Below are 55,818 nucleotides of genomic sequence, written 5' to 3'. Positions count from 1 at the left end.
CGCCGTGACATTCGCAAGGCCACGAACCTTGCGAACCTGCTCATGGATGACCTGCTCACCACGATCAAGCGCCGCGAGGAGATCGAGGACGCCATCGCTGACGAGACGGCCGACGATGAGAGCGGATTTCGCCGTAGCTCGATGCTCGCAGCGGTCGCCCTGCCGAGCAACGCCAAGACCCTTTTCCAGTTGTCCTCGGCGATGAAGAACCTGCAGGTGCTCGAGCGCACTGCATTCGGCCTGGACGACAAGGAGCAGTCGAAAGACGCAGACGAGCTGTCTCAGCTGATGGATGAACTATCGAAGGATGCCTGACCATGAAGCCCGAGCACATGAAACTGCTCCGGGATCGGTTTTGGCGGCTGAACAACCTCTACTTCATCACTGACAAGCAGGGCAAGAAGGTCCGCTTCCGCATGACGCAGGAGCAGGTGGACTACTTCCAGGGGATGCACACCCGGAACATCATCCTGAAGGCCAGGCAGCTTGGGTTCACGACCCTGGTCTGTATCGTCCAGCTGGATGCTGCACTGTTCGAGGCGGCCAAGTGCGCCCTGATCGCCCATACCCTGAACGACGCCAAGCGCCTGTTCCGGGAGAAAGTGAAGTACGCCTACGACAACCTGCCGAAAGAGATCAAGGCGGCCAACCCAGCGCGCAACGATGCCGCGGGCGAATTGGTGTTCAGCAAAGGCGGATCGCTTTACGTTTCGACCTCGTTCCGGGGCGGCACACTGCGTTACCTGCACGTATCCGAGTTCGGGAAGATCTGCGCCAAGTTTCCTCACAAGGCCAGAGAGATCGTCACCGGCGCCTTTGAGGCTGTCGCCGCAGAGTGTTTCGTCACGATCGAATCGACGGCGGAGGGGCGGGCGGGCTACTTCTTCGATTACTCGCAGAGCGCAGAGAAGCAGCAGCTTGCCGGCGTGCCCCTGGGCCTGCTGGACTGGAAGTTCTTCTTCTTCAGCTGGTGGCGGAACCCGCTGTACTGGCTGGACCCGACCGATGTCGTCATCCCCGACCGGCTGACAAAGTATTTCGACGAGCTGAGCGCCAAGCACGGCATCGTCACCAACCCAGGCCAGCGCGCCTGGTACAGCGCTAAGGAAAAGACCCTCGGCGACGACATGAAGCGGGAGTACCCGTCGATCCCTGCAGAGGCATTCCAGCAGACGATCGAAGGCGCCTACTACGCCAAGCAGTTCACGAAGCTCTACGCCGCCCAGCGCATCGGCAAGCTGCCTGACAACGGCCACCTGCCGGTCCACACGTTCTGGGATATCGGCGTGGGCGACTCGACCGCTATCTGGTTCGTCCGGATCGTCGGAGAGGAATACCACGTAGTCGACTTCTACCAGAACAGCGGTGAAGGCCTGCGGCACTACATGAAGGTGCTGAAGGACCGTGGTTACACCTACGGCGAGCACTGGGGCCCGCACGACATCGACAACCGTGAGTTCGGTAGCGACGGCAAGACCCGCCGAGAACTGGCCCGCGAGGGTTATGAGATCGATGGAGAAAAGTACCGGATGACATTCCTGGTCGTGCCCAAGCTCGGAATCGATGAAGGCATCGAGCAGGCGCGAGAAGTGTTGCCGAACTGCGCCTTCGACGAAGCCAAATGCGGCGAGGGCATTACCGCTCTTGAGAGCTACCGCAAAGAGTGGGACGACAAGCGTGGGTGCTGGAAGGATAAGCCGCTTCATGACTGGTCATCCCACCCGGCCGACGGTTTCCGCTATTTTGCCGTTGCCATGGCGCGACGTAAACGCACAGGCGGTGTCCGCCGCATCGGAGGTTTGGCGTAATGCCTGTTCAATCTACCAACCCAGACTACGACGCTCACATCGAAGAGTGGCGGATGATGGACGACGCCCTTGAGGGCGAGGGCGCTATCAAGCGCAGCCCGCGCAATCTGCCCAAGCCGAGCGGCATGGTTGAGGCGGAGAAACTCGACGGCACGGGCAATGCTTACCTCTACCGCAACTACACCGATCGCGCCCAGTACGAGCACTGGGTCCGCGATTCGCTTCGCTCGATGATGGGGTTGGTCTCCCGGCTCATCCCCGAGGTGAAACTACCCACCGGACTGAAGCAGTTGGAGGAGAACGCCACGGCCGACGGGTTTGGCCTGACCCAGCTGTTCCTGCGTATCGTGCGCCAGGCCATATCCCATGGCCGAGTACCGTTGGTGGTCAACGTCGACGACGCAGGGCACCCGTATTTCTCCACCTACGCGGTGCGCAACGCCATCAACTGGGATACGGCTGATCAGGGTGGCCGCCAGGATCTGGTCCTGTCGGTGTTCCGTGAGTTCCGAAAGAAGGATGCAGAGGACCGCTACAGCCATGAGTGCGTGACGGTTTTCCGCGAGTTCTACATGGAGGGCGAGGTTTGCTACACCGCCGTGCGCAACGAGGCTGGCGAGCTGATCGAGGATTCGCACCCTCTGGGTACTGTTGGCACCGATAATCAACTGGTGCGCGGCCTGGATTACATCCCAGTCATCTATTGCGGATCGACCGACAACTCTCCGGATGTGGACGAGATCCCGCTCCTGACCATGGCACGGGCCGCGAAGAAGTCCTATCAGCTCAGCGCCGACTACTTCACCGCGCTACACCAGACCAGCCACCCGCAGCCGTGGGTGTCGGGGCTCGATGAAAGTGTCGAGCTAAGCGTCACCGGCCCCTCTGCGGCTTGGGACCTCGGTCCGAATGGCCAATGCGGCTACTTGGAGTTTCAGGGCGCCGGCATCCAGGCAGTTCGGACTGCTATGGAAGATCAGAAGAATGCCGCTCTGGAAGCTGGCGCCAAGGTTATGGACGTGTCCGGTACTGAGTCCGGCGAAGCGCGCAAGACGCGCCAGAACGACCAACACGCAACGCTGCACAGTATCGTCATCACTGCTGCAGCCGGCATCGAACAAGCCCTGCGCTATGCCGCAGAATGGACCGGCTACCACCCGGACGAAGTCGTCTTCAAAGTTAAGCCGGAGTTCGTCATTCCTGAGGTCGACGCCCAGGTGCTGGCCGAACTGCAGAAAAGCGTCATGGCCGGGACCATCAGCGCCGAAACCTACTGGCAATATCTCACCACCGGCAAGTTGCCGGAGCGCCCCTACGACGAAGAGGCCGAGCTGATCAGCGACGAGCGCGAGTCGACCGGCATCAACCTGGACAAAGACGATGGCGACGAAACCGGAGCAGACGGCGGACGAGAAGCTGCTGGAGCAGGTAAGCCGCCACTCGGTTCTGCTTGAGCGGCTCAAGGCGGGCGAGGTCAAGAAGTTTGAAACCTATCTGCGCCGGATCGACACCCATGTTCGCGATCAGCTCACTCGCAAGGAGCTGGCGACCTACAGTCGCAGCCGGTTGGAGGAATTCCTGGCCCGGGTCGGCGGCAAACTGCTAGAGATCTACAAGGCGTTCAGCGATCGGATGCAGTCTGATCTCGTGGACATTGCACTGTACGAGGCTGCCTTCGAGGGTCGCAGCCTGGCGAAGGCGTTATTGATAGACGCGGCAATGCCAGCGGACTCCCTGATCAGGGCGGCCATCAACACGCAGCCGCTGCAGGTGTCGGGGATCGACGGCGGCACAATGCTCAAATCGTTCCTCAGCGGCTGGACGCGCACCGAGTCGAACAGGGTAACGAACGCCATCAGGCTTGGCGTGGTGCAGGGGCAGACTAACGCCGAGATCACCCAGGCCATACGCGGTACCGCGGCGCAGAATTTTACCGACGGCGTGCTGGCTGTAAGCAGCCGCAACGCCCGCTCCATCGTCCAGACCGCTGTCCAGCATGTGGCCACCACAGCCCGCATGGAGACGCTTAAGGCGAACGCCGATGTCATTCCTGGCTATCGCTGGGTGTCGACGCTCGACCGCAAGACCAGCACCCTCTGCAAGAGCCTGGACGGTCGGGTGTTCGAGGTAGGAAAGGGCCCGTTGCCGCCGGCGCACGTCAACTGCCGCTCGACTACTGTGCCGGTAACCAGGCTGTCGGCGCTGTTTGCCGAAGGCGCAACGCGGGCATCCGTGGGGGCTGGCGGCGGCGCGCAGGTATCGGCAGGGCTCGGCTACTACCAGTGGCTGAGAACGCAGCCAGCGGCGTTTCAGGATTCAGCGTTGGGACCGGTCCGTGCAAAGCTGTTCCGCGATGGCGGCCTGACGCCCGAACGCTTCGCCGCGCTGCAACTGGACAAGAACTTCAAGCCGCTGACGCTCGAGCAGCTCAAGGAGCTGGAGCCGTTGGCGTTTGATCGGGCTGGAATCAACTGAGCCGCGCCACAAAATCACATGCCGCGCTTTCGTGGCGCGCCATTCCTTGGAGAGCCCCATGAGCGACAAAGACATCGAGCAGGAGATTCTGGCGAAAGGTAAGACCGCTGCCCGGATCACCCCTGCTGACGTGCAGGCGAACATCGTCGGTGAGTACTACTTCACAGCTTCTGAAGGGGTGCAGGCCACCCTGCATAAACAGGATGAACTCACTCGTCTCACCGGTGCGCATGGAGAACTGACTCTGCTTACCTTCTGCGTACTTGTTCTCAAAAACGGCTTTACCGTCACCGGCGAGTCTGCATGTGCGAGCCCTGAAAATTTCGACGAAGGGATCGGCCGCAAGATCGCCAGGCAAAACGCCGAACAGAAGATCTGGCCGCTGATGGGCTATGAGCTGAAACAGCGCCTGCGCGACGCCAACTGACAGCAACACGATTTCCAAGCCCTGGCTGAGCCGGGGTTTTTTATGCCCGCCAGGCGGGCCAACCAATCCCAAGGGGATAGCCACATGCCTTTCGACTTCGACCCGGCCGCCCACGGCCTCACCCTCGACGAGAACCAAACCGCAGCCCTCAAGGCAGCGCTGGGCGGCGAGGTGCAGAAATTTCTGGACGGCGAGGTCTCGGGCCTCAAGTCCAAGAACCAAGAGCTGATCGGCTCCAACAAGACCATCAAGACTGAGCTGGACAAGCTGAAAGGCCAGTTCGACGGCTTGGATATCGAAGCGGTCAAGGGCCTGCTGGCCAAAGTTGGCCAGGACGAAGAGACCAAGCTGATCGCCGAGGGCAAGCTGGACGAGGTTATTAACCGTCGTACCGAGCGCCTACGCGGCGACTTGGACAAGCAGGTCAAGGCCGCCAACGAGCGCGCTGATAAGGCTGAAGCCTTCGCTGCCAAGTACAGCGACAAGGTGCTGGCCGACTCCATCCGCGCTGCCGCCATCAAGGCCGGCGCGCTGCCCGAGGCTGCCGAGGACATCATCCTCCGCGCCCGAGGCACCTTCAAGCTGAGCGAAGACGGCGAGCCGATCGCCACTGACCGTGCCGGCGAAATTGTGTACGGGAAGGACGGCAAGACCCCGCTGTCTCCACTCGAATGGGCGGAATCGCTGCGCGAAACCGCTACCCACCTGTGGCCAAGGGCTCAGGGTGCCGGGCAGACCGGCGACAACGGTGGCAAGGCCACGAAGAAATGGGGCGAGTACACCGAGGCAGAGCGCGCTGCGATCGCCCGGGACAACCCTGAAGCTTACAAAAAACTCCAAGCCACCCGAGGAACTTAAACCATGGCATCTACCCAACTGTCGGATATCTTCGTTTCCGACTACTACGGCACCCTGGAGCCGGTGAACTCCCCCGAGAAGACTGCCGTCTTCGAGTCGGGCATCGTGACCCGCTCGGCGACTCTCGACGACATCGCCAAGAACGGCCAGGGCACCTCCGAGATCAGCTACTGGCAGGACCTGGACGCCGACGAGGCGCCGAACATTTCCAACGACAACCCCGACGACCTGGGCGAAGTTGGCAAGGCAAAACAGGGCAGCATGCGGGCCCGGACCTTGTACCTTAACAAAGGCTACGGCGTTTCCGATCTCACCGCTGAGCTCGCCAACGCCGAACCGCAGCAACACATCCGCAACCGCTTTGGCACCTACTGGACCCGCCAGTGGCAGCGTTACCTGCTGGGCTCGGCGCGTGGCGTGGTCGCCTCCAACATCGCCAACAATGGCGGTGACATGGTCAAGGACTCCGGCGCATCGATCAGCGCCAATGCCTTCCAGGACGCCGCCTTTACCGCCGGCGACGCTGCCGATATGTTCGCTGCAATCGGCGTGCACTCGGTGGTGATGAACCAGATGGTCAAGCAGGACATGATCGAGTACCTGCGCGACTCCCAGGGCAAGATCATCCTGGCCACCTATCTGGGCAAGCCAGTGTTCATGGATGACAGCCTGACCTACGCGCCAGGTCAGTTTCTGTCCGTCTTCTTCGGCCAGGGGGCATTCGGCTACGGTGAGGGCTCGCCGACTGTGCCGGTCGAGTTGGAGCGCAAGCCCGGCGGTGGTAACGGTGGTGGTGCCGAGGTCCTGTGGGAGCGCAAGACTTTTATCCTGCAGCCAGCCGGTTTCAGCTGGAAGGGCAGCGAGAACTTGAACCTCAGCCCGAGTGCCGCCCAGTACGCAAATGCGGCCAACTGGCAGCGCGTGTTCGACCGCAAGCAGGTCCCGTTCGCCGCGGTCATCAGCGGCACCGCCACCCCTTGACCCAATGATGCGGGGCGCCGACCTGGTGCCCTGCGCAGGAGCTCACCATGAAAGTCATCTACACCAACTCCCCGGGCAGCGAGCGCGGCACCTGCTATCGCCGCCTGGATCAGTTCTTTGGCGTCATTGATGGCGCCACCTCGGTTTCTGTGCAGGGCGATGCCCCTCATATCGGCGAGGCGTACCAGCGCCAGGGCATCAGCGTCAGCGAGATCGAGGAAGGCCTGCGCCTGGACGGCCCGACCATCGCCCAGTGGGTAACGGAGGGCTACAAGGCTTCTGCTTACCCGCCGGCTGGCTATGCCTCTGTGAGCAGCCAGGCCGAAATCGACAAAGCGATCGAGGCGGAGGGCGGTGACGACGAGACCGACCCGTACAAGATGAAAGTTCCGCAGTTGAAGGAATGGCTAACTGCCAAGGGCATCGCTTTTGACGCCTCGGCGAACAAGCCGGACCTGCAGGCCGTGATCCCGAAGGAATAAGCCATGACCGACTTCATCACCGTCGCTGACGTCGACCAGAAGCTCGGGCAGGGCTGGGCTGGTTCCGGTGATGTAGAGCTTTCTGTGGCTATGGCCAATGCCTGGCTAACGGCTAGGATCAAGCGAACGGTGCCCGTCCCTGTGCCGGACGCGATCGTGACCGCCGGTGCGCAGGTGGCCAAGCTGGCTGCCGAGAACAAGCTCTATAAGGACACCGGCAAAGAGGTGCTCAGCAAGACCGTGTCAGCTCAGGCTGGCACCTCGACCAGCAAGACTTACGCCGAGGGTTCAGTCGAGCTGTCCGCGGCTGAGAACTTCGCATTGGACCTGATCGCTCCCTGGGTCAGACGATCCGGTACCGTTCTGCTCAAGCGGGTTTGAGCGCGATCAGTTTCGCCATCCCTGCTTCAGCTCTTGATCGAACCACTGTTCAGCGACGTCGCTGGCCGGCATCACGCTCCTGAATTCCAAGTAGTGGCCATAGCCTTGGTCGCGAAGCCAGCTTTTGAATGAGCCGAAGCTCGGGTGCCAGCCTGAAGGCTGCTCTTGGGCTTTTGCCCATTCGTGGACAAGGTGGCGGATGGCAGCCTCGCATTCAGCTTTTTTATTCATGATCGATCTCTTCTTGGGGATTGGCTGGAGTGTATTTCAAATGGGCATGCGCGAAGAGGTCCAGGCCGACCTGGCGGAAGCATTCGATGATCCTGACGGTCTAGCCGACACGGTGAAGCCGGTTGCTGGATCCCGCACCTTAAAGGGTGGGTACGATCCCGCGATCGGCGGTACGGTGCCGGCTTCCACTACCTACTACGTCGGACGGGGCGTGTTCGGCAGCTACCTGGCAAAGGAGATCGATGGCTCTCGTATCCAGACCGAGGATGTGAAGCTGCTGGTGCTCCAGAACGAGCTGTTTGAGGGGCAGGCCGGTGCTGTCACCGATGTCCCGGCGACGCCCAAGATCGGCGACCAAGTTAGCGGATACCGGGCGCTCAACGTGTCTGAAGACCCCGCTCAAGCCACCTGGACCATTCAGTTGAGGAAGTGACCATGCCACGCGGTTCACACATGACCCAGCGTTACGGCGGGCTTGAGGGCGGGTTCGCCGAAAGCATCCGGGCGTTCGCGGAGCAGGCTCAGGTTGCGCTTGACGCCACCTTCCGCGAGATCGTGATCGAGATTGGCAGCAGTGTCATCCGCATGTCGCCGGTTGGCGATCCCGAAATCTGGAAGACGAACGTAGCGCACCGCTCCGCCAACAAGCGCGCAGCTGACGACTACGACTTCAAGGTGGCTGTGCGCAACACGCTCATCAACCTAAACCAAGACAACTTCACCAAGGCCGGCAAGCTGCGCAAGGGCGTCAGGTACGCCAAGCCACTGACCAAGGCAGAGCGCGATCAGAACTTCGCTGTGAATGGTCTTGTGGCGGGCCAGGGGTATGTCGGCGGGCGCTTCCGTGGCAACTGGCAATTCTCTATCGATGCTCCGGCAACTGGCGAGCTCGATCGGATCGACCGATCGGGTAACGAGACCATCGCCGAGCTGAAGGCGCAAGTCGCGGCGCTGACGATCGGCCAGACCGCCTACATCGTGAACAATCTGCCGTATGCGATCCCGCTCGAGTATGGCCATTCGACTCAAGCTCCCGGCGGAATGGTTCGCGTGACGCTGGCGCGCTTCAAGGCCATCGTCGACGAAGCCATCAGGAGCAACCAGGTATGAGCCACGCACGCGCCCGCCAGGCCATTGAGATCAAGCTGGCGGCCTGGGCAGTAGCACGCCCGATCCGGGTTGCGCACATGGAGGAGGACTTCGAGGCCTCTCCGGGCGAAACCTACCTACGGGCCTTCTTACTGCCGGCCAGCACCACCACCCGCTACTTGGCTGCAGAGGCCTATGAGTACCGGGGTATCTACCAGATCAGCATCGTCTGCCCAGCGGGCCAGGCCCTGGCTACTGCTGAGGCCCTGGTCGACGAACTGAGCACGCTGTTCCGCGTCGACACCGAACTCAGCCGCAGCGGCTTCGAAGGCTTGATCGTCGAGCCGCTGGAGCGGGGGCCCACCATCACCGAGCCGGCGACCTACACGGTCCCGGCCAGCTTCACCTACCAGGGTGTCGCAGACCAACTGCCCGCTGGGGCATAACCAACCGCCGCCCGGCGGGCATCAATGAGGAAACACACCATGGCCGCACGCTTCCCGCTGCCAAACGGCGCTACGCTCGAGATCGCCAGAGTTATTGGCGCCGCCGTGGCCTTCACGGCACTTACCAACGCAAAGCCACCGGTTGCGACAGCTGCCGGTCACACCATCCAGAATGGTGACGTACTGCTTGTCAATTCCGGTTGGGCGCTCATCAGCGACCGCGCCGTCAAAGCGTCCAACGTCGCCGATGACGCTTTCTCCCTGGCCGGCCTCGATACCAGCGACGCAGAAAAATTCACCGCAGGCGCTGGCGCGGGGTCCGTGTACCCGCTTTCCGACTGGGTTCAGATCTCGAAGGTTACGTCGTTCAACTCGGCCGGTGGCGAGCAGCAGTACGCGACCGTTGGTTATCTGGAAGATGACGACGACAAGCAGTTCCCCACCAACCGCAGTCCGACTACCTTGTCGATCGTGGTCGAAGACCAGCCTGCCGCCCCATACGTGCAGGCTGTCGAGGGCTACGACGCTTCCAAAGAGCTCGCGGTGATCCGCATGAAGCTCCGCAACGGCGATCAGATCCTGTACCCGGGCTACGTCAGCATCACCCCAGACCCGACCATGGAGCGGAACAACGTGATGACCCGAACCATCAGCGTCGGCCTGTCGGCTCGATCGCTTCGTTACCTGGCCGGCGCTTAAGGAGCTCTCATGGCGAAGATCAAGATCGCGCAGAACCCCACCTTCACCGAGGTGGTGCAGGTTCCGCGCATTGGCGCCGAGCCTGCGCCAGTGGAGTTCCAGTTCCGCTACATGGACCGCGTGGCCCTCTCCGCAATGTTCGACCGCTGGAACAAGGCGCGCGACGCCTGGGCGGAGAAGGCCCAGAAGGACGGGGCTACCTGGGAGGAGGTCACCACCGGTGAAATCGCACTGCAGGCCGAGCAACTGGGCGAGATCGTCACAGGCTGGGATCTGGAGGACGAGTTTGGCGCCGAAGCCATCGCCGACCTGGTGCGCACCTGCACCGGCGCGCCGAAGGCGGTAATTGACGCCTACCAGGCCGCCTACAGCCCGGCCCGCCTGGGAAACTGAGAGCGGCGGCCAGGGCCTGCTACGAGCGGGGACCCACCGCCGAGCAACTTGCGGCGCTGGGGCTGACCCCGGATGACATCGAGGAGGAGGTTGTGGAGGTCTGGCCAGATGCATGGCCGGCCTTCCGCCTGTTCGATGCGATGGGCACGCAGTGGCGGGTGGGTCCGGGCGGGTACACAGGTCTGGACTACACCGCCATTCCTGCAACGGCCTCAATGCTCGGCATCAAGCGCCGCGACCTCACCGACATTTTCCCCGATCTCCGCGTCATGGAGGTTGAGGCCTTGGCCGTCATGGCCGAATCCATGGAGTAGACCATGACCACCATCGCTTCTCTCGGTCTTCAGATCGACTCCGGGGATGCCGTTGAGGCCAAGGACAACCTCGACCAGCTAACCGACGCTGGCAAGCGCAGCGAGGAATCGGCTGGGAAAACTGGTCGCGCTTGGGAGACTGCCCTTGGCAGCCTGCAGGGTGACACCCGGCAGATCGTGCAGGAGCTGCAGGCGCTCAACGCCAAGCAGGCCGAGCTGGCGCAGCAGATGGCCACTGTGGGGCGCGCCGTTACCAGCGCCTCCACGGCATTCAGCAGCGCCGCGGCGAACATGGGGGCGTTCCGTACTGAGGCCGCACAGGCGGGCAAGGTGCAGGAGGCGCTCACCAGCGCCGCGGATGCGGGTGCCCAGGCTGGCCGGCGCGCTGCCGAGTCTTCCGATGAGCAGCAGGCCAGGATTCTGGCCGTAGCCAAGGCGTCGCTGGAGGCCAGCCAGTACGTTCAATCGCTCAACCGGGCGACCGAGCAGAGCGCCGAGGTCACCTCCCAGGCGAACGCCGTTCTGTCCGACAGTGCCAGCCGTCAGGCGGCCATCAACAGTCGAGCCCAGGCCCTCATCGCCACGGAGGAGCGTCAGGTTGAGGCGGCGAAGAAGGCCGCCGGTGCGCATCGGGAAGAAGGCCAGGCGCTCGAGGAATTGCTGGGCAAGATCGACCCGACCGTCGCAGCAATGAACCGCCTGGACCAGATGGAGCAGAAGCTGAAGGGCTTCCGCACCAGTGGCGCACTCGATGCGGAGACCTTCGGCGAGTACCAGACGAAGATCGACCAGGCGCGCACCGCATTGGGCGGCGCCGATGTTGCGCTGAACAAGACTGGTATGTCGGCCAAAGCCACCGCTGCAGCACTGCGCGGCGTACCGGCGCAGTTCACCGATATCGTGGTGTCCTTGCAGGGTGGCCAGGCTCCGCTCCAGGTACTGCTGCAGCAGGGCGGGCAGCTCAAGGACATGTTTGGCGGCATCGGACCGGCTGTGCAAGCCCTTGGCGGCTATGTGTTGGGCCTGGTGAACCCGTTCACCGTCGCGGCGGCAGCGGTTGCTGTACTCGGATACGCCTACTACTCCGGCAGTGAAGAGGCCGTCGAATTCCAGAAAGCACTGATCACGACCGGCAATGCCGCAGGCACTACGTCCGACCGCCTTGCGGGGATGGCGCGCGAGGTCGCGGCTACTGTCGGCACCACCGGCGCCGCAGCAGAGGTGCTCACCCAGCTGGCCAGCAGCGGCAAGGTAGCGTCTAACAGCTTCGTCGAGATCACCGAGGCCGCCCTAGAGTGGCGATCGGCAACCGGCAAAGCAGTAGAGGACACCGTCGCCGAGTTCGTGAAGATCGGCAAGGATCCGGTGGCAGCTGCCAAGGAGCTCAACGAGCAGTATAACTTCCTCACCGCGGCGACCTACTCGCAGATCCTGGCGCTGAAGGAACAGGGCGACACCATCGGGGCAACCAAGCTGCTGACCGATACCTACGTCGATACCATCAAGAACCGCAGCAAAGAGGTGACAGAAAACCTGTCCATATGGGAGCGCGGCTGGAAGGCACTGCGTGGTGAGGTCGCTGCAACCGTAGACTCGGTCAAGAACATTGGCCGTGACCAGGATATCGCTAGCCGTATCGTCGAGACGCAGCAGCGCCTGGCAGCGGCGCAGAGTGCGCTGAACGGTGATCCTGACGACACCGCAGCGCAGAAGAAGCTGGCCGACGCTAACCTTGAACTCAAAGCTCTCATCCAGCAGCGAGACACGCAGCAAGCTATCGCGAAGGCCCAGGAGCTGGATGCCCAGCGGCAGCAGGCGGCCATTGTGGCGATCGGTAAGATCGATGCTCTGGAAAAGTCCGCGAGGACCAACGCTGAAAAGCGGGCGGATGCGCTGAAGGAGTACACCAAATCTCTCGAAGCGATCCGCAAGGTCAACCCGGATGATGAGCGGCTGAAACCCGAGAACATCGCCCGGGTGCAGGCCGATATCGCCAAGCAGTTCAAGGACTCCGCTGGGCGTACCACGTCCGTCGACCTCTCCGGGTTCAACGACCAGAAGAACGGTCTGGCCGCCATCCTGGCCGAGTATAAAAACCACCAGAAGGAGCTGGACGCAGCCCAGAAGGCCGGCATCATCTCCCAGGAGTCGTACGCGGCGCAGCGCGAAGCCATTATCGAGCAGCAGAAGGGCGAGGTGACCAACGCCTACCAGGCGGAGATTGCGGCGCTCGAAGCTGCCAAGGGCAAGGCCGACACCTCCGCCGCCCAGCGGGTCCAGCTGGACCAGAAGATCGCCGATGCCCGGGCCAACATGGTCAAAGCGCAGAAGGACGCTGATTCGGAGCTGGCCGTGCTGGCGACGAACGAGGAGGGCCGACTGCGCAAGCAAGCCCAGGCGGTGCAGACCTACACCAGCGCGCTGGACCAGCAGGTGAAGGCTCTGCGCTTGCAGGGCCAGCGATCTGCTGAAGGTCTCGGCCTGGGCGACCGGCAACGCGGGCTGCAGGACCAGCAGAACGGCATCACCGACCGGATCAACCAGCAGAAGCTGGACTTGGCCAACCAGTACGGTGATGGCTCTCGCGGCATGAGCCTTGACGAGTACAACCAGAAGCTGTCGGCGCTCGATATGACCCAGCGCGATCTGCAGGAAACTGCGATCGCCAACTACAACGACATGACTGCTGCCCAGGGCAGCTGGAGCGCCGGTGCTTCGTCGGCATTTCAGAACTACCTGGAGTCGGCCCGGGATGTCGCCGGCCAGACGAAGAGCCTGTTCACCAACGCCTTCAGCTCGATGGAAGACTCCGTCGCGAACTTCGCCATATCCGGCAAGTTTTCGTTCGCCGACTTCACCAAGTCGATCCTGGCGGATATGGCGCGGATTGCTTCACGGCAGGCTGCCTCGGGGCTACTGTCGAGCATTGCTGGTAGCGCAATGAGTGCCTGGTTCAGTGGTGGTGCAGCTACTTCAGCGGGCTCCACTCAGGCCGGCTACAGCCCAGAGATCATGGACAGCTTCGTCTCTGGTCAACGTGCCGCCGGCGGCCCGGTAGCGGCGAACTCGCTCTACCAGGTCAACGAACTGGGCCCGGAGTTGCTGAATCAGGGGGGAAAGACCTACCTGATGATGGGAGCTGAGGGCGGCACGATCACTCCGTTGGGGGCTGGGCCAGTGTCGGCTATGGCAGCAGGGGCGGGTGGCGGGTCGACGATCCAGATCAGCGCACCTGTGAGCGTCGTTGTGCCAGACCGCAGTGGTGAAGGCATGGAGCTGGATCAGGAACTGCTGCAGCAGAACATGCAAAAGCAGATGAAGACCGCAGCTGAGCGCGCTGTGGCCGAGTCCTGGCGTCCTGGTGGCATCAGCTACCGAAATGCAAATGGGAGGCGCTGATGGCTATTGAGACGTTCAACTGGGTGACTGAGCGCGGAGATAAGCCCGAGATCAAATATCGGGTCAGGGAGTCTCGCTTCGGCGGCGGGTACAAGCAAACCGTCGGCGACGGACCAAACAACAAGGAAGACTCCTACCCAGTGACGATCACTGTACCCAAGCAGAAGGCCCTAAAAGTAATGGAGTTTTTTGACCGACACGGCGGTGCGAAGGCATTCCTTTGGACCACGCCAATGGGGCAGTTGGGCCTATTCACCTGCAACGACCCTGCCCCCGTTCCCGTCGGCGGTGGGGTCTTCAAAATTACTGCCACGTTCGAGCGGTCTTTTCACCCTTAGGAAATCTTCATGTCTCTCATCAGCGATATCCAGACACTTACGCCTGGTAGTGAAGTGCTGCTGTTCGAGTTGGACGGATCGGACTTTGGTGCTGACGTTCTCCGTTTTCATGGGCATGCAATTCCGCACTCTTCTGAAGTGTTGATGGCCGCCGGTGGCGACGCTGACCAACTACCGGCAAAGTCAATCTGGTGGCAGGGCAATGAGTTCGGGGCCTGGCCGATGCAGATCGAGGGTATCGAAGCGAACTCGGACGGTACTGCGGTGCGGCCTGTTCTGTCGGTTGGTAACGTCAACGGTCGAATTACTGCGCTTTGCCTGGCCTTCGATAACCTCGTCGAGTTCAAGCTCACCATCCGGCAAACACTGGGCCGGTACCTGGACGCCGAGAATTTCCCCGGCGGCAACCCCGAGGCTGATCCGACCGAGGAGGCGATTGAGGTCTGGTACATCGACCAGAAGATCAGCGAGAACGGCACCATGGTGGCGTGGGAGCTGGCCAGCCCGGGGGATGTCGGCGGCGAGACGATCGGGCGCCAGATGACAACGCTGTGCCATGAGGCAATGACTGGCGGTTATCGCGGTCCTGTCTGTGGCTACACCGGTCCCTACTTCGATGAAGAGGGCAACCCTACCGATGATCCGACCAAGGACGTGTGTAGTGGTTGCCTTGGAACAGGCTGCGAAGCGCGCTGGGGCGTCGAGAACGAGCTTCCGTTCGTGGGGTTCCCTGGTGTTTCTCTTATTGCACGGAGCTGACCATGCGAAAACACATCCTGGCCGCCGTGCAAGCGCACGCCGCGGCGGAATACCCGCGCGAGTGTTGCGGTCTGATCCTGGCCGTAGGGCGAAAGCAGACCTATGTGCCCTGTACCAACACCGCGAACGACCCGAGCGAAGAGTTCCGTATCGCGCCCGAGGAATACGCTGCGGCGGAAGATCAGGGTAATGTGATCGGCATCGTGCATTCCCACCCTGACGCCACCAGCCGGCCATCGCCGCGTGACCTGGCCATGTGCGAAGCCACGGCATTGCCCTGGCACATCCTGTCCTGGCCGGAGGGTGACCTGCGCACCATTACCCCAAACGGCAGCACCCCGCTGCTGGGGCGGCCATTTGTGCACGGTGCCTGGGACTGCTGGCAGATTTGCGCGGACTGGTACCAGCGGGAGTGGGGGCTGGAGTTCCCGGCCTATGCCCGGGAGGATGGTTGGTGGGAGCAGGCCGCCGGGCCAAGCCTGTACGAGCAGGCCTATGAGACGGCAGGCTTCTACCAGGTCGACCGGCCACAGCGCGGCGATATGATCGTCATGGAGGTGGGGCGCACGGTGCACCCGAACCATGCCGGAATCTACCTGGGCGCCGATCCGCAACTGCCAGACGAGCAGGTGCAAGTGTTCGGCCAAGGGCCGTTCCTGCTGCACCACCTGTACGGCAGGCCATCAGAAATCATTGTGTATGGCGGGCCATGGCTGACACGGACAAGGCTAACCCTCAGGCACGCTCAGCAACGATAACTGGACGGCTCATAGAGCGTGATAGCCTAGTTTAGGCAGTTTCAGCCCGCTGAACATTTTTTACAATGTCAGCACCATGATCGATTTCTGCGCGACGCAGTTCATAAGCAGACTGTAGGTTCGTCCAGAACTGGGCGCTAGTGTCGAAGCAGGCAGCCAAGCGCAAAGCAACGTCGGCTGTAATTCCGCGCTTTTCATGGACAATCTCATTGACTGTCGGCGGGGACACATGAAGCATCCGCGCAAGAGCTGTCGGCGTTAAGTCCAAAGGGTGAAGAAATTCTTCCCTCAGAATTTCGCCCGGGTGGACAGGGCGCATGCCGTTAGTAAACACAGGTCACCTCAGTGGTAGTCCACAATTTCAACGTTTTCAGGCCCGTGAGCATCCCAAGTAAAGCAAATGCGGTACTGGTCATTGATTCGGATGCTGAATTGACCCTGTCGGTTCCCTTGTAGCGCTTGAAATCGATTGCCAGGAGGTGATCGTAAATCCTGTATCGCGATCGCCTCGTTCAGCATGATCAGTTTTCGTTGAGCGACAGACAGAATCGCCTTCCATCTCTTGGAGGAACCAGTAGTAAATAGCACCTCGGTCTCGCGACAACGGAAACTGATGATCATTATTAACGCTTAACGTTGTTCGTTAATAGCGATTGTAGGGGCCACCACGGCGATGGCCACTCTTGCCGATGAACGGCCTCAGTCCGCGTCGTTTCCCGGCGGGCGTTTGGCCGGGCTTGGAGTTACCACTCGTCGAACCTGACAGAGAGATGGTCAGGGCCATCCCACTCGACGTTGTATCCGGCTGCCTCTAGCCATTCTGTGAAAGCGTCCATCAAACCGTTCATATCGGCTTCCGGCATAGCTTCAATTTCCAGGTCGCCTAATTCAATGTGGGCAGAGGCATGGCCCATCGCAACAGCCTGATTCACGCCATCAAGTATTCGCTTTTTCACTACCCCGGGGATGCTTTGTCTAGCGATGGAGGACATTTCCTTCGCTCTGGCCGCAGGAATCAATTCCTGCTGCGGAGCTTCACCAATGAAGCTCAGCTCAAGCCGTGCGAGTATTTCGGCGGTAGCTGAGCGCCCGTTTTCCTTAGCGGCGGCCATGACTTGGTCACGCAAGGATTCTGGGATACGGAGATTGAATTGGGGGTCGGTGCGGCTCATGTGTTTTTTCGTAAAACTCGATTTTACGGAATATTGATCAAAAGGATGCATCACGGTGGTATTGACATCAATGCATCACCGTTCTACATTCAATGTATGAACAACGGTGATGCATTAGGAGAAAGGCATGGCCAGAAGTGATCCCCAGTTCAATTTGCGTCTACCGGAGGAGCTTAAGCAGTGGGTCGAAACGCAAGCACAGAGGAACCATCGCTCCCAAACAGCGGAGTTGGTCTATTTGATTTCGGAAGAGAAAAGAAGGCAGGAACAGGCGGCAGCCTGAAACGAAGAAGCCCCGACGAGGTGAGATTCGTCAGGGCTTCGGGAAACGAGATCAACTTCGGAGAAGAAATCGTCATGACGAATAGTAGCACAGCTGTATCTAGTGTCATCCCGTTCCGTACGAGCAAGCTTTTGCTCGTTGAGCGAGACGGGCAGCCATTCGTTCCAATGAAGCCAGTGGTTGAGGGAATGGGGCTTGCTTGGCAGACCCAGCATCGCAAATTAATGGCTGGCAGGTTTGCTCCAGTTATCACCATGATGGTGACAACTGGTTTGGATGGTAAGCAGTATGAAATGGCTTGCCTTCCACTGAAAAAGCTCCCTGGCTGGTTAATGTCGATCCACGCAAGCAAGGTCAAGCAACCTCTTCGTGAAAACGTGCTTGCGTATCAGGACGAGTGCGACGATGTACTTTGGGCCTATTGGAACGATGGCCGTGCCGTGAATCACCGTGACTCAAATCAGTCCCTGACAGTTCTTGGGCAGACCATTGGTACAGATGGCTTTCACATGCTCGGCGCCATCGTAAAAGGAAAGGTCTCCGGATTACCCGCGCCGGTCCAACGACGCGCTACCTCGAAAATTTGGTCTCAGGTTCATGCTGCGTTCGGTGTGCGCTCCGCTGCTGATATTCCGGCAGACCATTTGGACTCAGCCCGAAATTTCGTCGCAGCCTACACCATTGAAGGGGAGCTGCTGCCGAAGCGTGAACAGGCCCAGATCATCGGCGAGCCGTTCAAGCGCTACCTCGTCGCCTTCAACCACAAGGGCGAACAGAGTGTTGAAGAGGTTCCGGATAACGCCTACGTGCTCTCGCAACATGATCTGATCACTGGGATGGTGGCCACACCCGGAGATATCCCGGTTTCCCATATGGACATGTTCCGATTCATGGAGGCCGGTCTGGCTAACCTCAAAGCGAGGGCCATGTTCCTTACTCGGAGGGCTGGTGCGGCGGGCGGCTGAACTGTCACACATCGGTTGTCGTGATAGCGCTAGTATTGCCCATCAGCCTTGATTGTATGGGGCTTGGTGCGGACAGAAACCAATTCAACGGAAGTGAAAGATGAATCCAATTAGTCGTAGAGAGAAGCCCAGAAACGCAAAAGGCAATGAAGTACTGAAGGTCGAGTATCTTGGGAAAACAATGAGGGCCAACGTCATCCTTGGGTCTAAGGAGGGTGACATGGACAACTCCAAAATCCCTGAGGGTGCTGAGTTTCAGATCAACATGATTTTGGATCGTGCAGTGGTGTCCAAAGAGGTCCGCGAGATGCTCGACGAGGCCAAGAATGGTAATCACATGCTGTTCATGTGCAGGACCTTCAATATCCGCAAGGACGTGTTGACCGCCCTGGGTTTTGTTGAAGGCGCCATTACCGCTTAAGTCTTGCCTGTAGTAGGTGCTACGATCCCTTCTCTATCAAGGAGGGATCACATGCGAATTCTGATTGGGGCGGTGGCAGTGGCATTGCTGACGGGGTGCACGACCCCGGGTGACTTGATCAAGAGTAGCCCCACAATCGTGGCGAAGACCACAAAAGCACCGAAGGCATATGCATTATGCGTCCTACCTGGCTGGCAAGAGCACCAAGCTGGCGCGACCATGAATGAGACCCTGACGGGCTATCGATTGATTTCCTCGGCAGAGTCAATCGGGCAAACCAACGAACTGTTAGAAATCAAGCAAGCGCCAGAAGGAAGCGAGGTACGACTTTATCAGCGAATGCCAAGCATAAGCCTTGGAAGATCAAAAATTACCTCGTCTGTGAACAACTGTTTGTAGGAATCGTTGCCGAGCAAAGTAGCCGCCGTAGGGCGGCTTTTTTACGCCCTGAGGAAAGTATGAATCAAGAGATGACAGTTATTGAACTTTCGGGCTCTTTCCGAAAAGCGCTTGGGCGGCAGCACCGCCGAATGCTGGATACCGGCAGCGTTCGAGAGTTGCTGAAGGCTCTCACAATCACACTGCCAGGCTTCAAGGAAGAGGTCGATCGGCTGGCTCGTCTTGGGATGGATTTTGTTATTTACCGTAATGGTAAGAACGTCGGTGAAGGTGAGTTCGAGCGCGGGGGCGCCAAGGTGGTGAAAATCGTCCCGGTTGTGGCAGGCAGCAAGCGCTCAGGGTTCCTACAGACTGTGATTGGCGCGGTATTGATTGCTGCTTCGTTCATCCCGCTTCCCGGATTTCAGGCCCTTATGCCTATTGGTATATCGATGGTTGCGGGCGGTGTCATCCAGATGCTCAGCCCCCAAGCAAAGGGGCTGTCCCAGAGCGGCGCCCCCGAAAACTTGCCGTCGTACGCATTCGGTTCGGCCCGAAACACAACTGCCAGCGGCAACCCGGTGCCCATTTGCATCGGTGAGCGCCGGTGGGGCGGCGCGATCATCTCGGCTTCCATCTACGCAGAAGATAAAAGCTGATGGATGCGTATCACGAGGACTTTGTTAGGATGGTGGCCCTTTAATTGCACAAGGATATAGGTAGTGTTCGAGTACAAAATGGTGCAGGTGCCTCCAAATGTTGAAGTGCAGGCAAAGCAGCACAAAGGAAACGAAGCCGCAGCTTACCTTGAGACAGTAGTCAACAAGTACGCCAAGCAGGGATGGGAGTTCTACCGGGTCGACGCGATTGGTGTCTCGGTTCAACCTGGCTGCTTTGATGCCTTGTTTGGGAAGAAGGCTGCGCTAAACAGTTACTATGTAATTTCATTCCGACGCCCTTTGTGATCCGATTTCTGTCGGTTCTATCGATCAGGGCGTATCAGCGATGTGCGCCAGATAGGCTGCGGTCAGCATGCCGACATGTCCCATCCTGCTCAAATTACGCACTGTTGGCGATTGATAAGTACGGAGCGATGAAGGGATGGCGCATGGCGTTGGCCCGAATCTATAGATGTCGCCCGCCGTATGGTGGGGAGGACCTCCCCTGAGTTTCAAACCCGCTTCGGCGGGTTTTTTTATGCCTGGAGGAAAGCATGGGCGCAGCACAACACCTGGATATCCACGGCGCCAAGGGCGGCGGTAGCAAGCCGAAGCAGCCGACCGAAGCGCCCGACAGTTTGCAGTCGACGAACCTGGCGAAGATCCTGATTGCGGTGGGTGAAGGGGAGTTTGAAGGCACGCCGACCGCCCGGAATATCTACCTCGACAATACGCCCATTCAGGACTCCAGTGGCAACATCAACTTCCCGAATGTGAAGTGGGATTGGCGATCTGGCAGCATTGAGCAGAGCCATATCCCGGGTATCCCGGCGATCGAGAACGAGACCACAGTCAACGTCGAACTGCGCAGCGATAACCCATGGTCCCGGGCGCTCAGCAACATCCAGCTGTCTGCAGTGCGCTTGCGCTTCAGTTGGCCGCGATTGGCAAGCCAAGACAGTAGCGGCAACACCAATGGCTACCGCATCGAATATGCCATTGATGTCGCCACCGACGGCGGCGCCTATCAGCAAGTGCAGCTGGGCGCGGCTGATGGTAAGACCACCAACGGTTACCAGCGCTCTGTGCGGGTGAATTTGCCTAAGGCCACCAGCGGCTGGATGATCCGCGTCCGGCGTATCACCCCGAACCAAAACTCGGGCACTGTCGCCGACACGATGACCATCGCAGGCTACACCGAGATCATTGATCGCAAGCTGCGTTATCCGAACACCGCGTTGCTTTATATCGAGTTCGACGCGCAGCAGTTCCAGAACATTCCGGCCGTCACGGTGAAGTGCAAGGCCCGGAAGTGGCCGGTCCCAGCGAACTACGACCCGTTGACCCGGACCTACACCGGGGTGTGGGATGGCACCTTCAAACAGGCTTGGACCAACAACCCGGCATTCGTGACCTATGGCCTGTGCGTGGAAGATCGCTTCGGTCTGGGCAAGCGCATCAAGTCTTGGATGGTCGACAAGTGGGAGATGTATCGGATCGCCCAGTACTGCGACCAGCTTGTGCCAGACGGGATTGGCGGCGAAGAGCCGCGCTTCCTGTGCGACATGAATCTCCAGGGGCGGGCTGAGGCCTGGACCCTGCTGCGCGACTTGTCTGCAATCTACCGTGGCATGGTGTACTGGGCTCATGGTTCGTTGTTCATGCAGGCCGACATGCCGCGCTCGCAGGACATCGACTATGTGTTCACCCGGTCCAACGTGATCGACGGCGAGTTCACCTATGGTGGCGCTGAGAAGAACACCCACTACAGCCGGGCCCTGGTTAGCTACGACAATCCGGCGAACAACTACGACACCGACGTGATCCCAGTCACCGACCTGGCCCTGCAGCGCCGGTACCGGGACCGGCCGATCGAGATTTCGGCCATCGGCTGCACCCGGGCATCAGAAGCCCAGCGCCGCGGTAAGTGGATTCTGCTCAGCAACGATCAGGACCGCACTGTGACCTTCAGGACTGGCATGGAGGGGCGCATTCCGCTGCCGGGCTACGTGATTCCGGTGGCTGACGAATTGATAGCAGGGCGCCCGAATGGGGGCCGGATTGCCGCTGCAGCGGGCAGAGTCGTCACACTTGACCGCGATACGCAGATCAAGGCCGGCGACCGCCTGATCATCAACCTACCCAACGGCCGCGCCCAGGGCCGCACTGTTGCGTCGGTCAATGGCCGTGCCGTTACGGTATCCACGGCCTACAGCGTGGCACCGGAACCAGAGCTGCAGTGGGCAATCGACGCAGACGATCTAGCTATCCAGCTGTTCCGCGTGCTCAGGACGGCGCGCACCACTGAGGGCGACTACGAGATCACCGCGCTCGAGTTCAACCCGAGCAAGTTTGCCCGCATCGACACCGGCGCCCGCCTGGAGGAACGGCCGATCAGTGTGATCCCGATAACTGTCGTTCCGCCGCCGGCGAGCGTGACCCTGACGTCGAACTATGCCGTGGACCAGGGAATCGCGGTCAGCACCATGACCATAGCCTGGCCGGCCGTGAACGGCGCCGTGGCCTATGACGTGGAGTGGCGCAAGGACAACGGTAACTGGATCAAGGTGCAGCGCACCGGCTCAACGTCGGTCGATGTGACTGGCATTTATGCCGGCGCCTACCTGGCTCGTGTTCGGGCGGTCAGTGCCTTCGACATCTCATCTATCTGGAAGAGCTCCAACCTGACTGAGTTGAAGGGCAAGGAAGGAATGCCGCCTGCGGTCACCCACCTGACGGCCACCAGCGAGCTTTTCGCTATCGCCCTGAAGTGGGGCTTCCCTGCTGGCGCCGAGGACACCCAGCGGACAGAGATCTGGTACAGCCCGAGCAACAACCTGGAGGCTGCCACCAAGCTCACCGATCTGGCCTACCCGCAGAGCGACTACAAGCTGCAGGGTCTGGCTGCTGGTGTGTCGTTCTTCTTCTGGGTGCGCCTGGTTGACCGTACCGGCAACATCGGACCGTGGTTTCCAGTGGCGCCGAATGCGGTGAAGGGGACATCCAGCACAGATGCTTCGCCGATTCTCGAGATGATCAGCGGCCAGATCACCGAGAGCGAACTTGGCCAGGACCTAGTCGAGAAGATCGACGGCCTGCAGGACCAGATTGATGCCTTGGACGGGCTGAAAGCCTACAACCCGGATCAGCCCTACACCAAAGACCAGATGGTCGTCGTTGATGAGCGCATCTACCAGGCTCGGCAGGATGTCGCTGCAGATCCTGGGGGAGGCAATGCACCGCCCAACCCAGTGCTCTGGACTGATGTCGGTCAATCCGTCGAATCGGCCAACGGCCTTGCCCAGCAGGTGAGCACCAATACCACGAAGATCACCGAGGTCGACGGCAAGGTCTCGGCGACCGCCGAAAGCCTGCAAGCGCTGCGCGCCTCCTATCGTGACGACAACGCCGAGGGCGACCTGGCCGGCGCGCTGCAGCAGTGGGATTCGACCGCAGCCTTCGCGGTGGAGATGAAGGCAACTGCCTCTCGTGATGAGGCCATCACGCGTAAGACCGAAACGCTTGAAGCCTCGTTCAATACTGCCCTGGACAAGACCAATGGGGAGGTCGTGAAGACAAGCGCAGCGGTTCAGACGACCACTCAGGCCCTCGCCACGCTGGAAGGTAAGGCGAGCACCATGTGGTCGGTCAAGATGCAGGTCAACGCTCAAGGCCAGTATGTGGCCGCGGGCATTGGCTTGGGCATCGAGAACGGGCCGGCCGGTCTGCAGAGCCAATTCCTGGTCTCAGCCGACCGGTTCGCAGTGGTCAACGGAATCAATGGCACATTGTCCTCGCCGTTCGTGGTTCAGAGCGGTCAGGTGTTCATCAATCAGGCATTCATCAACACCGCGTTCATCCAGCAAATCATCCTGGGCATGACGCTACGGTCTCAGGCGGTTAACTCCCAGGGCTTGCCGCTGATCGAGCTAAACATGGTGAACGGCACATTCACTGTGCGTGGGCAGGATGCGAACGGCCAGACGATCATCAACAACGGCGGGGTGTACGTGTACGACTTGAATGGCACTGAGCGCGTAGCGGTAGGGCGACTGAGTGGGCCGTATGTGTACAGCCTGAACTACATGGCCAGTACCGGTCAGTGGGAGTGAGCTTATGGACCTGTACGGACTGAGAACCAGGGATGCGTCGAGCGTCGTTACACTCGACACCTCAGTTACCCCGATCCGTTCGCTCAAAATGCTGCAGGTGGTCGGCAACGGCACCTTTGAGCAGAACATCTCGATTCCCGAGATCCAGGCGCAGTCGTTTGTTGTTGTCGATGCCCTGACCGACAGAGGAGCAAACACATACTCGCCAGCGGCGTGGTATTCACCCGGAACCCTGAAGTTACGGCAACCTGGTACAGCTACGTGGCAAGTGATGATTCTCTCTCAGGGCGGCGAGCCGTTCGCTTCTTCTGGCAGCTACGGCATCAGGACACGAAACAACAATATCGCCACCCAAATTGACTCGATCAACAATACGCTTTCGATCAGGTATTCAGGGGCTTTTAACCTGCTGGTGGCGGGCGGTGGTGGCGCTCCGGATATTGTTGGTGACGTGTACAACGCATGGCCTGCGCCCATCACGACCTATGAGCGACCGCTGATTTTTCTGAACGGCACCGACTACATGATGGTTGGCAACTTCAGGGTGATCGGGAGCCCGGGTAATTGGACTGGCTTCACTGTTTCGAACAGGGCGCACCCGAACCACGGTTCTATCTGGACCCAGCCAATGCGAATCAAATGGTTCTGTGCCTCGTACCAGGCTGACACCTCTCCGATAGGCCAATACGGCGTATCGGTGAAGGATGCGAACAGCAACAGGCTGTTTGCGTCGACGATGAACATCGCACTGCTGAACAACCAGCCCACTGCAAACGCGTTTGTTACTGCTGGGGCGCCAATCACCGGGACCGGCTATTACGCGTCCAGCCAGCAGATGGCCTGGACTGGAAACTGGGCGGATTACGTTTTGGCCAACGCCTTGTTCTCAGTGACCAACGTCGTTCAGACAACGCAGCCATATCGCGTGAACTTCGGTGGTTTTCTTCCGGGCAATCGCGGGACGCTTCAGATGTACTGCGAAAATTTTGACGGAATTAATGCCGTGCTTGCCAACGGCCGAACCACCTTCGCAGCACGGCCAATGCGGCCAATCTAAATTCAGCAAAAGGACCAACACATGCCATGGTACAGAGCGGGCACGGTGGCGATCACGGCCGGCCAAAATACGGTGACCGGTACCGGCACCGCATTTTCAGTAAACGCCCGGGTGGGCGACGCGCTTCAAGGGCCTGATGGTCGCTGGTATGAAGTGACCAACATCGCGAGCGCTACGGTGCTCAGCATTCTCCCGGCCTATCAAGGCCCGACAGTGAGCGGCGGCACGTACGGCCTGGCGCCTATGCAGGGCTACGTGAAGGAGTCCGCTGACCGCTTGCGGCAATTCGTCAATGACTGGGGCAGCACGCTCGCTGGCCTGGGTTCGGTCTCGACTGAGGACGTGGTGCCCGTGGTCAAAGGCGGCACAGGCGGCACTACTCCGGCGCTGGCACGCAGCGGCCTGGGGCTGAAGTCGGCAGCCGTTGCCGATATCGTGGGAACGATCAGTGTTTCTGGTGGCACCCCTAGCGGGGCAATATTTGAGAAGGGCAGTAACGCAAACGGTACGTATATCAAGTTCGCTGACGGAACGCTTATAGCCAGCGCAGAGGTGCCTCCAGAAACCTTAGCCCCCGGAGGTTTCAAGGGCTTTGTATGGACCTATCCAGTGTCATTCGGATGGGCCCCAATAGTTATCCCTGCAGCAACGCTGAACTTCACCAGCGCAATTGGGCCGGTTTCCGCTTACTGCGACAACGGTTCATCGCACACTTTTGTCCAGACAAGGGTGGCGATCAGGAATAGCGATACCGTCGCCCAGGCGGTCGGTGCTCGTATAGTTGCAATAGGGAGGTGGTACTGATGATTATCAAGTTTTCTCCAGTGCGCGGGGGTGTCGGTCTGGCTGTTATCAAGAAGGGCGATACCCTGACAGTCAATGGCGTATCGCTGGACTTCTCCCGGCTCGAGGATGGTGCAACGCTGCCTGCCGAAGCTATTGGCAGTGAGTGGATAAACCAAGCCGTGGATCGTGTCAGCGGCGGTCTGGTCGTCACGCTCATGCTTCCCCATGCTGCTGATGCTCCGGAGTTTGCTCGATTCCCGGTCGATATCGTCAATCCCGCAGACGGCCCTGTGCAGCTTCCAGGTCTTGACGTTGGCACTCCTCAACAGCCAACAGTGAATGGTGTGATCGACTGGTCCCAGGTCATCACCCAGGCCATGAAAGATCAAGCCGTCGCCGAGCAGCACCTCGCCCAGATTGCTGCGGAGACTGCTGCTCGCCGCGACGTGGCCGACGATGCCATTGCTCCGCTGCAGGATGCTGTTGATCTCGGCGAGGCCACCGAAGCCGAAACAGCCAAGCTCTCCGCCTGGAAGAAATACCGTATCGCGTTGAAGCGTGTACCGGACCAGCTGGGCTACCCCGGCACCATCGACTGGCCAGCGCCTCCGGCCTGACATCTACCGCACCCACAGCACCCGCCATCGAGCGGGTTTATTTTTGCCTGGAGAAAAGTGAATGCGTACTTCGCAACGAGGCCTGAGCCTCATCAAGTCTTTCGAGGGCCTGCGGCTGCTTGCCTATCGGGACGCCGTCGGTGTCTGGACTATCGGCTACGGCGCGACCCGAGGAGTGAAGGCCGGCATGTCGATCACCAAAGAGCAGGCCGAACGCATGCTGCTCAACGACGTGCAGCGCTTTGAGCCGGAAGTCGAGCGACTGGTGCAGGTGCCGCTGACCGGCAATCAGTGGGACGCCCTGGTCAGCTTCACCTACAACCTGGGCGCGGCCAACCTGGAGTCGTCGACGCTGCTGCGACTGCTCAATCGTGGTGACTATGCCGGTGCTGCCGAGCAGTTTCCGCGTTGGAACAAGGCGGGTGGCAAGGTATTGCCCGGCCTAGTGCGTCGCCGTGCGGCTGAGCGCGTGCTGTTTTTGGAGGCGGTGTGACTACCCGTGCCTGGCTGACGCTGGCAGGCGCGCTGCTCTTGGTGGCTATTGCTTGTTTCGCCACATGGAAAGTGCAGGGCTGGCGTTATGAAACTCAGCTTGCCGACCAAGCACTCCTGCACCAGCGGGACCTGGCCACAATATCGAACGCGGCAGCGGCACAGGCCCGGAATGCGCTGGAGAAGCAGCAGGCAGCCGAGCAGGCCCTACACGACCTCGACACCATACGATTCAAGGAGAGGACAGATGATCTCAATGAAAATGATAGCTTGCGCCGCGCTCTTGCTGATGGGGATCGCCGGTTGCGGATCGCGGGAAGTTGTCGTTCCAGTGGTCACGACGTGCCCGAAACCGCCGGCGCCGCCAGCCTGGGCAATGCAGGAGCCGTCGAACTCACTCCAGCTGCTGGACGATCTGTTTTCGATATCCGCGCCGGGATCGTCGCCGACCAAGCGGCCTTGAGGGCGGCGCAGGCCTACATAAATGAAGTATGTTTGAAATAGATGTAGCAGGGTATTGGCCCAGTTGCGCTCACAGTTGCGACACGTTTGGGCTGGAGGATTGCTCCTCATCCGGTAGGTTGCTGATAGGCGTGTTGGTGAACATCACACTGTAAGTGCCGAGGTCTTCGTCGTTGCGCTGAGCACTGATGGACACGCTTTCACCCTGCCAGTGGAGAGCTTCGTTATCAAAGTATGCGCCTGATTTCATTCTGACCAAATGGATCTTGCTCGCTGTTGGCGGGCCATAATCAGTTCTCAACATTTCGGCAACGACGGTACTGCTGCTTGACGGTCCCGAGAGTTCAAGCTTTTCAATTTTGCTGCCTGACAAATAGACAGTAATCTGGTAGCCGAGTAGGAATCGCGTGGACTTAGCGCCCTGGACCAGGTATTTGGCCGGGGTTTCGGTAGCGACGCGACAGGGCAGTTTTGAAGCACTTACATCAGCCGAGCATTCAGGTACATTTTTGAGAAAGTCCCCCTGAAAATCCACGCCCATGAAGAGCTTGGGTTCTTGATGCCACGATGCTGGCTGGTGTCCATCGATCGCTAAGGCGCAGGATGGAATCAGAATTCCGGCCATCAAGAGCTTGATTGGATGCATGACTTCGTCCCTGACTATATTTTGCGGAGCCTATTATTCTCGCCGATGTCGATAAGCGCACGCTAGAGGGGTTGTTGGCGAGTTAGTCGTGATCGAATAGCCGGACGGGTATGCGAAGCCGCCTATACTGCCCTGATCAAATAACAGGGGAGAGGGGGAGTGAAGGACTTAGGCGAGAAGATAGCGGCCGGCGAGCCGCTGATGCAGCAGGCGATGGACGCTATGCGCCGGTACCATGAAGCCCGAAATTCTCTGACGTCTGCGAAGGAGGTGGAGCGGCTACGGCTTGAGGCTGAATCCCTAATGGAGGCTGTTCAGGAGTACCAGCGGCGAGCACTTGGGCGTCCTGAATATCCTCTCCATTGATCACTCCGATGGACGCTCCCCGCTTCCCATCTGTCAGAAATTTCCTTTCAACAAATTGACCGCAAGGCTTTCAAGATATTAACTGTATATTCGTACAGCATAGGAAGTCGTGCGTCATGAGCTATTCCATAGTGGGCCCCGTTGCGGAGGGTGGCCTCAAGCTGCCCTTGTGCCTGTTCCGAGTCCCGGCCGGATTTCCTTCGCCGGCGGCAGACCATATCGAGGCCCATATTTCTCTGGATGAGGTCCTGAACATAAGGGCCCCACACGTCTACCTGGTATCCATCACCGGCGAGAGCATGCAGGGCGTCGGCATCTTTGAAGGTGATCTGGCGATAGTCGACCGTTCAATTGAGCCTGCTCACGGCCACATTGTCGTGGCGCTGCTCAACAACGACCCGGTGTGCAAGCGGCTCTGTATCCGTGGCAAAGACGTGATCCTGCTGTCCGAAAACCCGAAGTACCCACCCAGGTACGTGCTTGAGGGGGATGAGCTTTCGATCTGGGGTGTGATCACCGGCAGCGTGCGCAGCCATGTCTAAGCCACCAGTCTTTGCACTGATCGACTGCAACTCGTTCTATGCGTCCTGTGAGCGAGTGTTCCGGCCGGACCTGGCCAAGGTCCCGATCGTAGTCCTGTCGAACAACGATGGTTGCGTCATAGCCAGGAGCTACGACGCCAAGCCTTTTGTGAAAATGGGCGAACCCTATTTCCAGATCAAGCAGAAGCTGAAACAGCACGGGATCGTCGCGTTCTCGTCCAACTACGCACTGTACGGAGACATGAGCGAGCGGGTCATGAGCCTTATCGAATCCATGGTCCCAGCCGTTGAGGTCTACAGCATCGATGAAGCCTTCGCCGATCTGACCGGTATCGCCGGGCTGGACGAGTTGGGACGCCGGATTCGAAGCCAGGTACTGCGCTGCACCGGCATTCCGGTCGGCGTTGGTATCGCCGGGACCAAGACCCTGGCCAAGCTGGCGAACCACACAGCCAAGCGGTTGCAGGCGCAGACAGGAGGCGTGGTCAACATCTGCGGCCCCTTCAAGCGCGACTGGGTGCTGCGCAACACGGCAGTGTCGGAGGTTTGGGGTGTTGGTCGGCGGATGAGCGCGCACTTCGAAGGCATGGGCATCAAGACGGCGATGGATCTGGCCAAGACCGACCCCTGGACGCTTCGCAAGAAGTTCAGCGTGGTGGTCGAGAAGACCGCCCGGGAGCTGGCCGGCACGCCCTGCCTGGAACTGGATGAGCCGAACCCGCCCAAGCAGGAGATCTGCTGCAGTCGGATGTTTGGCAAGCGCCTCGAGGAGCTACCCCCTATAAAGGAGGCGGTGGCAACCTACATGATGCGCGCTTCGGAAAAGCTCCGGGCGCAGGGCTCGGTGTGCAAGAAGCTGCGCGTAAGCATTCGCACCGGCATGTTCAATCCCGATGAAGCCAAGTATGCCAATGGTGTGATCGTCGATCTCCCATACCCCACTGATGACGTGCGGCTGCTGACAAAAGCGGCGGTCGATGCGCTCGACCGGGTCTTTCGGCCTGGTTTCAAATACAGCAAGGCTGAGGTGCTTCTGTTGAATCTCTGCCAGCGTGGTGAGTACACCGACGACCTGTTCGCCGCGGCACAACCTGCTGAGGCAACCAGGGTGATGGCAGTGCTGGACCAGATCAATGAACGATGGGGAAGGGGGACATTGCGCGCGGCGAGTGTGCCGGTGAATCCCGATTGGGGCATGCGTCGCGAGATGATGAGCCAAAGCTTCACCACCAGGCTGGATCAGCTGTGGAAGGTTTCGTGTAATTGATTTTTTTGGTCGGCAGAACGCCGGGCGCGGGCTGAAGCCCGTGGGGAGATTTTCGGGGGACGGTGAAAACCGGTACAGCACAGTGAGGCATCGTTTGCAGCGAGCAGCCACACAAGGGCTTGTATTTAAAGGCTTTCCAGGTGTCCTGCACGCATGGGGTGCAAGGGGTCGAGTGTTCGAATCACTCCGTCCCGACCATTATTTGCTGAGTAAAATCAGACAGTTAAGCCGGTTATCTGAACCGGCTTTTTTGTGCCCGCACGAAAGATGCGCAGAATTACCCGGCAACATCGCTCAGCTTAGGCTTCGGACCAGAGCACATTCTTGTGCCTTGTCTAGTACTTTTGCCACGCCCGGCTTTTCTTGTGGTTCACCGGCCTATCGTTGGTATCGCTGATTGCTCACTTAGTTTGATGCATATGTCGCGGCGCTTTCATGTATCCCTCTGAAACGCCATGAATTGTTGCGCAAACTGTAGCGTTTAAAATATCTTTGTTTCGACTTATCCCCGGCCAAATTTTTGGCTGCTGTCGCTCGAGTACCAAGGTCCACTTGGTCAGGATAAGCTTCAGAGGTGGCTAGCATTTCTGCTGGCCTTGTTACTCACCCTGGTCTCAGCTAGCGATACGCTATCGGAGATCCCGACGACCGTGGATATGCTTAGAGCGCTCTCAAGAGACTTAACCCTCGTAAAAAATGCTGAAGGTTTTGAGCTAGTTTGACCCGGCATGGTAAAGCTCACTATATGGCCAAGCGCCATGATACGCTGTATATTTACAGAAACTAAATCTGGATGATTGGAAAGTGACCAAGGAACGTCCTGCTAAAACCACCGAAGCAGCACAGTCTCAAAAAAGCAAAAATTGTTTTATAGTTACTCCTATTGGCTCGAGTGAATCCTCAACTCGTCGGGCTGCGGATGGTCTAATTAGCTCTGTGCTTAAACCACTACTCGCCGAAATGGGCTTCGATGTACACGTGGCGCATGAAATATCTTTGACTGGTTCAATTACTCGGCAGGTCGTTGAACATATACTCACGGCAGAGCTGGTAATCGCAAACCTTTCCGAACTAAACCCAAATGTTATGTATGAGCTAGCAGTTAGGCACTGTACAGGGCTTCCGGTTGTAGCAATTGCTGAAAGTGGTACTAAGCTGCCGTTTGATATCTCAGATGAAAGGACGGTATTTTATACTAACGATATGCGTGGTGTCTTTGAGTTGACTCCGGCTTTACGTGTTGCAATTGAAGGTGCGATGACACGAACCGATGCAGATAATCCCGTAACTCGAGTGAGAAAGAATCGAGTTCTACTTGAGTCACTTGATCAGGGTGATGCAAAAACAATTCTGATCGAGCGACTTGATAATATTGAGTCGTTGTTGGGTGATTTGAGGTACGCAGGGGATAAGTTCGATAGGTTGGCCCGAAAAAATCATAAGCTAATGCTGGTTGTTGAATCGGGCGAGGCTGTAGATAGATTCAAGAGTGCATTAATGAGGGCGCATCCAAGCTGCATGATAAGAGAGCGAGCAGGGGCGCATCATAAATCGGGAACTGTCTTTAGCTCTTGCGCGAATCTCTCTATTGAGACACCTGATGGCATTGACTCCGGTGTTGTTCTCGACCTTTGTCATCAAGTGAATCTTAAAGTTCTCGACCTTGTAGCGTTGTAAGTCGTTGCGCCGCAACCGCTAGATTATCCTGTACCAGTACGGTTTACAGATTTGGTGCTGTCGCGGCAAATGGAGTCGTTGTGGGGTATTTCGGGGGAGGGGCAGCCTTGGGCTTGCGTCGAGACAATCGTTCGAGTTGGCTAGAGTTATCTGGTTGAGCCTGCCTGATCCGGCCTATCCTACCTGTTTCCGCTTCAGAACGAATTAGTGTTTAGGGTATGGACAGTTCAAGGCTTCTGATCTTTTGTGCTAATGCCAAATTTTTCTGAGCACCATCCACCCCGGAATGAATCTCCCGATGACAATTGGGACAAATAGCGGCCACGAATTGTGGGTGGTCCAGGCCACCATCTGAGACACGATTTGTATGGTGAGGTTCTAGGTATGGACTCCCGTCAGGCTTGTAAAAAGGGGCGTGCTTTTCGCAATTTTCACAAATTCCATCAGCTCTCATCAAAACGTAGTGAGCAACCACTCGGCTGCGCTGATAAATATTTCGAATCGTCGATCGAGCGGATGCAATTGGAGTCCGCTTCGTTACCGCAAGGGCAGCGTCTCGTGCCGCTTTCAAACTGGTTTCGAGTGTGGGCATTTCAACGCCATTTTCAGGAAGGGTTGAGCCGCTGTCAGGAATTACTTCTACCCGACTTAGGCGGAAAATTATTGCTCTACGAAGTGCGCCTGTGCCGTCAGGCTTCTCCTCGGCGAACATACTTTCGCAAACAAACTCACCTAAGTAACGGTGCCCTTTGCCTTTGGCCACTAATTTAAATAAGTAAAGAGACTTTCCACTGTTCACATGATCGGCAATAGCCAGATTGCCTTTGGATAACTCCATCGGTCCTGTTTGACCTTCACCGGTATACAGGCAGGTATCTTCATTCTCCCAGTCGTCCGTGTAACCATGTTGCTCACCAGATTCGCCAGTGAAAATGAAAATAGCTGGGAAAGTAGAGGAAGGCACAATACCGTGTTGGTGGCTTCCGCCGAAGTGTCGATGGATGTCGGTTTTTCGGTCATAGACAGCGCCGCGCTCGAAGTGGAGATCGAGCACCGACGCGGGTAGATGCTGGAGCGGTTCAGTATTAATACCAGCCTTGCCCAGGTATCGCGTGGTTTCAAAACCGCCGGAGAACGACGTTTCAGCAACACCTAGAGCCAAAGCCACAATGGCTTTGGCTGGGTAGCGCTTACCATTGACTGTGATGCTACTGCTGTAGCGTCGATTGGTTTCCCAATTCGCCCACTTGGGTTGATGTCTTAGGTTCTGGTCGAACGCGCTGAGTGCTAGCTGAACCCGGTCCTTCGCTGTTGCTTTAGTCACTGTGCGACCTTTCCCTTGATGATGTAGGAAAAGGATGGTGCAGAACGTACGAGTGGATTTCAAGTGGCCATCACACCGGAGCTTCTCTATCCAGGTCGAGCTACCTGCCGCGTAATGGTGAAATCACCAAAGAAATTTTCAGAATTTCCCGATTCCCTGTAGTCCATTTCCGAATCATACTTCCGCCGCCTTTAGGCCATTACGGTGCTTCCGATCGAGCTCTAGTCTCCCCCAGTCGTTGCCAATTCAACGACCGGTTTTGACAGACTGATTAGCAAGTATCCTTTCGGACCGCTGACATCCTCGTCCAAATCTCCGAATACCTGGTCTGCGCCATGACCGTGGCACAGCAGACTGTCCTGCTTCATTCCAGCTCTCCAGGCCAAATCCTGACTTTGTCCACCGTGTATAAGATCGGCAATCCCCGCGCTTTGGTTATGCCTCAAGGATCACCAAAGATTTTTTGAATTGCATTGTTAACTTTGTCGATACTGCCCAACGGTTGGGCTGGCGATGCGGCGCCTATTTTATTTTCGCAACTGTTCCTACAAGCACGAAATGAGTTGGCACACTCATGAAAGCAATCTGTCTTCGCTGAACCTTCCAATTTTCCGCACTGCTGCTCGTGACACTTTTTCCTGAGGTCGAAACAATAAGTACAGGGTGCCGCAAGTGCAGAGGTTGCAGAAAATGCTAACAGCAGCAGGCATACCCTGAAAGCCAGCATAGGAACCTCCAACACACCCATGTGCATCCGGGCACCAAAAAATATGGCCAATTTAACTAAATTAATTAAAGCAGTGCGTTCAAGAATTTATATATCGTTTTGTAATTGTGGTGATTTCCAATTGAGATTTGCTTTTTTATAAGTTTGTTTTTATAAATTAAGATTGGCGAGTGGTGAGAAATTATAGTTAAGTTGCAAGGGCCAATGGATCGCGTAATGAGCAATGAATGCTGAGCGATAACAAGGTGCCGGTTATGAAATTTCTATTATGTTTTTTATTGTTTTTTGTGAGTGCTCAGGCATCCGCATCATCCGCTTTTGAAACTTGCCAGAATGGGTGCTCTAGTATGGTGCAAAATTGCCAATATAATTGTCAGGTTCAGCAAAAAAACACGCTGCAAAAGTGCCTTGAGATATGCCAGTCTGGACATGAAGTATGCTCGAATAGCTGCGCGAAACAAGCCTCAACAAATCCTACAAGTCTTCCTTCGAACAAGTCGGACTCTCAGCAGAAAGTACTTGAGGGGATTGATAGTATAAATAACACCATTCAGCAGATTTTTGGTAAGCCTTAGACCTTGCACTGCACACAGACGCTTCATTTGATGCCGATGGGCTATCGCGCGAGCTTTCGTGAATCATCTCGTAATCTTGGTGATTTTGGTCGTTGGACGTACAAACCTTCAGAATTTCCCGATTCCCTGTAGTCCATTTCCGAATCATACTCCCGCCTGCTTCAAGCCATTGCGGTGCTTCCACTAGCGCTCTAGTCTCCCCCAGTCGTTGCCAATTCAACGACCGGTTTTGACAGACCGAATTCAAAGTGAATCCGCATGTGCTCGCGTTATGGCGGCTGTACGTGGGGCACCTTCGTGTGCGCCGGGTTTCCCTTTGCTTTGCCGGTCTGTCAACCCGCGTATAGCTGCCACCCTTTGTTTGACAGCAGGCGTGTGGCGGCTCCCTAAAGCAAAGGAGATTCGCCATGTTAAAAATCGTCCCCGACCCACCCATCAACCCCAACCAATCCCTCGAAGACATCCTCGTCCAAATCTCCGAATACCTGGTCTGCGCCATGACCGTGGCACAGCAGACTGTCCTGCTTCATGCCAGCTCTCCAGGTCAGGTGCTGACCTTGGCGACCATGCATGAAATCGATCATGCCCGCGCTTTGGTTGAAGTGGCGTTGGGTAAGGTTCAGTTGCGGCATTGATTCAGCGGCAGTAGTGGCGGGCTTGGTTGTGATTGGGCTTTGGTGGCTGGTCTGGATGAGTCAGCTATTTGGGGTTGATCGCGGGGCAAGCCCGCTCCCACAGGCTGTGTGCATTCCACAGGTTGGGCTGTTCCACAGATTTTGGAGTCGCCTTGTTATTGCAATGGCGGCTAGGGAGATTGGGATGGATGAGGGTTCGCGGTCAGGTCTCAAGACGGTAGGCGTCGGCACATTCGCTGAAGGCGAGGGCGAGGGCGAGGGCGGGGCAGGCGCTGAGCGGTTGTTTCGGGTCGAACCAGGGCACGGTGCGGCGTTTGTGCTGGAGCAGGTTTCGATCATGATGGGCTGTGCGCACCATCTGACGTTGCAAGCCGGCCTTGAGCAGGATGGTACGTCGGCCTGGGCAGCGCATTATCTGGTGGGGATGGCCAAGGCGTTGGTTGAGGATGTGGCCCATGCCATGGTCGTTGAGTCGGGGGCCGGACAGGGCGCAGGTTGAGCTCGCGAGTAGCACGCTGTGTAGTCCTGCGGTCAGTACGAGGGTTCGCATCAGGCACGGAAAACCTTGGGGAGCTTTCGCGCCTGATGGTCGAACACTTAGCTAAAGGCGCAATTACAGGTGGAAGTCGCCTGCGGCCTCCGGCTGGTAAAGCACTTTTCTGATCCCGATCCGGCGGGTCCGGTCAGAAACGCGCCAGTTGATGGCGTCCCCCTCCTGATAGCCGAGGATGGCGGCGCCGATGTCGGAGCACACGGAATACTTCCCGGCGCTGCTGTCCGCGTCTTCAGGGTAGACCAGGGCCACTTCGATCTCTTCGTCGTCCAGCTGCAGCAAGGCCCTGGAGTTCATCGTGACGACATTGCGCGCCACCTGCTGTGGCTTGACGACAATGGCTCGCTCAAGCTCATGTTCGAGTTCAACAACCGCCGGGCCTTGCTCGAGCGCGATCAGGCTCTCGAGCCTGACCTTGTCGATTTCAGTGATGTAGATCTCAGTGGAGTCGACAATGGCACCTTCGCGCAAGAACTGCAGATAGCGCCCTGCCGTCATGGAAAATGACTTCAAGGTCGGCGTTTCGCTCTCAAGCAGAAAGCCGCTGCGCTGAAAGGCTTTCAGCGAGCGGATGTTGTCCGGGTGGATCTTGGCGATGAGCTTCTCGGCCCGCATGTCGAGGAAGGCCAGTTTCATGCCTTCGCGGATGGTCCGGGCGCCAAGGTTTCGGCCCCATTTGTCGCTGTCTCCAATGACCAGGACGATCTCGCAATTGGAGCCGGTCTTGATCAGGCGGACAAAGCCCACCGGGGCGTCATGCCGGTCATAGGCCATGAAGAATCGGCCCCCCCGGTTGAATAGATGGGTCAGGATCGGTAGTTGAGTTCGATCGATGACTTGCTCGATGGAGCGGGAGACATGACGCGAATCGCTCAGATAGCAGGTAACGCGCTCATCTTCCAACCAGTCCATCAGTGTCAGTGCGTGTGCCCGAGTAATTTCCGGGCACAGCGAAATGAAAGGCTTGTTCATCTTCACCACAGTTATTTGGAAAGAATGAAAGCCCTTCATGGCTATGGCCATGACGGTTCTTTCGGCAACCGGCCATATTACGACATAACGCGAGTAATGCCGACTGGCGATCAGACCGCCACAGCAATCAGGTCGATGCTTCTATCTTGAGCATCAATGATGAAGGGCAGCGGCATGGGGTGTGGCGTGTCAATGGAGGAAACCTCGAAACCGCCCACGACCAGGGGCTGCCGCTGTTCCAGTACGATCGATTCCTCCGCCAGCCGTTTGACCATTCTCGCGTGGTTCATTGCGATTTCATTGAGCGTTGACACGTTACATCTCCGATAACTGAGCAGGCGTCTCTTAGGCGCCCGTAAAGGATAATTTTGGCCGCTGCCGCGTCAGAATTACGTCTTTTCGGGGCCGCTGAGGCGGGCTTGTGCAATAGCCAAGCCAGTCAGTGACGGAAATTTGCTGTCGGGTTTTGAATGCGACGAATGGTGTGGAGCAGGGGATTTGTGCGGCGCATTTTTCTAGCGCGTCAGCTTGCTGCCAGCGCTGTATCCCGGCACCATCTGCGATCTTGGCCATCTATTTGCCATTATCGAGAGTCACGACTTTGTTATCAGGGCTCGGACTCCAGGCTGATGCTCTATAGCCTCTGACGCTGTTCAAGGAATGGAAGTAATGATCAAGCAATCGCTAGCCACGCAAACAGTAGCCTCGCTGTGGTCGCAACTGCACGCGGTAGGCCCGCTGGGAACGCCGGCACGGAACACGGCGTTTGAGGTCGGCGAAGTGTCCGGCGAGCGTGTCGTTGTGCACACGGGCAAGTCGGCGAAGACGAAGGTGGTAATTCCTCGACGAGCCTTTGAAGCGGCACTCGGCTATCTGATCGACCACAAACATCATGCCGGCAATCCCTGCGAGATTGCCGCCGCCGATGCGCCGGAGAAAGCCGGCCCGCTGTGCCAGGCTTCGCGCTTGCTGCCGTCGGGTAAATACGGTGTGCGTAACATCACCTATGTGTTGCCGATCCTGCAACGCCTTGGGGTGGTGGAAATCAATCCGAAAAAGCCTTCCAGCGTCTGGCTGGTGAAGCAGGCAGATTTCAATGTGCTTGATTCTGCCGCTGGGGAAACGCTCGTTGTTGATCACTGCACAGGGCTGCTGACGCCAAACCAGCAGGCCTTTGCCGATTACCTTGTCGGACTTTGGGCCGGTATGCCTGCGCCTTTCGTTCATCGCTATGCGGTCACCAATCATCCTGCCTGGATCACCTGGAAGGCACAGGCCAAGGGCCGCGACTGGTGGTGTGAGACGTTGCGTCAGGCCGCTGAGCATTACTCCTGGTACGAAGCGCCGGCGCCTGACGATTTCGCCAGTATCGCTTCACGTCTGCGTGACGCGCTGGCGGCCAATGATTGCGCCGCCGCGCAACAGGCCTGCGAAGCGGTGTTCGCCTGGGGCAATGTGGCGCTGGGCAAGGACGGCGGGTCCAGAGACTGGATCAATGCTCACGTTGCCAGTGCGACATTGTGTGAGTCGATTCTGCGTGCGGTTGAATTGCTCCAGCCTGATTGCCAGCAATCGCTGCAGGCCTTTGATGGCGAGCGCCTGCTGATGAACTCGGCGATGACCAAGGTCTATGCGGCGGCGGATCCCCATAACATCATCATTTATGACGGTCGGGTGGGTGCTGCTTTGGGTTTGTTGGCAGGGCGCTGGCTAGCGGCAAGTACAGAACATTCGGTTCCGCAGGATCTCGCCTTTTGCTGGGGAGGTAAGCGCGACGACCCACTGGACACGCGCAATCCATCTCAGGGCAATTTCAAGTTTTCCAGGTTGGGCTATTCGGCGTCGCAGATTCTGCACTGGGCTGATCTGGTGCGCATCAGCAACCGGATCTTGCGTCAGGTGGTTTCGACACTTGGTGCGCAGGGGGAATCCGTCAGGTTGCTGGACCTTGAGCGGGCCTTGTTCATGGTGGGGTACAACGTTGTCGGTGGGGAGACGTTGTAGGCATGAGCTTGCCCCGCGATGCGATGCGCCTGACAGGACGCAATCGCGGGGCGCTGTTGTGTCGTTTCCGTCTATCCAGTCAAGCAACTACCTGCCGCTGAGGCGCAGGTACCTGCTCGATGAAGCGCTCGAAATGTTCCAGGCGGACTCTGCTTTTCGCCACGGCCCGGCCCACGGTCTGCATGTCGTGGATCAGGTCGGTGGCGTCGAGGCGGTGCAGGTTGCGGCCAATCAGTTCTTCGCAGCCTATCGAGGCCAGACCCTGGCTGGTCAGGTCGACGTTGTAACGCGCATAGGTGAATAGCGGCGCGCTGTGCTGCATGCCGATCATGTCGCCCAGTTCACTGTCCAGCGGGTCACCCGCGACGCATTTACCAAAGGCACGGCAAAGCATGTCTTGCTGGTTTGCCGACGCCAGCATCAGCCCGGCAGGTGTCGAGGTTGCGGTGTAGAGCAGGTTCATCTGTCTGGGTGTCAGTTCCGGTGCCGAGGCCGGATGCAGGCCTGTGCCCACCGACACCAGCAGCATGTCGTCTTCACCGGTTTTCCAGCCCATGCGATAGGCCGGCAGGGTGGCGCTGAGGTAGGAGATGAACGCCGGGTTGTTGTAGGGGGTAAGGCCGCCGTCGATAAACACGAACGGCTTTTTCAACCCCGGAAAATGGATGGTTTCCGGAGCAAAAAAGGTGGGTGCAGCGGTGCTGGCGCGCACAATGCGCCACAGCGGCAGGTCCAGGTTGCAGCCCGGACCCGGCTGGTTGTACTGGGCGTAGGGGTTGTTGGTGAGCAGCCAGGGTGAGTCTGTGGTGGCGTTTTTCAGTACCACCATCAGCAGGGTTTTCAGTCGCTCGGAGCCCAGGGTGGTGTGCTCGCCGAAGCGCTCTTTCATCAGGCGCTCGAGTTCGCCGTGAACATAGCGATGAAAACCCATACGTTGCCACCAGCCCGCACGTTTGAACATGCGCTGGCCGGAGGTGTTGTACAGGTCACGCAGTTCATCGACCTCCATGCCCAGCGACAGTCCTGCTGCCAGAATGGCGCCGGTGCTGCAGCCGGAGACGAAGTGGAACCAGTCGGACAGACGCAACTGCGGATTGCCGGTACTCACGCGCAGCAAGCGTTCGATCTCGGCCAGTATCTCTACCGCGATCACGCCGCGTATGCCACCGCCGTCGATGGTCAGCAGGCGCTTTTTGCCCTCGCTTCGTACCATGCCCTGAAGGACTGAATTCACTACAGGCTTCCTTTTGTGTAGTTGATTGGCGCTCAACCGCCGTGGGCGGGAACAATGGCCTTGCGTTCGGTGGTGGCCAACCAGCTCATGTGCTCGCGGGACAGTTCAACACCGACCACTTCGAATACGGCTGGGCCCATGCCCTCGGCTTGCGGGCTCGCCAACAGCGCTTCAACGCGCTCAAGGTAGCGCTCGGTCGATTGGTACTGCGCGTGCAGTTCCTTGATGGAGGTGTTGTTGGCGTGCAGCTCCAGCACCGCGCCGATCACCGGAATCCAGCCGATTGCAAACACGATCAGGTCTTTCCAGGCCAGCTCCAGCCCAGGCAAGGTGGTGTGCTTGAAGAAGGAATAGAAGGACAGCAGCAATACACAGAGGATTACTGGAATGCAGATGGTCGCCTTGACTACGCGTTCGATTTTCTCGTGCTTGAGGTGCAGACGATGCCGGGCTTTGTGGTAGTACGCGCGCTGCGCGGCAATCCAGTCGTTAAGCACTTTGCTGCGCTCTACGGGAAGCACGCTGGTGGTGTTGCCACCCAGCGACGCCTGCCTGATCAGCGAGACGATGGTGCGGCGCTTGTCCTGGCCTTGGGCCGGTAGCCGTTGCGCCAGCGAAGCGTTGCCTTGCGGATCGACCAGGCCCAGTGCTTGCCAGAAGAATTCGATACGTAACGACTCGGAAACCGCGCGGTAAAAGGCGTAGCGGAATTTGGTCCGGTTGGGCTTGGCCCGCAGGTACCAGAGAAATGACAGCACGAACAGGCAGACATAGCCCGCCAGCACCAACGCGACAGGGAGGATTTTTGCGTAGAACAGGAACACGCTGGTCAACAGCAAGGTCAGCCCGGCCACGGTACGGTGGGTGCGGTCGGTCTTGAGTTGCATGGCGTTGGCCAGGCCGTCGAAACGCTGGAACAGTTCGCCTATCGATTTCAGGTCGGCAGAGCGCTGGCTGTAGAACGGCTGGTCGTCGCTCGGCCAATGGCCTTGGCTCTTGCTGTTCTGGGCAAGGGCACGGCTCGACCGGTTCAACTCGCGCAGGTGTTCCAGGGTGTTGGCCGGCGGTTTGTCGCTGACGCTGACACCTTCGGCACCGGCACTGAGGATGTAACCGCAGTGTTGATCGATGGCGCTGGCAGACTGACGATTGGCGCTGATGCGGTAAACCGGCACGGTGTCGACGTCGTGCAGGTAGCGGCTGATGTCGTTGCGCAGCTGGCTGGCGGTGTCGCGCGTGCGCGCCAGCAGTTCCAGTGGTTGCAGTGCCTGCAAGGTGATGTGCTCGGTGCCACCTGGTTTGGGCTGCGCACCGCGATTGGCCGACAGGTTGCCATCCCAGATCACCACCAGAACATCGGACTTGTTGAGCAGGTAATCACCCAGGTTGCAGTAGGCCTGCTGGCGCTCGCTCTCTTGCGGCAGTTCCAGTACCGGCAGGCCGAGCGCCTTAAGCTCTGCGTGGAGCGCATCGAACGCCTCTAGCGCTGCGCCGTGGAAGTCTTCGCGGTAGTGCGTCAGCGGCATCGGAAACATCGTTACCGGCTCTACCGGCAAGCCTTCCTTTCGCAGCGCCAGGGCGGTTCTGGCGATCAGTTGATCGGCCCCTTCGGCAAGCCCGGTGATCACCCGCAGGGCAAGGTCGGGGTACTGCCGGCGCAATGACGCAATCAGCTCACGGAACTGACGTTCGATGCGCGCAGCGTCCTGGGCGAGAACGTCGCGATGCCCGCTGACACCGATGACGATGGAAAGGGGCTGGCTCATACCTGTGGATTCACTCATCAACCGGAGAGCATCCGGCGCACTGGGGCTACTGCCTAAGCTCGACATGACATCAATGTGCCTTTACTCAAAGAGCGCCAGCATATCGAGGTGAGATAAGGATTAGGAGGCGTACATGGACATTATTATGAAAAACTTTCCGATTATTGCGTGGCAGCTCCAATTCAGCTTTAAATGTTACTTGATATTGATTGGCCATTATCGGCTTCGAGCTCGCTCACGGACGTCTTCATGCAAAATGACAGCAGCACAGTCAGGGAAATCAGGGTCTTCCTTTCCTCAACCTTCAAGGATATGCAGGCCGAGCGACACTACCTGCTGACACGGGTATTTCCCGAAGTGCGTGAGGCGTGTGAAAGCCGAGGCGTGGGGTTTACTGAAATTGACCTGCGCTGGGGCATCACCGAGCAGGAAGCTGAAAAAGGCACAACCGTCGCAGTCTGCCTGAAAGAAATCGACCGCTGCCGTGAATTCCCACCGTTCTTTATCGGCTTTCTGGGCGAGCGCTATGGCTGGGTTCCAGACCAGGCGATGCTAAATGACTACCTGCAGGGTAAGGAGCTCAGCGAGTACGTCGGCACGATCCAGACGGCGCTGGACAAGAACATCAGCGTGACCGAGCTTGAGTTCGACTACGCGCTTGAGGGGCAACAGCAGGGCCGTGCCGAAGCGCTGTTCTATTTGCGTAGCACAGCACTGACCAGTGAGCTGTACAGTCAGTCTGGCGGCGCGCAGGCCACCGATTTTTATGACCCGGGCCATGGCAAACTTGAGGTGCTCAAGCACAAGCTGCGCGCTTCAGGCGTCATCGAAATCGATAACTACGAATCGGTTGAAGCCTTTGGCGAGTCGGTAAAGGCTCAATTGCTGCAGGAGTTGGACCGCCGCTATCCGGAAAAGCAGGGCGCCCTGGCTTTGCTGCGCCTGCCGCATGAGAACTTTGCCAGTACGCGGCTGAAATTTTATGTGCCGCCAACAGGGTCTTGCGAGGCGGTATTGGGCTATTGCCGTAGCCGGCTGAGTGGCAAAGAAAAACGACCTGCGCTGATTATCGGTGAGCCGGGAGCGGGCAAAAGTGCCTTGATGGCTTATCTGGCGCGCAACCTGCCGCGCCAGCCACTGCTTGCAGGCGCCAGGGTCCTCGACTTTCACGTCGGTGCCGATGGTAAACGGGGTATTGATCAGTGGCTTGACGACATTCAGGTGTTGCTTGAAGGCCGCGTGACGCCAGAGCAAGCATTGACGCAAGTGCCTTCTGGAAACGAAAAGTGGCAGGCCCTGGTCCAGCTGCTGTCGCGCAGCGTCGCCACGGCGCAAGGCAAGCCGCTTATCCTGCTCCTGGATGGTATCGAGCGCTTCGATAACCCAAGCCAGGTGTTGCGGCAGTTCCAGAAGCTGTCCTTGCCTGACCAGGTCATCATCATTCTGTCGGCGACACCGAGCCTGGATGCAGGCGAGGAAGCGGTCTGGCGCTATGGGCTTGAGCGCGCGGATGCTGCGCTGCTGCGCAAAATGATCGATACCTACACCCTCAACTACCGCAAGCGTTTACCGGACACGCTGGTCAACCAGCTGATCCAGGCGCCAGCAATGACCTTGCCGGTGTACTTGCGGGTTGTCCTCGAACAAATGCGTGTTCGTTCGGCCCATGAAACGCTTGAGAAAGATATTCAGGTGTTGCTCAGTCATGCGGATGTTGGAAGCCTGTTCCGCTCGATGCTCACAGCTTGGGACCTTGACCTCAGCACGGCAAACCATCCGCAGATCGTGACCCGGGCGGCACAGTACCTGTGCGCGTCGCGGGCGGGGCTTTCCGAGCGCCAACTTGCCTTGCTGCTGGCAAGCGACAACGATGCGCCCGAAGGCGATAGCGGGCAGAAACGCGCTCCGCAGCTGCTCATGAGTCGTGTGCTGTCGGTTTTGCGTCCTTACCTGGTGCGCTATGAGGGGCGTGAGCAACTGATGCATTCGTCGTTGCAGTCTGCCGTCATGCAGGGTGCAGATGAAATCCTTATTCGCCAGGAAATCATTCACATCGTGGGATGGGCGAGCAATGGCCAGGATCCATCGCTGAGTAATGCGTTGGGCAGCTTCACCCCGCTGGTCATCGCCGAGCGCATTTTCCAGGCCTGTGAGCTGCTTGCCCTGGATTCTGAAGACGCCGTGGCCTTGGACACGCTGCGTTGGGATCTGCAAAAGCCGCTTTGCGTCGTGGCCTGCTACCAGTCTGCTCCGGCAACCTTGATGCAAGCCTTCGCCACGCTCGGCGCTCAACAGGCAGAGCCTGCTCAAGCGATAGCGAGTATCACCGCCGCCTGGAAAGCCTGCTCGCGGCTCTGGTTTCCGCTGGCGGTCGAGGATCTGGCGGTTTGCAACCAGGTTACCCACCAGTTCATCGACCTTTCGTACAACGCACTGTGCGAAGCCTGGTGCGCATTTGTTGCCGAACTGATTGCCGGCCGCTTTGACAACAACCTCACGCTACAGGCGCGTAATAACGCCAACCTGGCCGCGATGTACATTGCCAGTCGACGCCCGGAAAAGGCGGAACACCTTCAACGGCAGGTGTTGGCGCAGTTTGAAGCCGCGTTCGGCAAGGACCATCCAGAAGTCGGCAAGGTGTTGGCGGTCATCGCGCTTGCCCGCTATCAGCAAGGTGATCTTGCAGAGGCGGCGAGCCTCGGGAGCAAAGCTTACAAGATCCAGTTGGCGGCTTATCCGCACGGCAATCGAGACCTGGTACAGATCCTCAGCAACCTCGGTTTGATCTACAGGGAACTGGGAAAACTCGACGCGGCAGAAGCAATGCTGCTCGAGGGTTTCAAAATGGCGGCCAAGGTTTTCGACGCGTTCGACATCGACTTCATTACCCTGACGGTCGTTCTGGCGGACACCTACTGCGATAAACAGGACTACATCCGCGCTCGCGCATTCGCTGCCAAAGCGCTGGAAGCTGCTGGAGACTCGCTACCCAGCTGGCATCCGACCCACATCCATGCGCTAGTGACCTATGCGAACGTGTGCGCGGGTCTGGACCAGGTCAAGGATGCCACTGAGGCCTACCAGATCGCGTACGCAATCTTTGTTGATACGGCGCCCGATGACCATCAACAGCTCTACACGCTGGAGTGCAACCTGGGGCAATTGTTGCTCAAGCAAGGCATGCTGGTTGAAGCGCAAGAAGTGCTGGGCAATGCCGTCGAGCGCAGTCGACACTTTCCTGCAGCGACCGGCGACGGCAGTAGCGCCCAGGAGATGTTCAACCAGTGCCTTACGTTCAGGTTGGACCAACAGCACCTTGAGGCTGAGCTGGCACACCGTCGGCTCATGGCCAGAGACCCGGCTACACGCTGCGGCCTGGTGATGTACCTGAACAATCTGGCCGTGGAATATAAAGACAGTGGCCAGTTCTTGATGGCGGAACAGTGCTTCCTGGAAGCCCTGGACATCGCCAAAGACCTGAGTGAGATAGACACGGCTGACCGGGCCATCGTGTTCAATGGCCTGGCGGCTTTGCGTGAAGAACAGAACCGCCTGGAGGAGGCCGAGCAGCTGTTTGTGCAAGTGTTGTATTTGCGTGAATCGGCATTTGCCGGCAACGATCAGCGCATCGCTCATTCTTGCTACCGGCTCGGCTCGGTCTACTTCAAGCAAGAGCGCTATGAGGAGGCAGAGGCCTATCTGGCGCGTGGTGTCGCAACCTTCAGAAGCGTCAGAAAGGCAGATGTCCGGGCGTTCGCCGACTGCCTGAGCGTGTACGGCATGGTGCTGAAAAGAGTGGCCCGATTGGAGAACGCTCGCGCGCAGATGAAGGAGGCAATTGCGCTGTACAAGAAGTGTGGGCATGCGGCGGCCTCAATGATTACTGGGCTTTCGCGCGAGATTCACGAGATCAACATGCAACTTGGCGATGCCGGTGCAGTAGCCGGCGTTGGCGCGACACCGAACTGGTGGAAACCCTGGACCTGGTAATCGAGCCTCACAACGTAGAGTGTGATGCGTAGCGCTCAGCCACCTACCAGATAGGTTCCAAGCGGAGTCTGATGTCTGGGCTCGGCATGCGGCGGTGTACCCGAAGCCCGGGCCCGCTGCGCCGCCTGGATCAGTTGCATGTTGCGGTTGCGTAGCTGGACGTTGCGCCCAACCCGCAGGTTGGAGCGCGCCGCCAGTGTTTCAGCCTGCTGGTACTCGCCCTGTTGAAGGCGCAGTACACCGAGGTAATGCAGCGTTGCAGGATTGTTCGGCTGGATATGCAGCGCACGCTCCAGCGTGGCAGCGGCCTGGTCCAGCTGGCCATCGGCATACTGCTGCGAGGCGGTTTCAATCAGGGTGGTTGATGCGTTGTTGCTGTGCGCGGAGGCTCTGCGTTCGGCTGCAACCGAGCCTAGCGATGCGGCTGCGCAAAACGCCAGGACAAGACCTGGCAGAAGACTCTTGGTGGGCATCAGGAGGACTCGGCTGCAACGCTGTTCGGCTGGGGTGGGTTCGGGCGCTTTATAGACTAGGCCCGTGATCTGAAGTTCCCGCTGCTACAGCCCCGAAACCGTTGATGCGTCGTCAGTTCAATACGATGATCTTCGACACCAGCTCCGCACTGTTCTTCGCCTGCAATTTCTTCATCAACCGCGCCCGGTGCACCTCCACCGTGCGGTGCGAGATGTCCAGCTTGCGCCCGATCTCCTTGCACGTCAGGCCGTTGACGATATGCGCCGAGATCTCGCGCTCCCTGGGCGTGAGGTTGACCGTGGGCCGGAATACCCGGTCCATGCGCTCGAAGTGCCACACCATCAACTGAAACGGGTCTTCCGGGGTCAGGGTGTAGCCGTTGGCCCGCGCCCAGAACACTTCGCCGCTGCGGTGCTGCATGAAGCGTTCATCCGAGTAGGCACCGTTCTTGGCATGGCGCAGCCAGCTCAGGCTGCGTTCGCCGATGATGTTGAAGTCGGCCTGTGAGGGGTAGAGCTTGAGGATCAGTTCGCCCAGCAGGTCGTCGCGCTGGTAGCCGAACAGGCTCTGGAAGGCTTCGTTGAGGTCGAGCATGCGGCGGTTGCCGGTGATCACTTGCGATGCAGGCGATACCTGGAAGGCCAGGCGTTCAAGGTCTTGTAGTTGTCGGGCTGGGTCGGTCATGGCGCAGGCCTCCCGCGTGCTGATGATGTGTTGCCTCGCAGTATCCATCACTCGGGCTACTCATCCCTATACGTAGTTGCACGAATAGCGAGGGCTTCGGGGTTGGGGCCATTGTAAGGAACGCCTGTTCAACCAGAAGGATAAAAACCATGGCTACCGACTCCGTCAGCATCGTCGCCGCCGCGCATTCGCGCTTTGGCCGCTTGACCGATGCCACCCTGGAAGACCTGATTGTCGATGTTACCCGCGCCGCACTGATCGATGCGGATGTAGCCGCGTCGGAAATCGATGCGCTGTTTCTCGGGCAGTTCAACTCGGGGCTGGTGCCGGACGGTTTTCCGGCGTCGTTGATGCTGCAGGCCGATCCCGCCTTGCGCTTCAAACCGGCCACCCGCTGCGAGAATGCCTGTGCTTCAGGCTCGGCGGCGATTCAGGCGGGGATCAATGCGATTTTGTCCGGCAGTGCGGAGCTGGTGCTGGTGGTCGGGGCGGAGAAGATGACTTCCAACTCCACCGCACAAGTGACCAAGGCTTTGGCCGGGGCCGGGTATCAGCATGATGCCGAAGAAGCCGGACTGAGTTTTCCGCAGTTGTTCGGGCTGGCGGCCGCGCAGTACGAGCAGCTGTACCAGAGCCCGCTGTCGGCCATGGCCGCGATTGCCGCGAAGAACCACGCCAATGCCATGGCCAACCCCTTGGCGCAGATGCACAAGGCGATGAGTTTCGAGCACTGCAATACGGTGTCCGAGAGCAACCCCTATATCGCCAAGCCACTGCGGTTGACCGACTGTTCGCTGGTTACCGATGGCGCGGCGGCGATTGTGCTGGCGTCGGCCAAGCGCGCCGGCCAGTTCCGTCGTGAAGTGGCGATCAAGGGCATGGTCCAGGTCAACGATTTTCTGCCGCTGTCGCAGCGTAACCTGCTGGCTTTTGAAGGGCCGCAGCGGGCGATCCAGTCTGCCTTGGGCAAGGCTCAAGTGACGCTGGATGACCTGAGTTTTGCCGAAGTGCATGACTGCTTCACCATCGCCGAGTTGCTGATTTATGAGGCCATGGGCCTGGCGCCGCAAGGGCAGGGGCATCGTGCGCTGGAGGAGGGGATTGTTCAGCACGGCGGCAAGTTGCCGGTGAACCTCTCCGGCGGGCTCAAAGCCAAAGGACATCCGGTGGGCGCGACCGGGGTGTCGATGCATGCCCTGGCGTTCGGCCAACTGACCGGCAACCCGATCGGGCTGGCAGCGCCGAATGCCGAATTCGGGCTGCTGTTCAACATGGGCGGCATGGCGGTGGCCAACTACGCCTCGGTGCTTCAGGCGCGGAGGGCGTAAGTTTGAATATTGCCAACTGGTTGCAAGCCGCCGCCCAGCGCTGGCCTGAACGCCCGGCGCTGTTTACCGGGCAACAGCAGATTGCCGACTACCAGACCTTCGCCGCCAACGTGCGTGGCCTGGCCTATCAACTGATTCACGAGCACGCAGTGGAGCCGGGTGATCGCGTGGCGCTGTTCATGAAGAACTGCTGCGAGTACCTGGAACTTATGTATGCCGTGTGGTGGATCGGTGCCGTGGCGGTGCCGATCAACTGCAAGCTGCACCGCAGTGAGGCCAACTGGATTGTCGATAACGCCCAGGCACGGCTGGTGTTCACCGATGACGGCCAGGTGTTTGCCCCCGGCGAGCTGGCTGACGACTGCCGCGAGCTGGCCGGCCTTGGGCGAGTGCTGGAGCCTGTCGCTGACGCACTGGCAACACCGTACACCTGCAACGCCGATCACCTGGCCTGGCTGTTCTATACCTCCGGCACCACCGGGCGCTCCAAGGGGGTGATGCTGTCCCACGGCAACCTGGTGGCGATGTCGTTGTGTTATCCGCTGGATGTCGATGCGCTCAGCGGCAACGAGGCGGTGCTGTACGCCGCGCCAATGTCCCATGGCGCCGGGCTGTACAACTTCATTCATGTGCGTTGCGGCGCTCGCCATGTGGTGCCGGAGTCGCGTGGCTTCAAGGCTGAGGAAGTGTTCGAGCTTGCCACCCGGCTCGGTGATGTCTCGCTGTTCGCTGCGCCGACCATGGTCAAGCGCATGGTCGAGCAGGCGCGGGTGACGGGGTATGCCGGTGAGGGGATCAAGACCATTGTCTACGGCGGTGCGCCGATGTACCTGGCGGATCTGCAGGACGCCGTGGACACCTTCGGCCCGCGTCTGGTGCAGGTCTACGGTCAGGGTGAGAGCCCGATGACCATCAGCGCCTTGCCGCGTGAAGTGATTGCCGATCGTCAGCGCGCGGACTGGACACATATCGCCTCTTCGGTGGGGCTGGCGCATTCCGCTGTGGACGTGCGCGTGCTCGATGCCGAACGGCGTCCGTTGGCCGTCGGGCAGCCCGGCCAGATTGCCGTGCGCGGCCCGACGGTGATGCACGGCTACTGGCGTAACGAAGCGGCCAGCCGCGAGGCGTTGGTCGATGGCTGGCTGCTCACCGGCGACATCGGCTACCTCGATGATCAGGGCTACCTGACCCTGACCGACCGCTGCAAAGACGTGATCATCTCCGGTGGCAGCAACGTGTACCCGCGCGAGGTGGAAGAGGTGCTGGCCCTGCACCCCGAAGTGTTCGAAGTGTGTGTGGTCGGCGAGGCCGATGCCGAGTGGGGCGAGTCGGTGGTGGCCTTTGTGGTTGCCCGTGGCGACAGCCTGCTCGATGAGCGTGCGCTGACGGCCTGGTTCCTCGAACGCATGGCCTCGTTCAAGAAACCGAAGAAGTATGTGTTCCTCGCCGAGCTGCCGAAAAACAGTTACGGCAAGGTCCTCAAGACCGAACTGCGTCACTGGCTCAAGGAGGCCGCAAGCACTGCCGCTGTTCCGTGAAGCGCGTCCCCAGGACTGTTTTCCATCAATAAGAACAAGACAGGAATACTGCTATGGCAACTCATCAGCACAACCCGGCCCGGCAACGGCGGCGCGCGTTTATCGGCGCAACGTCCGGGCACCTTATCGAATGGTACGACTATGGCGTGTACGGCTTTCTGGCGGTGTATATCGGCCAGGCGTTCTTCGTCTCCGATGACCCGACCACCAGCCTGCTCAGCAGCTTTGCCGCGTTTGCCTTGAGCTTCTTCATCCGCCCCCTCGGCGGGCTGTTCTTCGGGCCATTGGCCGACAAGATCGGCCGGCGCAAAACCCTGATCACCGTACTGGTGATGATGGCGGGGTCTACCTGCCTGTTGGGCATGCTGCCGACCTATGCCTCCATCGGCATCGCAGCGCCGATCCTGCTGGTGTTGATTCGCTGTGTGCAGGGCTTCTCTGCCGGTGGCGAGATAGGCACCATCACCAGTTTTATTTCCGAGTATGCAGGGCCGGGGCGGCGGGGCTTTTCCACCTGCTGGCTGATGGTTACCGCAGTACTCGGGCTGGTGCTCGGCGGCGTGGTTGCCAATGGCATGACCTGGGCGCTGGGTGCCGAGATGATGCAGGACTGGGGCTGGCGCATTCCGTTCCTGGTCGCCGGGCCCATGGGCCTGATCTCCATGTACATCCGCCTCAAGCTCGAAGACAGCCCGGAGTTTCTCGCCCTGCAGAAAGCCGGGGAAACCTCCAAGGCGCCATTGCGTGAAGTCTGGCAGTGGAAGCGCGCGATTGCCCTGGTGTTTTTCATCATCACCCTGCACAGCTCGATCTTCTATCTGGTGCTGACCTTCGCCTCGACCTACATGTCGCGCATCCTCAAGTTCGACAGTGGCACCACGCTGCTCTACGTGTTTATCGCCAGTCTTTCGGCGGCATTCGTCATGCCCTTTGGCGGGATGTTCACCGACCGCTACGGGCGCAAACCCTTCCTGATGGTGGTGGGGGGGGTGGCGACGCTGGCGATGTACTGGTTCTTCAAGGCGGCACCGACTGCCACGCCGGCTTCGTTCTTCTGGCCGCTGATGGCGGTGGCGATTCTGTTCGGGCTGTACGCGTCGTCTACCTACGCGACCATGAGTGAGCTGTTGCCTACACGTATTCGCTCTACCGGGATTGCCGTGGCGTACAACATTCCGGTGGCGGTGTTTGGCGGCAGTGCGCCGTTGATTTCGACCTGGCTGATTCAGCAGACGGGGGATATTACCTCGCCGTGGTACTTCTACATCGGTACCGGGATTGTGTCGCTGATTGCCTTGGTGGTGTTGCGCAAGGAGGATTTTGTGGCGTGTCACAGCGCGGCAGAACCGCAGTCGGCGCAGGTCGACCTGAAGTTGGCAGGCAACGCGCTGTAGCCACTGTACATGTGGGCTTGCCCCGCGATGGGCCAAACCATCGCATTGTGGGCAAGCCCTTCATCACATCCTCTGAGTCCGAACTTTTACCCCTTGAGCCTGATACGGGTATCGCTTTGGAAACACTTTTCGGAAACGCCTGACATACCCGGCTACCACCCACCCCATAACCTGCGCGTTCCGCACACTTTGGAGAGGGAATTTCAGTGGCTACAGGGCATTTCATTCGTTTGGGCGACAAAACCACCTGCGGTGGCACAGTGTTGGAAGCAGACCAACGCGTCGTCATGTTTGGCCGCGACCATGTGCGCGAGGGCGACCGGGTTACCTGTGGCAAGGATGGCAGTGTTTACCGAATCGTCGGCGGCATTTCGTACATTGAAAGTCACGGCAGACGTGTAGCGGGTAGCCTGGACAGCATCAGCAGTTGCCCTTGCCAGGCCAGGCTGATTCCTTCCCTGGACAGCGCGACCTACCAGTCGGAGAAGGCTGCCCCCAAGACCGCACATGCCCCCTCACCAGGTGTGACGGCGATGCCACTCGCAGCACGCCCGTCGGGCGCCGCCCCTGCGCCCGTGGTCGACAGTCCGTTGGAAGAAGAGGAGGAAGAAGAGGAGCTGGAGGAGGTTGGCATTGCCCTGCGCCTGGGGCTGTTCTTCGACGGCACCGGCAACAACCAGGCCAACAGCGCCGCCACCGCCGATTGCTATGCCGCCAGTGTTGGCCTGACGACGGAAACCGCCGAGGACATTCGCCAGCACTGCGCTGCCTTTGGTTTTGATGGTGATGGCAACTCGCCGGATAACAGTTATGGCAATGACGTTAGTAATGTTGCACGTCTCTACAACCTTTATCCGGACCAGGCCGAGGAGCAACTGCCGCCAGGAGCCGAGGAGGCCTATATACCGGTATATATCGAAGGTATCGGGACTAGCAGCGGGCAGGGTGACTCGCTCTACAGTCAGGGCACCGGGCAGGGGGACACTGGTGTTGTTGCACGGGTTAAGCAGATGCCCACGCTGGTACTGAAGCAAATACGATTGCTACAAGATAGTAACCCCGGCTTAAAAATTCGTCGGGTCGAGGTGGATCTGTTTGGCTTCAGCCGAGGGGCGGCAGCGGCGCGGCACTGTGCCAATGACCTGCTCAAAGGGCCGGGCAGTTTTCTGGCCCGTTCATTGCCTGCGGGCTCGCCGTTGCTGGTGAGCGATTTTGCCTGGCGCCATCGCAGTGACTTTGTCCTCAACTTCATAGGGTTGTTCGACACGGTAGCGGGCATCGTCTCGCTACGTGATCGCGACTTCAGCCCGCACAATGCTGTCAATCCTGGGCTCAACCTAAGGCTCGCGCCGGGCATCGCCCGCAAGGTGGTTCATCTGGTAGCCGACAATGAGTACCGCCACAACTTCTCCCTGACCCAGACTGAACAGGACATCATGCTCCCCGGCTGTCATTCGGACATCGGCGGCGGCTACTTGCCGTTGTCCCGCGAGAAGCTGCTCCTGAGCAAGCCCGACAGCAGCGTGGAATTCAACAGCCTTCCCAATGAGCGCTCCGCGGCCTACGCGCGCACCAAGCAACGCTTCAGTCATGAGTCACGCCACTGGCTGGCCTATGTACCGCCTGAGGGACTCGACATCGTCACCTGGTCGGTGCAGACCCAGCAGCGTAAACGTGATACCCAGGCCGAAAAACGTGTATACGCCGCGATCGTCAGTCAGCGCCAGGTGCGCAACGAGTTGTCGCTGGTATACCTGCGTATCATGCGTGAATGGGGGGTACGCGCCGGCGTGGCGTTTGACGAAATCAACGATCGGTTACCCGAATTATTTTTGCCCAGCGAACTGCAACCCATCGCCGCCAAATTGCAGGCCTTTGCCCTGGGTGAGCCCTACGCCTCCCTGACCAGCGAAGAAGTCTCACTGTTACGCCGTCGCTACATCCACCTCTCGGCCCACTGGAATGCGGCCAAGGGCTGGAACAACAGCGCTCTGGATGTCGTATTCATAAACCGTCCGGCCGCAGGGATGCAACGCATGGAGCACCCCAATGAGTAAGCCCAGGGCACTGCTCTTGGTGGGGGTGATGTTTTGGTTGAGCGGTTGCGCCAACAGTCCCCACCGCCTGCCTTACGACTCGTGGCGATTAGGCCTGTTTGCGCCCAACTACATGGAAGTGTGGATCGAAACCGCTGATGCGGTGGACGTACAGGATCGGGCCTTTCGTCGCGCCATGAGTGGTCTCGCTGCAATCAATACCCCGAAAAACATCAAAGGCAATCCTCGAGGCTGGCCGCAGCGGCCAGGGGCAGGAAAGGGCAAGCAGGTACTGGGCGCGGATCTACCGCGCCTGATCTACGTGCGCTGGCAATCGCTGGTCGAGCCGCAAACCTATGAGGCGTACATCATCATCCCCGAGGCCACCCGGCAGGCGATGCTCAAGGGCGAAAAAACATTCTGCCAAGCCGACGCCAAGTGGATCACTGGCTATCGCGATGTGCTGACCGTCGGCCTGGCACCGGGTGGGGTTACCAGGGTTTGGCTCATGGGCGCTTGTTTGGCGCCAATTGATGTAGCTCGAGTGCAGGGCACCGTCGTGAAGAAAGGTCCCTACGGAGGCAAGGCAAGCGGCTATTACCGACCACCGAACGAAGCATCAAGAGCTTACATCGAGAAGTACGGAGTTCCCTATGGATCTTGGTGAACTTAGCTTCAGAAACTACAAAGTCATGAAATACATATGGGCGCTGCTTTTTTGGGCGCTTGCTAGTAGTAGCTGCTTGGCGAGTGAATCTTCAAATCAGGAAACGTTGGCGGGTGTCTACTTCTTGGAGGGCGTCATGGAAATGGGGTCAACGCTCAAGTTGGAGAAAAATGGCGAGTTCAAAGCCCACGTAGCTTATGGCGCGGCTGATGGGTTTGCACAGGGAACCTGGAAGCGAAATGGCGACAAAGTTCATCTGTCCCCAAGCGAAATGTCCGGTTTGGGAGAGCTGTTTAAAGGATGGACACTACTTGAAATAGACGGCGCTTGTTTGCGTATTGCCCCGAAAGATGAAGGCGGGTGTTATCGGCGTGAGGTCAAGCTACCCTACGACTCGTGGCGATTAGGTTTCGGTACGCCCGATTATATGGAGGTGTGGATAGAGACTGCCGATGCAGTGGACGTACGGGATCGCGCGTTTCGCCGTGCCATGAGCGGCATTGCCTCAACCCAAAGCCGAAAGAATCTGAAGGGTAATCCACGAGGTTGGCCGCAACGTCCGGGAGCCGGTGCGGGCAAGCAGGTGTTGGGCGCTGACCTACCACGCCTGATCTACGTGCGTTGGCAATCGCTAGCTGAACCGCAAACCTATGAGGCCTACATCGTTATCCCCGAATCTACTCGGCGGGCGATGCTCAAGGGCGAGAAGACTTACTGCGCATTTGATGACAAATGGATCACTGGCTATCGCGATATGCTGACCGTCGGCCTGGCACCGGGTGGGGTTACCAGGGTTTGGCTCATGGGCGCTTGTTTGGCGCCAATTGATGTAGCTCGAGTGCAGGGCACCGTCGTGAAGAAAGGCCCCTACGGAGGCAAGGCAAGCGGCTATTACCGACCACCGAACGAAGCATCAAGAGCCTACATCGAGAAATACGGGATTCCCTATGACTCTTGGTAAGGCCTCCAGCTTTGTGAGTTCCAACAGAGCCCTTCTACAGGGCAAGGCGAGTGATGTCCTTGCCCTGGAAAAAACACAATGCGCTCAGCGAATCGCCACCGGATTCACATTCACCTGGGTCGACCCTTTGTACAACGGCTGGCCCAATACAAACAGGAACTCGAAAGCCTTGTCCTGCACCAACGCTCGCGTATCGATCAGCTCCAGGTTGTAGATCCCGCGCTTGGCCAGCATGAACTGATTCACCGGGAACTCTTCTCCCGACGGATTCGGGTACACCTCCGACGCCCAGGTATCACCGCCAAAGGCAACAATCCCCTGATCGGCCAGCCACTGCGCCGCCGGCATATCGATGCCCGGCTCGGTGGCAAGGAACTGCTGATTGTCTTTGCCAATCAACTCCAGCCAACCGGTGTTGAACAGCACCACGTCGCCTTTGCGCAGGGTGATGCCTTGTTTGTTCAGCACCGCCTTGAGGTCATCGACGCTGAACACCGTGCCGCCCGGGACGATGGCTTTGCCGAAGTGCGCAGTCATGTCCAGGACCACACCGCGGGTGACCATGGGCGGGACTTTTTCGATGCCGAGTTTGCTTACCCCTTCGACGGTGACGAAGTCGGCGGCTTTATTGCCGTTGTAGTAGACGTTGTCGATACCGATATGGCCGATGCCGTTGAGCTGGGTGCCAACGCCGGTCCAGCCGTTGACCAGTTCGTCATTGAAGGTGAACTTGTTTTTGCCCAGGGTCTGCCCGGCCTGTTCGCCCGGCTGGATGTTGTAGAGATGGAAGCTGCGGTGGCGGAAGGCGGGCAGCTCTTTGCTGACGGCGACGCCCAGGGCGTAGGTCTTGCCGGTGGTGACCAGGCCGATGGCTTTTTTCACCCCCTCAGGGGTAAGCAGGTTGGCGGCGCCGATTTCGTCGTGGGCGCCGTAGGCGGAAGGGTACCAGTCGGCGGCAAGGGCCGTGTGGGCGGTGGCGGCGAGGGCGCTGGCGAGGAGCAGGGGCTTGAGGTGTTTCATCGGTCGTTCCTGAAAAAGGGTGGACCGATTCTGGACAAGGTGACGGAGGGGAAAAAGCGGCCTGGCAGACAATGAGTTTTGCCTGTGGGACACGGATCCAAGGGAGAGCAGCTGTACGGCTGATCGCGGGGCAAGCCCGCTCCCCCCCCCTTCCCCCCCATGGGAGAGGGTTTTCCCCCCGATCCGATCAATACAC

The 55,818-nt window shown here is 58.8% G+C and carries 55 protein-coding genes, 1 tRNA gene and 3 pseudogenes; 46 read left to right on the top strand and 13 right to left on the bottom strand.

Annotated elements, in window-relative coordinates; translation table 11 throughout:
• From ACO6VD_RS11580 to ACO6VD_RS11540, 9 genes and pseudogenes are all read left to right on the top strand, one after another.
• Nucleotides 1–315 (top strand): annotated as a pseudogene (locus ACO6VD_RS11580) (hypothetical protein); the annotation flags it as partial.
• 2 nt (nt 316–317) lie between these two features.
• A complete protein-coding gene (locus tag ACO6VD_RS11575) occupies nt 318–1,808 on the top strand; it encodes a terminase (RefSeq protein ID WP_422419156.1) in 1,491 nt (496 codons plus the stop codon).
• 53 nt (nt 1,809–1,861) lie between these two features.
• Nucleotides 1,862–3,262, top strand: a complete 1,401-nt coding sequence (locus tag ACO6VD_RS11570) for a DUF4055 domain-containing protein (RefSeq protein WP_422419154.1) — start codon at nt 1,862–1,864, stop codon at nt 3,260–3,262.
• On the top strand, nt 3,189–4,283 hold the full coding sequence (locus ACO6VD_RS11565) for a minor capsid protein (RefSeq protein WP_422419152.1): 1,095 nt from the start codon (nt 3,189–3,191) through the stop codon (nt 4,281–4,283). Before ACO6VD_RS11570 ends, ACO6VD_RS11565 begins: the two co-directional genes overlap by 74 nt.
• A gap of 58 nt (nt 4,284–4,341) precedes the next feature.
• The gene (locus tag ACO6VD_RS11560; protein ID WP_422419150.1) at nt 4,342–4,710 is read left to right on the top strand and encodes a Gp49 family protein; all 369 of its coding nucleotides are present in this window, start codon (nt 4,342–4,344) and stop codon (nt 4,708–4,710) included.
• Nucleotides 4,711–4,794: 84 nt separating this feature from the next.
• Nucleotides 4,795–5,568 (top strand): hypothetical protein, encoded by a 774-nt coding sequence (locus ACO6VD_RS11555; protein WP_422419148.1) that lies wholly within the window; start codon nt 4,795–4,797, stop codon nt 5,566–5,568.
• A gap of 3 nt (nt 5,569–5,571) precedes the next feature.
• Entirely contained in the window at nt 5,572–6,549 is a 978-nt protein-coding gene (locus tag ACO6VD_RS11550; RefSeq protein WP_422419146.1) for a major capsid protein, read from the top strand.
• 47 nt (nt 6,550–6,596) lie between these two features.
• Entirely contained in the window at nt 6,597–7,031 is a 435-nt protein-coding gene (locus ACO6VD_RS11545) for a HeH/LEM domain-containing protein (RefSeq protein ID WP_422419144.1), read from the top strand.
• Nucleotides 7,032–7,034: 3 nt separating this feature from the next.
• Entirely contained in the window at nt 7,035–7,412 is a 378-nt protein-coding gene (locus ACO6VD_RS11540; protein ID WP_422419143.1) for a hypothetical protein, read from the top strand.
• Nucleotides 7,413–7,418: 6 nt separating this feature from the next.
• On the opposite strand, the gene ACO6VD_RS11535 is transcribed toward ACO6VD_RS11540, so the two are convergent.
• Nucleotides 7,419–7,643 (bottom strand): hypothetical protein, encoded by a 225-nt coding sequence (locus ACO6VD_RS11535; protein WP_136477256.1) that lies wholly within the window; start codon nt 7,641–7,643, stop codon nt 7,419–7,421.
• A gap of 40 nt (nt 7,644–7,683) precedes the next feature.
• Here ACO6VD_RS11535 and ACO6VD_RS11530 point away from each other — a divergent pair, with 40 nt between their 5' ends.
• The 10 genes from ACO6VD_RS11530 to ACO6VD_RS11485 are packed head-to-tail and all read left to right on the top strand — an operon-like array spanning nt 7,684 to nt 15,838.
• The gene (locus ACO6VD_RS11530) at nt 7,684–8,076 is read left to right on the top strand and encodes a hypothetical protein (RefSeq protein ID WP_422419141.1); all 393 of its coding nucleotides are present in this window, start codon (nt 7,684–7,686) and stop codon (nt 8,074–8,076) included.
• A gap of 2 nt (nt 8,077–8,078) precedes the next feature.
• The gene (locus ACO6VD_RS11525; RefSeq protein ID WP_422419140.1) at nt 8,079–8,753 is read left to right on the top strand and encodes a hypothetical protein; all 675 of its coding nucleotides are present in this window, start codon (nt 8,079–8,081) and stop codon (nt 8,751–8,753) included.
• Nucleotides 8,750–9,178, top strand: coding sequence for a phage tail terminator-like protein (locus ACO6VD_RS11520; RefSeq protein WP_422419138.1), 429 nt, complete (start codon nt 8,750–8,752; stop codon nt 9,176–9,178). The genes ACO6VD_RS11525 and ACO6VD_RS11520 overlap by 4 nt, the downstream gene beginning before the upstream one ends.
• Before the next feature lie 39 nt (nt 9,179–9,217).
• Nucleotides 9,218–9,877 carry a phage tail protein gene (locus ACO6VD_RS11515; protein WP_422419137.1) on the top strand — a complete coding sequence of 220 codons (660 nt, stop codon included), beginning with the start codon at nt 9,218–9,220 and terminating at the stop codon, nt 9,875–9,877.
• Between the two features lie 9 nt (nt 9,878–9,886).
• A complete protein-coding gene (locus ACO6VD_RS11510) occupies nt 9,887–10,270 on the top strand; it encodes a phage tail assembly chaperone (RefSeq protein WP_422419135.1) in 384 nt (127 codons plus the stop codon).
• Entirely contained in the window at nt 10,267–10,584 is a 318-nt protein-coding gene (locus ACO6VD_RS11505; protein WP_422419159.1) for a DUF1799 domain-containing protein, read from the top strand. Before ACO6VD_RS11510 ends, ACO6VD_RS11505 begins: the two co-directional genes overlap by 4 nt.
• Before the next feature lie 3 nt (nt 10,585–10,587).
• Complete coding sequence (locus ACO6VD_RS11500) at nt 10,588–13,983, top strand: phage tail tape measure protein (RefSeq protein WP_422419133.1); 3,396 nt, start codon at nt 10,588–10,590, stop codon at nt 13,981–13,983.
• Nucleotides 13,983–14,321, top strand: a complete 339-nt coding sequence (locus tag ACO6VD_RS11495) for a phage tail protein (RefSeq protein WP_422419131.1) — start codon at nt 13,983–13,985, stop codon at nt 14,319–14,321. Before ACO6VD_RS11500 ends, ACO6VD_RS11495 begins: the two co-directional genes overlap by 1 nt.
• 9 nt (nt 14,322–14,330) lie before the next feature.
• Nucleotides 14,331–15,080 carry a phage minor tail protein L gene (locus tag ACO6VD_RS11490; protein ID WP_422419129.1) on the top strand — a complete coding sequence of 250 codons (750 nt, stop codon included), beginning with the start codon at nt 14,331–14,333 and terminating at the stop codon, nt 15,078–15,080.
• Nucleotides 15,081–15,082: 2 nt separating this feature from the next.
• Nucleotides 15,083–15,838, top strand: a complete 756-nt coding sequence (locus ACO6VD_RS11485; RefSeq protein WP_422419127.1) for a C40 family peptidase — start codon at nt 15,083–15,085, stop codon at nt 15,836–15,838.
• Nucleotides 15,839–15,869: 31 nt separating this feature from the next.
• Here ACO6VD_RS11485 and ACO6VD_RS11480 read toward each other — a convergent pair whose 3' ends face one another.
• The 3 genes from ACO6VD_RS11480 to ACO6VD_RS11470 form a co-directional block, all read right to left on the bottom strand.
• On the bottom strand, nt 15,870–16,172 hold the full coding sequence (locus ACO6VD_RS11480) for a HigA family addiction module antitoxin (protein WP_422419125.1): 303 nt from the start codon (nt 16,170–16,172) through the stop codon (nt 15,870–15,872).
• Nucleotides 16,173–16,180: 8 nt separating this feature from the next.
• Nucleotides 16,181–16,459, bottom strand: coding sequence for a type II toxin-antitoxin system RelE/ParE family toxin (locus ACO6VD_RS11475; protein WP_422419123.1), 279 nt, complete (start codon nt 16,457–16,459; stop codon nt 16,181–16,183).
• Between the two features lie 122 nt (nt 16,460–16,581).
• On the bottom strand, nt 16,582–17,010 hold the full coding sequence (locus ACO6VD_RS11470) for an Arc family DNA-binding protein (protein WP_422419121.1): 429 nt from the start codon (nt 17,008–17,010) through the stop codon (nt 16,582–16,584).
• 127 nt (nt 17,011–17,137) lie between these two features.
• On the opposite strand from ACO6VD_RS11470, the pseudogene ACO6VD_RS11465 reads away from it, so the two are divergent.
• The 13 genes and pseudogenes from ACO6VD_RS11465 to ACO6VD_RS11405 form a co-directional block, all read left to right on the top strand.
• Nucleotides 17,138–17,200, top strand: a pseudogene (locus ACO6VD_RS11465) (Arc family DNA-binding protein); the annotation flags it as partial.
• Nucleotides 17,191–18,258, top strand: coding sequence for a phage antirepressor N-terminal domain-containing protein (locus ACO6VD_RS11460; protein WP_422419120.1), 1,068 nt, complete (start codon nt 17,191–17,193; stop codon nt 18,256–18,258). The pseudogene ACO6VD_RS11465 and the gene ACO6VD_RS11460, both read left to right, overlap by 10 nt.
• Nucleotides 18,259–18,478: 220 nt before the next feature.
• The gene (locus tag ACO6VD_RS11455) at nt 18,479–18,679 is read left to right on the top strand and encodes a hypothetical protein (protein ID WP_422419119.1); all 201 of its coding nucleotides are present in this window, start codon (nt 18,479–18,481) and stop codon (nt 18,677–18,679) included.
• Between the two features lie 51 nt (nt 18,680–18,730).
• On the top strand, nt 18,731–19,078 hold the full coding sequence (locus tag ACO6VD_RS11450) for a hypothetical protein (RefSeq protein ID WP_422419117.1): 348 nt from the start codon (nt 18,731–18,733) through the stop codon (nt 19,076–19,078).
• 59 nt (nt 19,079–19,137) lie between these two features.
• Nucleotides 19,138–19,716: a tail assembly protein gene (locus ACO6VD_RS11445; RefSeq protein WP_422419115.1), complete on the top strand. Its 579-nt coding sequence runs from the start codon at nt 19,138–19,140 to the stop codon at nt 19,714–19,716.
• Between the two features lie 63 nt (nt 19,717–19,779).
• Nucleotides 19,780–20,022 (top strand): DUF4177 domain-containing protein, encoded by a 243-nt coding sequence (locus ACO6VD_RS11440; RefSeq protein WP_422419114.1) that lies wholly within the window; start codon nt 19,780–19,782, stop codon nt 20,020–20,022.
• The gene (gene yidD, locus ACO6VD_RS11435) at nt 20,019–20,225 is read left to right on the top strand and encodes a membrane protein insertion efficiency factor YidD (protein ID WP_422419112.1); all 207 of its coding nucleotides are present in this window, start codon (nt 20,019–20,021) and stop codon (nt 20,223–20,225) included. The genes ACO6VD_RS11440 and yidD overlap by 4 nt, the downstream gene beginning before the upstream one ends.
• A 45-nt stretch (nt 20,226–20,270) precedes the next feature.
• Nucleotides 20,271–23,828, top strand: a complete 3,558-nt coding sequence (locus ACO6VD_RS11430) for a host specificity protein J (protein WP_422419110.1) — start codon at nt 20,271–20,273, stop codon at nt 23,826–23,828.
• A 4-nt stretch (nt 23,829–23,832) separates the two neighbouring features.
• Entirely contained in the window at nt 23,833–24,885 is a 1,053-nt protein-coding gene (locus tag ACO6VD_RS11425; protein WP_422419109.1) for a hypothetical protein, read from the top strand.
• A gap of 21 nt (nt 24,886–24,906) precedes the next feature.
• On the top strand, nt 24,907–25,689 hold the full coding sequence (locus ACO6VD_RS11420; RefSeq protein ID WP_422419108.1) for a phage tail protein: 783 nt from the start codon (nt 24,907–24,909) through the stop codon (nt 25,687–25,689).
• Nucleotides 25,689–26,288 carry a tail fiber assembly protein gene (locus ACO6VD_RS11415; protein ID WP_422419105.1) on the top strand — a complete coding sequence of 200 codons (600 nt, stop codon included), beginning with the start codon at nt 25,689–25,691 and terminating at the stop codon, nt 26,286–26,288. Before ACO6VD_RS11420 ends, ACO6VD_RS11415 begins: the two co-directional genes overlap by 1 nt.
• A gap of 61 nt (nt 26,289–26,349) precedes the next feature.
• A complete protein-coding gene (locus tag ACO6VD_RS11410) occupies nt 26,350–26,781 on the top strand; it encodes a lysozyme (protein ID WP_422419104.1) in 432 nt (143 codons plus the stop codon).
• Nucleotides 26,778–27,284: a lysis system i-spanin subunit Rz gene (locus ACO6VD_RS11405; protein ID WP_422419103.1), complete on the top strand. Its 507-nt coding sequence runs from the start codon at nt 26,778–26,780 to the stop codon at nt 27,282–27,284. Before ACO6VD_RS11410 ends, ACO6VD_RS11405 begins: the two co-directional genes overlap by 4 nt.
• A 28-nt stretch (nt 27,285–27,312) precedes the next feature.
• Here the strand turns inward: ACO6VD_RS11405 and ACO6VD_RS11400 are convergent, their stop codons facing one another.
• Nucleotides 27,313–27,888 (bottom strand): hypothetical protein, encoded by a 576-nt coding sequence (locus ACO6VD_RS11400; protein WP_422419101.1) that lies wholly within the window; start codon nt 27,886–27,888, stop codon nt 27,313–27,315.
• A gap of 482 nt (nt 27,889–28,370) precedes the next feature.
• Between ACO6VD_RS11400 and ACO6VD_RS11395 the strand changes: the two genes are divergently transcribed.
• The 4 genes from ACO6VD_RS11395 (at nt 28,371) to ACO6VD_RS11380 (ending at nt 31,740) form a co-directional block, all read left to right on the top strand.
• Entirely contained in the window at nt 28,371–28,796 is a 426-nt protein-coding gene (locus ACO6VD_RS11395; RefSeq protein WP_136475534.1) for a LexA family protein, read from the top strand.
• Nucleotides 28,789–30,063, top strand: a complete 1,275-nt coding sequence (umuC, locus tag ACO6VD_RS11390) for a translesion error-prone DNA polymerase V subunit UmuC (protein WP_422419100.1) — start codon at nt 28,789–28,791, stop codon at nt 30,061–30,063. Before ACO6VD_RS11395 ends, umuC begins: the two co-directional genes overlap by 8 nt.
• 55 nt (nt 30,064–30,118) lie before the next feature.
• Nucleotides 30,119–30,261: transfer RNA gene (locus tag ACO6VD_RS11385), tRNA-OTHER, on the top strand.
• A gap of 606 nt (nt 30,262–30,867) precedes the next feature.
• On the top strand, nt 30,868–31,740 hold the full coding sequence (locus ACO6VD_RS11380) for a hypothetical protein (protein ID WP_422419099.1): 873 nt from the start codon (nt 30,868–30,870) through the stop codon (nt 31,738–31,740).
• Between the two features lie 211 nt (nt 31,741–31,951).
• Here the strand turns inward: ACO6VD_RS11380 and ACO6VD_RS11375 are convergent, their stop codons facing one another.
• Nucleotides 31,952–33,064: an HNH endonuclease gene (locus ACO6VD_RS11375; RefSeq protein WP_422419098.1), complete on the bottom strand. Its 1,113-nt coding sequence runs from the start codon at nt 33,062–33,064 to the stop codon at nt 31,952–31,954.
• A gap of 1,709 nt (nt 33,065–34,773) precedes the next feature.
• On the opposite strand from ACO6VD_RS11375, the gene ACO6VD_RS11370 reads away from it, so the two are divergent.
• Nucleotides 34,774–35,001 carry a hypothetical protein gene (locus ACO6VD_RS11370; protein WP_422419097.1) on the top strand — a complete coding sequence of 76 codons (228 nt, stop codon included), beginning with the start codon at nt 34,774–34,776 and terminating at the stop codon, nt 34,999–35,001.
• The gene (locus tag ACO6VD_RS11365; RefSeq protein WP_422419096.1) at nt 34,937–35,500 is read left to right on the top strand and encodes a DUF3077 domain-containing protein; all 564 of its coding nucleotides are present in this window, start codon (nt 34,937–34,939) and stop codon (nt 35,498–35,500) included. Before ACO6VD_RS11370 ends, ACO6VD_RS11365 begins: the two co-directional genes overlap by 65 nt.
• Nucleotides 35,501–35,614: 114 nt before the next feature.
• On the opposite strand, the gene ACO6VD_RS11360 is transcribed toward ACO6VD_RS11365, so the two are convergent.
• The gene (locus ACO6VD_RS11360) at nt 35,615–36,577 is read right to left on the bottom strand and encodes a GNAT family N-acetyltransferase (RefSeq protein WP_422419094.1); all 963 of its coding nucleotides are present in this window, start codon (nt 36,575–36,577) and stop codon (nt 35,615–35,617) included.
• A gap of 59 nt (nt 36,578–36,636) precedes the next feature.
• Nucleotides 36,637–36,840 carry a hypothetical protein gene (locus ACO6VD_RS11355; RefSeq protein ID WP_400172359.1) on the bottom strand — a complete coding sequence of 68 codons (204 nt, stop codon included), beginning with the start codon at nt 36,838–36,840 and terminating at the stop codon, nt 36,637–36,639.
• Nucleotides 36,841–37,306: 466 nt separating this feature from the next.
• On the opposite strand from ACO6VD_RS11355, the gene ACO6VD_RS11350 reads away from it, so the two are divergent.
• A complete protein-coding gene (locus ACO6VD_RS11350; RefSeq protein ID WP_422419092.1) occupies nt 37,307–38,530 on the top strand; it encodes a hypothetical protein in 1,224 nt (407 codons plus the stop codon).
• A gap of 79 nt (nt 38,531–38,609) precedes the next feature.
• On the opposite strand, the gene ACO6VD_RS11345 is transcribed toward ACO6VD_RS11350, so the two are convergent.
• Both ACO6VD_RS11345 and ACO6VD_RS11340 read right to left on the bottom strand, forming a co-directional pair.
• Nucleotides 38,610–39,764: a patatin-like phospholipase family protein gene (locus tag ACO6VD_RS11345; protein ID WP_422419090.1), complete on the bottom strand. Its 1,155-nt coding sequence runs from the start codon at nt 39,762–39,764 to the stop codon at nt 38,610–38,612.
• A 32-nt stretch (nt 39,765–39,796) separates the two neighbouring features.
• Nucleotides 39,797–41,530 carry a hypothetical protein gene (locus ACO6VD_RS11340; RefSeq protein WP_422419088.1) on the bottom strand — a complete coding sequence of 578 codons (1,734 nt, stop codon included), beginning with the start codon at nt 41,528–41,530 and terminating at the stop codon, nt 39,797–39,799.
• A 249-nt stretch (nt 41,531–41,779) separates the two neighbouring features.
• Here ACO6VD_RS11340 and ACO6VD_RS11335 point away from each other — a divergent pair, with 249 nt between their 5' ends.
• On the top strand, nt 41,780–45,520 hold the full coding sequence (locus ACO6VD_RS11335) for a tetratricopeptide repeat protein (RefSeq protein WP_422419086.1): 3,741 nt from the start codon (nt 41,780–41,782) through the stop codon (nt 45,518–45,520).
• Nucleotides 45,521–45,600: 80 nt separating this feature from the next.
• Here the strand turns inward: ACO6VD_RS11335 and ACO6VD_RS11330 are convergent.
• A pseudogene (locus ACO6VD_RS11330) lies at nt 45,601–45,993 on the bottom strand (tetratricopeptide repeat protein); the annotation flags it as partial.
• 112 nt (nt 45,994–46,105) lie between these two features.
• Nucleotides 46,106–46,678: a LuxR C-terminal-related transcriptional regulator gene (locus ACO6VD_RS11325; protein WP_422419084.1), complete on the bottom strand. Its 573-nt coding sequence runs from the start codon at nt 46,676–46,678 to the stop codon at nt 46,106–46,108.
• Nucleotides 46,679–46,827: 149 nt separating this feature from the next.
• Between ACO6VD_RS11325 and ACO6VD_RS11320 the strand changes: the two genes are divergently transcribed.
• From ACO6VD_RS11320 to ACO6VD_RS11295, 6 genes are all read left to right on the top strand, one after another.
• Nucleotides 46,828–48,006, top strand: a complete 1,179-nt coding sequence (locus tag ACO6VD_RS11320) for an acetyl-CoA acetyltransferase (RefSeq protein WP_422419082.1) — start codon at nt 46,828–46,830, stop codon at nt 48,004–48,006.
• A 2-nt stretch (nt 48,007–48,008) separates the two neighbouring features.
• Nucleotides 48,009–49,544 (top strand): class I adenylate-forming enzyme family protein, encoded by a 1,536-nt coding sequence (locus ACO6VD_RS11315; RefSeq protein WP_422419080.1) that lies wholly within the window; start codon nt 48,009–48,011, stop codon nt 49,542–49,544.
• 53 nt (nt 49,545–49,597) lie between these two features.
• Nucleotides 49,598–50,938, top strand: a complete 1,341-nt coding sequence (locus ACO6VD_RS11310) for an MFS transporter (protein WP_422419078.1) — start codon at nt 49,598–49,600, stop codon at nt 50,936–50,938.
• 206 nt (nt 50,939–51,144) lie between these two features.
• Nucleotides 51,145–52,995: a PAAR domain-containing protein gene (locus tag ACO6VD_RS11305; RefSeq protein WP_422419076.1), complete on the top strand. Its 1,851-nt coding sequence runs from the start codon at nt 51,145–51,147 to the stop codon at nt 52,993–52,995.
• Nucleotides 52,988–53,641 (top strand): DUF2931 family protein, encoded by a 654-nt coding sequence (locus tag ACO6VD_RS11300; protein WP_422419074.1) that lies wholly within the window; start codon nt 52,988–52,990, stop codon nt 53,639–53,641. Before ACO6VD_RS11305 ends, ACO6VD_RS11300 begins: the two co-directional genes overlap by 8 nt.
• Nucleotides 53,642–53,978: 337 nt before the next feature.
• Nucleotides 53,979–54,602, top strand: a complete 624-nt coding sequence (locus ACO6VD_RS11295; protein WP_422419158.1) for a DUF2931 family protein — start codon at nt 53,979–53,981, stop codon at nt 54,600–54,602.
• A gap of 84 nt (nt 54,603–54,686) precedes the next feature.
• On the opposite strand, the gene ACO6VD_RS11290 is transcribed toward ACO6VD_RS11295, so the two are convergent.
• Nucleotides 54,687–55,622, bottom strand: a complete 936-nt coding sequence (locus tag ACO6VD_RS11290) for a cyclase family protein (RefSeq protein ID WP_422419072.1) — start codon at nt 55,620–55,622, stop codon at nt 54,687–54,689.
• Nucleotides 55,623–55,818: the final 196 nt, after the last annotated feature.

The sequence above is a fragment of the Pseudomonas sp. GZD-222 genome (genome assembly GCF_049310525.1).
In the GTDB taxonomy this organism is placed as follows: domain Bacteria; phylum Pseudomonadota; class Gammaproteobacteria; order Pseudomonadales; family Pseudomonadaceae; genus Aquipseudomonas.
This window is presented reverse-complemented; position numbering and strand designations above follow the sequence as displayed.

Bases quoted from the DNA above. Each gene is read 5' to 3' on its own strand.
- ACO6VD_RS11415 (WP_422419105.1), top strand. From the start codon at position 25,689: ATGATTATCAAGTTTTCTCCAGTGCGCGGGGGTGTCGGTCTGGCTGTT.
- ACO6VD_RS11360 (WP_422419094.1), bottom strand. From the start codon at position 36,577: ATGGCCATAGCCATGAAGGGCTTTCATTCTTTCCAAATAACTGTGGTG.
- ACO6VD_RS11395 (WP_136475534.1), top strand. From the start codon at position 28,371: ATGAGCTATTCCATAGTGGGCCCCGTTGCGGAGGGTGGCCTCAAGCTG.
- ACO6VD_RS11515 (WP_422419137.1), top strand. From the start codon at position 9,218: ATGGCCGCACGCTTCCCGCTGCCAAACGGCGCTACGCTCGAGATCGCC.
- ACO6VD_RS11445 (WP_422419115.1), top strand. From the start codon at position 19,138: ATGAATCAAGAGATGACAGTTATTGAACTTTCGGGCTCTTTCCGAAAA.
- ACO6VD_RS11455 (WP_422419119.1), top strand. From the start codon at position 18,479: ATGGACAACTCCAAAATCCCTGAGGGTGCTGAGTTTCAGATCAACATG.
- ACO6VD_RS11340 (WP_422419088.1), bottom strand. From the start codon at position 41,530: ATGAGCCAGCCCCTTTCCATCGTCATCGGTGTCAGCGGGCATCGCGAC.
- ACO6VD_RS11510 (WP_422419135.1), top strand. From the start codon at position 9,887: ATGGCGAAGATCAAGATCGCGCAGAACCCCACCTTCACCGAGGTGGTG.
- ACO6VD_RS11320 (WP_422419082.1), top strand. From the start codon at position 46,828: ATGGCTACCGACTCCGTCAGCATCGTCGCCGCCGCGCATTCGCGCTTT.
- ACO6VD_RS11555 (WP_422419148.1), top strand. From the start codon at position 4,795: ATGCCTTTCGACTTCGACCCGGCCGCCCACGGCCTCACCCTCGACGAG.
- ACO6VD_RS11575 (WP_422419156.1), top strand. From the start codon at position 318: ATGAAGCCCGAGCACATGAAACTGCTCCGGGATCGGTTTTGGCGGCTG.
- ACO6VD_RS11475 (WP_422419123.1), bottom strand. From the start codon at position 16,459: ATGATCATCAGTTTCCGTTGTCGCGAGACCGAGGTGCTATTTACTACT.
- ACO6VD_RS11565 (WP_422419152.1), top strand. From the start codon at position 3,189: ATGGCGACGAAACCGGAGCAGACGGCGGACGAGAAGCTGCTGGAGCAG.
- ACO6VD_RS11560 (WP_422419150.1), top strand. From the start codon at position 4,342: ATGAGCGACAAAGACATCGAGCAGGAGATTCTGGCGAAAGGTAAGACC.
- ACO6VD_RS11470 (WP_422419121.1), bottom strand. From the start codon at position 17,010: ATGAGCCGCACCGACCCCCAATTCAATCTCCGTATCCCAGAATCCTTG.
- ACO6VD_RS11450 (WP_422419117.1), top strand. From the start codon at position 18,731: ATGCGAATTCTGATTGGGGCGGTGGCAGTGGCATTGCTGACGGGGTGC.
- ACO6VD_RS11420 (WP_422419108.1), top strand. From the start codon at position 24,907: ATGCCATGGTACAGAGCGGGCACGGTGGCGATCACGGCCGGCCAAAAT.
- ACO6VD_RS11410 (WP_422419104.1), top strand. From the start codon at position 26,350: ATGCGTACTTCGCAACGAGGCCTGAGCCTCATCAAGTCTTTCGAGGGC.
- ACO6VD_RS11365 (WP_422419096.1), top strand. From the start codon at position 34,937: ATGAAATCGATCATGCCCGCGCTTTGGTTGAAGTGGCGTTGGGTAAGG.
- ACO6VD_RS11400 (WP_422419101.1), bottom strand. From the start codon at position 27,888: ATGCATCCAATCAAGCTCTTGATGGCCGGAATTCTGATTCCATCCTGC.
- ACO6VD_RS11495 (WP_422419131.1), top strand. From the start codon at position 13,983: ATGGCTATTGAGACGTTCAACTGGGTGACTGAGCGCGGAGATAAGCCC.
- ACO6VD_RS11325 (WP_422419084.1), bottom strand. From the start codon at position 46,678: ATGACCGACCCAGCCCGACAACTACAAGACCTTGAACGCCTGGCCTTC.
- ACO6VD_RS11540 (WP_422419143.1), top strand. From the start codon at position 7,035: ATGACCGACTTCATCACCGTCGCTGACGTCGACCAGAAGCTCGGGCAG.
- ACO6VD_RS11310 (WP_422419078.1), top strand. From the start codon at position 49,598: ATGGCAACTCATCAGCACAACCCGGCCCGGCAACGGCGGCGCGCGTTT.
- ACO6VD_RS11430 (WP_422419110.1), top strand. From the start codon at position 20,271: ATGGGCGCAGCACAACACCTGGATATCCACGGCGCCAAGGGCGGCGGT.
- ACO6VD_RS11535 (WP_136477256.1), bottom strand. From the start codon at position 7,643: ATGAATAAAAAAGCTGAATGCGAGGCTGCCATCCGCCACCTTGTCCAC.
- ACO6VD_RS11520 (WP_422419138.1), top strand. From the start codon at position 8,750: ATGAGCCACGCACGCGCCCGCCAGGCCATTGAGATCAAGCTGGCGGCC.
- ACO6VD_RS11485 (WP_422419127.1), top strand. From the start codon at position 15,083: ATGCGAAAACACATCCTGGCCGCCGTGCAAGCGCACGCCGCGGCGGAA.
- ACO6VD_RS11335 (WP_422419086.1), top strand. From the start codon at position 41,780: ATGCAAAATGACAGCAGCACAGTCAGGGAAATCAGGGTCTTCCTTTCC.
- ACO6VD_RS11550 (WP_422419146.1), top strand. From the start codon at position 5,572: ATGGCATCTACCCAACTGTCGGATATCTTCGTTTCCGACTACTACGGC.
- ACO6VD_RS11525 (WP_422419140.1), top strand. From the start codon at position 8,079: ATGCCACGCGGTTCACACATGACCCAGCGTTACGGCGGGCTTGAGGGC.
- ACO6VD_RS11425 (WP_422419109.1), top strand. From the start codon at position 23,833: ATGGACCTGTACGGACTGAGAACCAGGGATGCGTCGAGCGTCGTTACA.
- ACO6VD_RS11545 (WP_422419144.1), top strand. From the start codon at position 6,597: ATGAAAGTCATCTACACCAACTCCCCGGGCAGCGAGCGCGGCACCTGC.
- ACO6VD_RS11300 (WP_422419074.1), top strand. From the start codon at position 52,988: ATGAGTAAGCCCAGGGCACTGCTCTTGGTGGGGGTGATGTTTTGGTTG.
- ACO6VD_RS11490 (WP_422419129.1), top strand. From the start codon at position 14,331: ATGTCTCTCATCAGCGATATCCAGACACTTACGCCTGGTAGTGAAGTG.
- ACO6VD_RS11290 (WP_422419072.1), bottom strand. From the start codon at position 55,622: ATGAAACACCTCAAGCCCCTGCTCCTCGCCAGCGCCCTCGCCGCCACC.
- ACO6VD_RS11570 (WP_422419154.1), top strand. From the start codon at position 1,862: ATGATGGACGACGCCCTTGAGGGCGAGGGCGCTATCAAGCGCAGCCCG.
- ACO6VD_RS11370 (WP_422419097.1), top strand. From the start codon at position 34,774: ATGTTAAAAATCGTCCCCGACCCACCCATCAACCCCAACCAATCCCTC.
- ACO6VD_RS11500 (WP_422419133.1), top strand. From the start codon at position 10,588: ATGACCACCATCGCTTCTCTCGGTCTTCAGATCGACTCCGGGGATGCC.
- ACO6VD_RS11530 (WP_422419141.1), top strand. From the start codon at position 7,684: ATGGGCATGCGCGAAGAGGTCCAGGCCGACCTGGCGGAAGCATTCGAT.
- umuC (WP_422419100.1), top strand. From the start codon at position 28,789: ATGTCTAAGCCACCAGTCTTTGCACTGATCGACTGCAACTCGTTCTAT.